Source organism: Komagataeibacter swingsii (assembly GCF_003207895.1).
Lineage (GTDB): Bacteria > Pseudomonadota > Alphaproteobacteria > Acetobacterales > Acetobacteraceae > Komagataeibacter > Komagataeibacter swingsii.
Genome location: NZ_NKUB01000005.1, coordinates 113817 through 171487, shown reverse-complemented (window position 1 = coordinate 171487; position 57671 = coordinate 113817). Strand labels below are relative to the sequence as shown.

The window sequence follows — 57671 nt, the reverse complement described above, 5'->3', positions numbered from 1 at the left end:
CACCGGCAGCATGGGAATGCCCGCCCGCCCGTAATCCTTGCATGCATAAAGCGACAGCGACCAGAAATGCGGCGGCGTCCACAGGAAGATGATGCCAAACATCACCACCGGCATCACCGCCATCGACCCGGTGGCGGCCGCCCACCCGATCATGGGCGGGAATGCGCCTGCGGCCCCGCCAATCACGATGTTCTGCGGCGTCGAGCGCTTCAGCCACATGGTGTAGATGACGGCATAGAAGAAAATGGAAAACGCAAGGATGCCCGCAGCCAGGGCATTGGTGGCAAGCCACATCAGGATAACGGACGCCACCGACAGGCCGATGCCGTAGCCCAGCGCCGCATCGGGGCTTACCCGCCCGTTGGGAATGGGACGGGTCACGGTGCGCTTCATCACCGCGTCGATATCGCGGTCATACCACATGTTGATCGCACCCGCGGCACCTGATGCCATGCAGATGCACAGGATGCTGACAGCCGCCACCAGCGGGTTGATTGGCCCCGGCGCCATGTACAGGCCCGCAGCCCCCGTGAACACCACCAGCGAGATGACACGCGGCTTGAGCAGTACCAGCCAGTCGCGGGCTTCCGTGCCCACGCGGGCGGCGTCATAGGTAATGGGGGCAGTATCAGCCGCGTCGGGCGTTGTGACGGCGCCACTCATGCTCATGCATCTCCACGCGAGGGGGATGGCGCCTGCCATTCAGGGGTGCGCGCGCCTGGTCCCCAGTAATTGGCGGGCAGCGACGTGCCGGGTTCCATGCCGATGCGCACCACGATCCCCGCAAACACCACGACGGACAGCCCCATCAGCACCGCACCCATAACGCCAGGCAGGCCATGGAACGCCATGAGAGACAGGATCGTCCCCCCCACCGTCAGCCCGAAATGGACGCGGCTGGCGCCCACCGGGGCGACATGGCCCATCATCTTGCCAATCCAGTAATAGAAACCGGCGAACAGCGCGAACACGGCGGCATACAGCGTTGCCGCATGCACATCCGCCATGCCGCCCGGCAGCAGCGACATGCCAGACCCTGCCAGCAGCAGCGCCACGAACCCCGCCGCCCATTCCATGGGGACGGAGGCACGGACATGCCCCGCCCGCACCGTGCGCGCCCATGCCACCAGCACCGCCAGCACCGGCAGGACGATCAACCCAAGCTGGACAATGGCCGCAGGGGCCGCCATCCGTGCCAGGCCACCATGCAGCAGGTCATGTACCCACACCGAACCGCCGCCAACCGACATGACGACCAGCGCGCCCAGCACCACGCGCGGCATCTGCAGGGGGGTGCTGGAAAATGTCTCGATAACCTGGGAAACGATCCCGATGGAGGGCAGCAGCAGCAGCGCGATCTCAGGACCGGCGAAAACATGCAGCAGGCCATCGACCTGTCCGGACATGTCGCCACCCGCCATGACGATGCGCGTCAGCCCGCCAGCCAGCACCGGCATGACCATGACAGCCATCATGGCCGTCAGCCCCTGCGCCCATACGAATATGGGCATGTCACGCAGGCGCTGGCCCATCGGCCCCATGTTCAGGACGGTAGCCACCATGTTGATGGCCTGCAGCAGCATGCCGAGGCACCACGCCATCAGCGCCAGCAGCGAAACCTGCGCCGGCACGGCGGGGGAAAGCCCCGCCAGCACCGCCACGAAGCTTGCGGCGACCAGTCCCCACCCCATCAGCGCCATGCGCGGGAAGGCCAGCGCGCGGGCACGCAGCAGCAGCGGCACGAACCAGTTGCCAAACCCGCCAGACAGGGCGGGCAGCGCACAGAAGAACACCATCATCATGCCATGGCGGCGACCGATGCGCCCCGCGGCGCCAGCGACATCACCCCCGGCCCACGCATCGGTCAGCGTCTGGGGCAGCAATCCGGCCTGAAGGCCAACGGCCAGCAGGCCACCGACCATCCCGGCCACGATCGCCATGACGAGGTACAGCATGCCAACCGTCCTGTAGCCACAGGAACCGCCAGCCTCCCGCACCGCATCTGCCCCGAACTGTGTGCCTGTGGGCATACGATGTACTCCCTGCTGCCATGCGCCGGTGTCTGGCATGGCCAATCGTTACCATGATTTCATCATATACCGCGCCTTATACACAAAAACGACCCTGCGGGCCGCTCCTGTGGTCGCGCAATCGTCATTTCAGCCCTGCCGCAGGGACAGGGCTGCCAGCCCCTGCGGCGCTTACGCCACCATGGGGCTGGCGCAGCTATCCGCCTCACGCGGCAGGGTAACCAGCGTGAACAGCCCCGCGGGCGGCACCGGCTGCAACGTCGCGCGCCGCAGGTCGGCGGGCGGCAGCAGCGATTCAATGGCGAAATCAGGGTGCCATCCCAGCGAGTGCGAAGCCCGCGCCATGCCGCGTTCAACCGCCAACCGCACACCGCCCTGCGCCAGGAAGTGGTTGACGAACAGGATATGCCCGCCCGGCTTGACCACGCGCTTGAGTTCCGCCAGCAGCGCACGCGGATGCGGCACGACGGAGGCGACAAACATCGCCACCGCGATATCGAACGTGCCATCGGCGAATTTCGTTGCCTCGGCGTCCATTTCCAGCAGGTCGTCCACGTTGGACAGGTGCTGCCGCCTTACGCGCAGGCGTGCGCGTTCGAGCATGTCACCGGACAGGTCGATGCCGGTGATATGCTTGTCCTTGCGGTAATACGGCAGGGCCAGGCCCGTACCCACGCCCACCTCCAGCACCCGCGAACCGGGCAGGCTGTTGACCGCCTCGACCGCGCGCCTGCGCCCGAAGGCCGAGATGCTGCCGAATACGGCATCATACACGCTGGCCCAGCGGCGGTACGCCGCCTTGACCGCAGCCGCGTCCAGCGCGGATTTGGGGGAGGGTATTTCCACGACTTTCTCGGCAGCCTCATCATGCAGGACGTCACTCATCAGGCTGCTCCCATGCCAAGGCCATGGAAGACGGCGCATCCGGCCCGCTCCCGTGCTGCATCCGCCATGATCAAATCCGTCCCGTTCTGCTGCATTACACTTCCACCTGACCCGCCCACGCGCCACCCGGCCCGTGCGACCGCCCGTAATCCCTGCCCGATGCCATGCGACATGGCACGACAGCCACGACCATCGCGCCTGCCATGGGCACCGTTTTCCAATTTCTACGCGTCCACGCCGCCGGTGACCAGACGGGACACGATCGCATCCCATATCAGGCCCGCGGTATTGATACCGTCAAAACGGTCGATTTCCTGCAGGCCGGTCGGTGAGGTGACATTGATTTCGGTCAACCATTCACCAATCACGTCGATTCCGACAAAAATAAGTCCCTGTTCACGCAGGGCCGGACCGATCGTGTCGCAGATTTCCCGGTCCCGCGCCGTCAGTTCCGCACGCACCGGCCTGCCGCCCACATGCATGTTCGAACGTGTCTCCCCCTCCGCCGGGATGCGGTCGATCGCGCCCACCGGCACGCCATCGACCAGGATGATGCGCTTGTCACCCCGCCGCACGGCAGGTTCGTAGCGCTGGATCATCAGCGGTTCACGTGAGCGGGCAAAATGCATTTCCAGCAGGGCGTTCAGGTTGGGGTCGTCCTCCCGGATGCGGAAGACACCCGCCCCCCCGTTGCCAAACAGCGGTTTTACGATGATGTCGCGCCATTTCGCGCGGAATTCCAGTATCGCCCGCACATCCCATGTCACCAGCGTGGGCGGCATGAGGTCGGGGTAATGCGTGACCAGTATCTTTTCCGGCGCGTTGCGCACGGCGGCGGGATTGTTCACCACCAGCGCGCGACCCTGGCCGATGCCATGGATATGTTCAAGGATATGGGTCGCGGTGATGTAGGCCATGTCGAATGGCGGGTCCTGGCGCATCAGCACCACGTCCATGTCGGCAAGGTTGATGACCTGCTCCGCCCCGAAGGCGGCATGGTCGCCCGCCTTGCGCCGCACCGTGACCGGGCGGGCGCGGGCGGTCACGCGGTCGGTGCGCGGGCCGCCCTGCGGCGTGGCCCGGCCTTCGCTCAGGCTCAGGGCCTCGACCTGGTAGACAAACAGTTCATACCCCCGCGCCTGCGCCTCCAGCATCATGGCAAACGTGGAATCGCCGTTGATGTCGATACCGCCAAGCGGGTCCATCTGGACGGCAACCTTCAGGGGGCGTGACATGGGCGGGTTTTCTCCACGCGGGGGACAGGGGTAGCGCATGCCGGCAGCCACGGGTCGGGGCCAGCCGGGAACAAACGTCATAATATGCCTTTGCCCCCACGGCCAGCCCCCTTCTTACGGTGCGGATGGATAGGAAATGGCGAGGACCTCGATCATTTCCTCGCCACGCGGGGTCAGCAGGCGGACCTCATCGCCCACGCCCGCGCGCATGAGCGCCCTTGCGACGGGGGAGACAAGGCTGACCTGCCCCGCCGCCATGTCGGCTTCATCCACGCCAAGGATGGTAACGGTCCGTTCCTCGTCGCGTTCAGTGACGTAGGTGACCGTCGCGCCAAAAAACACGCGGCTGCGCTGCGGCTGGGCGGCCGGGTCGACAATGATGGCGTTATCGATGCGTTTGGTCAGGAACCGGATGCGGCGGTCAATTTCACGCAGGCGACGCTTGCCATACTGGTAGTCGCCATTTTCCGAGCGGTCGCCGTTGCCTGCGGCCCACGAGACGATTTCCACGATCTTTGGCCGTTCGTCACGCAGCAGGCCATTCAGCTCATCGCGCATGGCGGCGATCCCGCCCGGCGTAATATAGCATGACAGGCCGCCCTGCGCCGGGCCTTGGTTCTGCTTCGTGGCGGATTGGGGCCGGGTTTTCAGCATCGCGCCACCGTCATGCGGATATGCCCCTCCATCACCTGGCCGGGCGCCAGCACGCGCACGCCGCTATCGGCGATGGTGGTGCGGTTGAAGCCGTCATTCATGTTGCTGACCGGCTCCAGCCCGATATAGGGCTGCCCCGGCGGGGTAAACAGCACGAGATGGGACAGTTCAGGGCTGCCTTCCAGCGTCAGGGCATATCCCGCCCGTGGCCAGCGCAGGAAGGCGCTGCCCGACCATCCGGCGTAACAGTTGTCGATGGGCACAGGCCCCACGTCACGCATGCGGGCGAATGACCAGTCCCCATCCGCCGGGATGCGCAGCAGCGGCAGGTGGTCCGGCCCGTTGGTCCACACGCTGCTGGCGGTGAACCCCAGTTTCAGCCCCGAATGGCGGGGGAAATAGGGATGGAAGCCCATGCCCACCGGCTGGTCGCGCGTGTCGGTGTTTTCCAGCAGGATCCCGATCGACAGCCCGGCTTCATGCAGGTCATAGCGAAGCTGGGCGCGATAGCTGAACGGCCACTGCCCCGCACTGGCGCCAGAAGACGGGGTATGGTCAAGGGCAAGGGTCGCGCTGCTGTCGGACAGCAGCGCGATTCGCCACCGCCGCTGCCAGCCATTGCCATGGATGGCGCAGTCCTCCCCCGCAAAGCTGGGGGCAAGATGGTAGTCCACCCCTTCAAAACGGAAATGGTCGCCCGCCACCCGGTTGGAAAACGGCACCAGCGGATAGCCCGCCACCGCGCGCCCGTGCTGGGCCACAAGGTGCGGGTCACTGACGGGGCGCAGGAATTCCATGCCCGCCCCGTTGCGCCAGAACGCGATGCTGCCGCCCAGGTCGGGCAGCAGGCCAAGGCTCATGCCCCCCGCATACAGTTCCAGCGTGGGGGACATGCCGCGTTCGCGCTGTCCGGCGCAGGGCCGGGACTGCCCGCCTGTCCTATCGTCCACGCCGCTTTCCCCTTCCCTTCGCCTGATCGGGATCATAGCCACCACCCCCCGGCCCCAGCGGCACCGGGCCACGGTTACGCCGGGCTATGGCCTTGGGACTGGTGCCCGGCCGGCCCGCGCTGGATTGCGGCAGGGGGGGTGGCTCCATGCCCAGTTCGAGGGCCTCCAGCCTGCGGATTTCATCGCGCAGGCGGGCCGCGGTCTCGAATTCCAGTTCAGCCGAGGCCGCGCGCATCTTCTTTTCCAGATCGGCAATGGCGGCCTTGTAGTCCTTGCCCACCATTTCCTGCACGCTGCCATCCGCCGTGGGCGTGACGGTGACGTAATCCTGTTCGAACACCGAGGAGATGGCCTCGCCAATATGCTTGCGCACCGACTGGGGCGTAATGCCGTGTTCCTCGTTCCACAGGTTCTGCTTTTCGCGCCGGCGCGCGGTTTCCTCGATGGCGTAGGCAAGGCTGTCGGTCATCTTGTCGGCATACAGCAGCACGCGGCCATCCACGTTACGCGCGGCGCGACCGATGGTCTGGATAAGCGACGTGCGCGAACGCAGAAAGCCCTCCTTGTCCGCATCCAGAATGGCGACCAGCGAGCATTCGGGGATATCCAGCCCCTCACGCAGCAGGTTGATGCCGATCAGCACGTCAAACGCGCCAAGCCGCAGGTCGCGGATGATCTCGATACGCTCCAGCGTGTCCACGTCCGAATGCAGGTAGCGCACGCGGATACCGGCTTCGTTCATATATTCGGTCAGGTCCTCGGCCATGCGCTTGGTCAGCGTCGTGACCAGCACGCGCCCGCCGTCGGCGATGGTCTGGCGGCATTCGGCCAGCAGGTCATCCACCTGATGTTCGACGGGACGGACAATGGTGACCGGATCGATCAGGCCGGTGGGGCGGATCACCTGTTCGGCGAACACGCCGTCCACACGCCGCATTTCCCACGGGCCGGGGGTCGCGCTGACGAATACGGTCTGGGGACGGTAGGAATCCCATTCGGCAAAGGTCAGCGGGCGGTTGTCGAGGCAGGACGGCAGGCGGAAGCCGAATTCCGCCAGCACGGATTTACGCGCATGGTCGCCCCGTTCCATCCCGCCGATCTGCGGCACGGTCACGTGGCTTTCATCCACGATCAGCAGCGCGTCCTCGGGCAGGTATTCAAACAGGGTCGGCGGCGGCTCGCCCGGCGCGCGGCCGGACAGGTAGCGGGAATAGTTCTCGATCCCCTTGCACACGCCCGTGGTCTCGATCATTTCAAGGTCGAAGGTCGTGCGCTGCTGCAGGCGCTCGGCTTCCAGCAGCTTGCCTTCCTCATTGAAGCGGGCCAGCGTCTCGCGCAGTTCCTGCTTTATGCCGCCCATCGCCTGCGTCAGCGTGGGGCGCGGGGTCACGTAATGGCTGTTGGCATAGATGCTGATGGATTCGAGGTCGCCGGTCTTCTCGCCTGTCAGCGGGTCGAATTCGATGATTTCATCAATCTCGTCACCGAACAGGCTGATACGCCATGCCCGGTCCTCGTTCTGGACGGGAAAGACATCGATCGTCTCGCCGCGCACGCGGAAGGTGCCGCGCTGGAAAGCCGCGTCGTTACGGCGGTACTGCAGTTCAACCAGTCCCTTGATCAGCATGTCGCGGTCGATTTCGCCACCGACCTCCAGCTTGACCACCATGCGCGAATAGGTCTCGACCGAGCCGATACCATAGATGCACGATACCGAGGCTACGATGATGACATCGTTGCGTTCCAGCAGCGCCTGGGTTGCGGCATGGCGCATGCGGTCGATCTGTTCGTTAATCTGGCTGTCTTTTTCGATATACGTGTCCGACCGGGGCACATAGGCCTCGGGCTGGTAGTAATCGTAGTAGCTGACGAAATACTCGACCGCGTTATCGGGAAAGAACTGCTTCATTTCCGCGTAAAGCTGGGCGGCGAGCGTCTTGTTGGGAGCCAGGACCAGGGTCGGCTTCTGCGTCGCCTCGATGATCTTGGCCATGGTGAAGGTCTTGCCCGACCCGGTCACGCCCAGCAGGACCTGATCGCGTTCGCCGCCTTCCACGCCGCTGACCAGTTCAGCAATGGCCGTGGGCTGGTCGCCTGCGGGTTCGTAAGGGGAATGGACCCTGAATTTGTTGGTCTTGGGTTTTGCGGGCTGACGTTCGGGCTGGAACAGGACAGGCATGTCCGCCGGATCGATGTCAGTCGTCTTTTTCTTCTTGCTACGCGATGCTGTTGCCATGGCTACAGACAGTGGGGACGCAACCGCCGCCACACAAGGGTGGCGTGCCGGTGTATTGTCCCCATTTCCTTCAGTTCCGTGACCCGAGGGGGGCTGGCACCCGGGCGGTACGCAGGGCTTCGGCCTGCCTGCGGGCCAGCGCGGCCTCGTTGAAGTCGCCCGCCAGTTCCTGGAACAGTTCGTGCCAGTTCACCTTGGCCTTCAGGCGCAGGAACACGCTGCCCAGCCCCACGGCGGAGCGGTCCACCAGCACGAATTCACGCGGCGGCTGCACGCCCCCGGTGCGTTTCAGGCCATTATAGACGCGTTCGGCCACGGCGCGGCCGTATTGCGGGTCGTTATCTTCCTGAATGAAGCGCTCGCGGTCATCGAGCAGCGGGCCGTAGATGAAACGCGCCCATTCATTGAGCACCCGCACCGTATCGCGCGACAGGCCGGCAAAGCCCCATGCCTCATAGGCATGCATCGCCAGGTCCTCGTCATCAGTCTCGATCGCGCGGTGCAGGTCGATGATGCCCTGCACGAAACGCGAGGGAAAAATGCGGATCGCACCGAAATCCAGCAGGTTGATGCCAAAATCATCACGCACGGTGAAGTTGCCCATGTGCGGGTCGCCATGGATGACGCCATAGCGGTACAGCGGCGCATACCACGCGCGGAACAGGGCGCGGGCCATGCGGTTGCGCTCCTCCTGCGTGGGATTGGTGTCCAGCACCTGCTGGACGCCGCGCCCGTTGACCCATTCCATGGTCAGCAGGCGCTGCGTGCACAGCGCATCCACCGGCTGGGGAATGGTGATGTCCTCGAATTCCGCCAGCATCAGGTGATACAGCCGCATGTTGGCTGCTTCACGCAGGTAGTCCAGTTCCTCATACAGCCGGTCCTGCAGTTCCTCCAGCACGTCATCCTGGCAGATCGTGCTGTCGATCCGGTAGAACAGGCCAACCGCCATGCGGAACTGGCGCAGGTCGGATTCAACCGTGGATTTCATATCCGGATACTGCAGCTTGCACGCCACCTCGCGCCCGTCGGGCAGCACCGCGCGATGCACCTGCCCAAGGCTTGCGGCAGCCGAGGCTTCGCGGTTGAAGGAGCGGAAATTGCGTTCCCAGTTCGGCCCCAGTTCGGCCGACATGCGGCGGCGGACGAAATTCCACCCCATCGGCGGCGCATTGGCCTGAAGCTGCGCCAGTTCCTTGGCATATTCCTCCGGCAGGGCGCCGGGAATGGTGGACAGGAGCTGCGCGCCCTTCATGAGCGGCCCCTTCAGCCCGCCAAGCACGCTTTTCAGGTCCCCGGCATGGACGGACTGGTTGGAGCGGAAACCCATCTTGTGCCCGGCGATGCGCGCGGCAATGCCGCCTACCGTGCCGGACGTGCGCACCATGCGGCGGAATTCACCAAACAGGCCGGTATTATCGATATTCCGTTCATCCGCCACGTCAGACACGCTCCAGTTCATCAATAAATCCGGCGATCACATCCAGTCCCTTCTGCCAGAAACCGGGGTCCGCCGCATCCAGCCCGAAGGGGGCCAGCAGTTCACGGTGCCGCTTGGTCCCGCCTGCCTTCAGCATATCAAGATACTTGTCCTGAAAGCCCGGATGACCCGACCGGAACACACCGTATAGCGCGTTTACCAGGCAATCGCCAAAGGCATAGGCATACACATAGAACGGTGAATGGATGAAATGGGGGACATAGGTCCAGTACACATCGTAATCTGGCGTGAAGTTGAAGGCGGGGCCAAGGCTTTCAACCTGTGTCTGGCGCCAGATTTCCCCGATGCGCGCGGGCAGCAGTTCGCCCTGCCTGCGTTCCTCGTGCACCAGCATCTCGAAACGGTAGAAGGCGATCTGGCGCACGACGGTGTTGAGCATGTCCTCCACCTTCGCCGCCAGCATGAGCCTGCGCCGCTGGGGATCGGCCTGGGCGTCGAGCAGCGCGCGGAAGGTCAGCATTTCGCCAAACACGCTGGCGGTTTCCGCCAGTGTCAGCGGCGTGCTGGACATGAGGTAGCCCTGCTTTCCCGCCAGCACCTGGTGCACGCCATGGCCCAGCTCATGCGCCAGCGTCATCACGTCGCGCGTGCGCCCACGATAGTTCAGCAGCAGGTAGGGATGCACCGATGGCACGGTGGGGTGGGCAAACGCGCCTGACGCCTTGCCCGGTACCGGCGGCGCATCGATCCAGGCATGGTCGAAAAACTGCCTGGCCACCGTGCCTATGCGCGGGTCGAAGCCTTCATAGGCCGCCATGACCTGCTGCGTCGCCTCCGCCCACGGGATCAGCGGTTCATCCTGCGTGGTCAGCGGCGCGTTGCGGTCCCAGTATTCCAGCTTTTCCAGCCCCAGCCACTTTGCCTTGAGCGCATAATAGCGGTGGGACAGGCGGGGATAGGCCTCGGTCACGGCCTGCACCAGCGCGTCGACCACCTCATCCTCGACCATGTTGGCGCAGTTGCGCGCCGAGGTCGGGCGCGGGTAATGGCGCAGCCCGTCCACAATGGCCTTGTCCTTGGCCAGCGTGTTCGTGATCAGCGAAAACAGCTTCACGTTGCGGCCCAGCTCATCGCCAATGGCGTGGGCGGCGTGTTCGCGCACCTTGCGGTCGGGGCTGGACATGGTGTCCAGCGCATTGCCCAGCGTCGTGTCCTCGCCGCCGACACGCACGCGCAGGCCGGCCATCGTCTCGTCAAACAGGCGGTTCCACGCAGCCGCCCCGGTGACGGATTTTTCGTGCAGGACGGCCTCGACCTCGTCAGACAACTGATAGGGACGGAACACCCGCAGGTCGCGCAGGAACGGCGCCCAGTGCGCAAGGGCCGGGTCACTCATCTGGGCTGCCAGCCCGTCATCGTCAATGCGGTTGATTTCCAGCGTGAAGAACAGGAGATGCGTGGAAATGGCGGTCAGCCGTTCATTGACCGACTGCGCGAAGCGGGCCACGCCGGAATCCGACGTATTGGCCGCAAACAGAAGCTGGGCATACGATCCCGCCCGGCCCAGTACCTCGTCAATGCGCTGGTATTCGGCAATGGCCTGCGCCAGATCGCCGCCCGGCACACTGGCCAGCCGTCCCTGCCATGCGCGTGAGAACGCCTGCGCATCCGCATCCGCCTGGTCAAGGTCGATTGCAAGCTGTGGCGAATCCGGCCCGTCATACAGGTCCGACAGGTCCCAGCGCGGCAGCCCGGCCAGTGCGGATGCGCCGCCTGCTGGCAGGCCTGCACCCCCATGCACGGGGGGAAGGCCGGTGGCACCGGCCTGGGGGGCGGAAAAATACGCTTTGGACATAGATCGAGCACCAACCATCAGATCGGGCGAAGCCTGCGCACATGCGCCGGCCCCGCGATTCCCATAGGATGAATCTAGTGCGTCCGGACGCGCCGCGCGACCCCGCCCGTCGATATTCTGCCCTGAATACAGATGGGGCCGGACAGTCCTGCCCGGCCCCGCGCTGCACAATAACGGTGAAATCAGCCCTGCATTCAGGCGCCACGCGCCATGGCGGGGGCTTCAAACCCGATCACGCGTGCATATTCCCTGGGCACGACATGCCAGAAACGCGGCAGGGTCCTGTCCCAGTTATGCAGCAGCAGTTCGGCATAGTGGCTGCCGGTTTCACGGGCATGGATTTCCACCTGTTCGCGCAGCATGGCCTCCCATTTCGGGTCCTGCACGCGGCACCACATGACCGTATCGGGGTTCACCCGCTCGGCAAACGTGCCGCTGGCGTCATAGACAAAGGCCATGCCGCCGGTGAAGCCCGCGCCGAAATTGTCGCCAATCTCACCCAGGATCACCACCGTGCCGCCGGTCATGTATTCACACCCGTTGGACCCGCAGCCCTCGACCACGGCAGTCGCGCCCGAGTTCCGCACCGCGAAGCGCTCGCCCGCCTGCCCCGCCGCATACAGCGCGCCGGCCGTAGCACCATACAGTACCGTGTTGCCGACAATCGCGTTTTCATTCGACACAAGGCTGGAGGATGGCGAGGTCCGCACCACGATGGTCGCCCCCGACAGCCCCTTGCCGACATAGTCGTTCGCGTCACCCAGCACCTCAAGCTTGAGGCCCTGCACCGCGAACGCGCCCAGCGACTGCCCCGCCGACCCGCGCAGCCGCACCGTCAGGTGTCCCGGCGCCAGCGTGGTCATGCCGAACTGCCGCACGATCAGCGAGGAGATGCGCGTGCCGATGGCGCGATGCGTGTTCTGCACGTTGTACTGCAACTGCATCTTCTCGCCATGGTCGAACAGCGGGCGCGCATCGGCGATCATCTGCGCATCCAGCGTCTCGGGCACCTCGTTACGGCCCTCACGCGTGCAGTAGCGGCCATAGGGGCCGGGATCAGCCTGCGCCAGCAGCGAGTTGAGGTCGAGGTCATCAAGGTAGTCCGCCCCGCGCAGCACCTGGTGCAGCAGGTCGGTGCGGCCGATGATCTCGTTGAGCGAGGTGAAGCCCAGCGAGGCCAGGATGTTGCGCACGTCCTCGGCAATGAAGGAGAACAGGTTGATCACCTTCTCCGGCGTGCCCTCGAACTTGCGGCGCAGTTCGTCATCCTGCGTGCAGACCCCCACGGGGCAGGTGTTGGAGTGGCACTGGCGGACCATGATGCAGCCCATGGCCACGAGGCTGGCGGTGCCGATGCCGAATTCTTCCGCCCCCAGCATGGCGGCGATCACCACGTCACGGCCGGTTTTCAGGCCGCCATCGGTGCGCAGCTTCACCCGGTGGCGCAGGCGGTTGAGCATCAGCACCTGATGCGCCTCCGCAAGCCCCAGCTCCCACGGCATGCCCGCGTATTTGACCGAGGACTGGGGGCTGGCACCCGTGCCGCCGGAATGGCCCGAAATCAGGATCGCATCCGCCTTGGCCTTGGCCACACCGGCCGCAATCGTGCCGATGCCGGAGCGTGCGACCAGCTTCACGGTCACGGTGGCCTCGGGGTTGATCTGCTTGAGGTCGTAGATGAGCTGGGCCAGATCCTCGATCGAGTAGATGTCGTGATGCGGCGGGGGCGAGATCAGGGTCACGCCTTCGGTCGCATGGCGCAGCTTCGCGATCAGGCCGGTCACCTTGAAGCCGGGCAACTGCCCACCCTCGCCGGGCTTGGCCCCCTGCGCCATCTTGATCTCGATCTCGCGGCAGTCATTGAGGTACTGCGCGGTCACCCCAAAGCGGCCCGACGCGATCTGCTTGATGGCGGAGGACGCATTGTCGCCATTGGGGCGCGGCTTTGCGCGGGCCGGGTCTTCACCGCCCTCACCCGAATCGGACTTGGCGCCGATGCGGTTCATGGCGATGGAGAGTGTTTCATGCGCTTCGGGGCTGAGCGCGCCCAGCGAGATGCCCGGCGCGATCAGGCGCTTGCGCAGTTCGGTAATGCTTTCGACCGATTCCACGGGGATGGGCGTGCGCCCGCCACGGAAGTCCAGCAGGTCGCGCAGGGCCACCGGCGGCTGGCGGCGCACCGCATCGGCATAACGCTGGTAGACCGAGAAGCTGCCCGTGCTCACGGCGGTCTGCAGCATGTGGATCAGGTTGCCGTCAAACGCATGCACCTCACCGCTGCGGCGCAGCTTGTAGCGGCCGCCGACGGACAGGGTTTCCACCTGCCTGTTCCATGCCTTGTGGTGGAAGCTCAGCACATTGCGCGCGATGCCGGTCAGGCCGATGCCGGAAATGCGCGAGGGCATGCCGGGGAAGAATTCCGCCGTCAGCGCGCGCGAAAGCCCGATGGCCTCGAAATTGTAGCCGCCACGATACGACGCCACGATGGAAATCCCCATCTTGGACATGATCTTCAGCAGGCCCTTGTTCACCGCCTTGCGGTACCGCTCCACCGACTCGCTCAGCGTCAGCTTGCCGAACAGGCCGCGGCGGTGGCGGTCGGCAATGCTTTCCTGCGCCAGGTACGGGTTGACCGTGGTTGCCCCCACCCCGATCGTCACCGCGATGGCATGCACGTCCAGCGCACCGGCGGAGCGGACATTGAGCGAGGTGAACGTGCGCAGCGACTGGCGCACCAGATGCGTATGCACCGCCGCCGTCGCCAGGATCATGGGAATATAGGCGCGATCACCGGACTGGTGCTCATCGGTCAGGAACACATGGGTGCAGCCCTGGCGTACGCGGTCCTCGGCCTCGGCCCGGATGCGGGCGATGGCGGCGCGCAGGCCCGCCTCGCCGTCCGCCGCGGGGAAGGTGCAGTCGATGATGCAGGCGTTCCTGCCACAGAAATCGACCAGCGCCTGGAATTCACCCGTGGTCAGCACCGGGGAGGGAAGCTGGAGCAGGTCGCACTGGCTCTCGTTTTCCTCAAGGATGTTGCCAAGGTTGCCCAGACGGGTCACGAGGCTCATCACCCGCGTTTCACGCAGGCTGTCGATGGGCGGGTTGGTCACCTGACTGAACGCCTGCCGGAAATAATGCGCAAGCCCGCGATAACGGGTGGACAGAACCGCAAGCGGCGTATCATCCCCCATCGACCCGATGGCTTCGGATGCGTTTTCCACCATCGGCTGCAGGATGGTTTCAAGGTCTTCCAGCGTCAGGCCGACGGCAAGCTGGCGGCGGCGCAGCATCTCGGCGTCATACAGCACGGGTTCGCTGCCATCGGGGCGGACGATGCTGGAGATTTCCTGCGTACGCCTGACCCACGACGAGAAATCCTGCCGGCCCGACAGTTCATCAAGCAGTTCCTGATTGCTGTAGAGCTTCGCGGTCTTCAGGTCGAGCGCCAGCGACTGCCCCGGTCCAAGGCGGCCACGGCTGACGATCTCGGCCTCGGGCACCTTCACCATGCCGGTCTCGGACCCCACGATCAGCAGGCCGCCTTCGGTAATGGTGTAACGCAGCGGGCGCAGGCCGCTGCGGTCCAGGCCCGCGACCATCCACCGCCCGTCGGTAGCGCACAGGGCGGCGGGGCCATCCCACGGTTCCATCACGGCGTTGCAGTAGGAATACATGTCCTTGTGGCGCTGCGGCATGGCGGAATTGCCGCCAACGCTGGCCGGGATCATGAGGCACCGCGCCATGGGCGCGTCGCGGCCCGCGAAGGTCAGCAGTTCGAACACGTTGTCAAAGCACGCGGTGTCCGACCCCTGCGCCTGCACCACGGGCTTGAGGTCATCCATGTAGGGGTCAAGGATGGGATCGGCCAGACGGGTCTCGTGGCTTTTCATCCAGTTGACGTTGCCCGAAATGGTGTTGATCTCACCATTATGGGCCAGCCTGCGGAACGGCTGCGCCAGCTTCCATGTCGGGAAGGTGTTGGTCGAATACCGCTGGTGATAGATGGCGAAGCGGCTGACGAAACGCGGGTCGAGCAGGTCGGGATAGAATTCCGTCAGGTGTTCGGCCAGGAACATGCCCTTGTAGATCAGCGACCGGCACGACAGCGAACACACATACAGGTCAACCTGGTTGGCGATCGCGCTTTTTTCGATCCTGCGGCGGATCACGTACAGGTCGCGCTCGAATTCGTCTTCCGTGCTGCCGGGCAGGTTGCGGATCAGGATCTGCTCGATCTCGGGACGGGTGGCGTTGGCCTTCTCGCCAATGCAGTCGGTGTTGATGGGCACCTGACGCCAGCCATAGATGCTGTAGCCGAAGGCGAGGATCTCGCTTTCGATGATCTGGCGGCAGCGTTCCTGTGCCGCGATATCGGTCTTGGGCAGGAAGATCATGCCCACCGCAATCTGGCTGTCCACGCCGCTTTCCGCACCGCCGGCGTGGATCGCGTCGGCAAAGAAGTCCTGCGGGATCTCGACATGGATGCCGGCGCCATCGCCGGTCTTGCCATCGGCATCGACAGCGCCACGGTGCCACACGGCCTTCAGCGCCGCGATCCCGGCTTCCACCACGTCGCGGCGCGGCTTGCCATCCAGGGCCGCGACCATGCCCACGCCACAGGCGTCATGTTCATCGGCGGGGGTGTACAGGCCGGAAATGGCCTGTGCATTGTCCTGCCATTCCTGAACGAAACCGGTGGACTGGTTTTCAAACTGATCCATCATGCTTACTCCGCCACCTCGGCCTGTGCGGCCGTCATTTCTTCTAGCCATGCGTGCATCTGCGCTGCCGCGTCACGCCCGTCGCGGATGGCCCAAACCACCAGGCTGGCCCCGCGCACGATGTCGCCCGCGGCAAACACGCCGGGCAGGCTGGTCATGAATGTCTTACGGTCCACCATGAGCGTGCCCCAGCGCGAGACCTCCAGTTCCGGCTGCCCCCACAGCGTGGGCAACGCTTCGGGGTCGAAGCCCAGCGCCTTGACCACCAGGTCGGCTTCCAGCGTGAAGGCGCTGTTTTCCACCGGCTCGACCGACTGGCGGCCCGACGCGTCGGGCAGGCCCAGCTTCATGCGGGTTGCGCGCACGCCGCTTACGTGGCCATCGCCCTCGAATGCCTGCGGGGCTGCCAGCCAGACGAACTCGACACCCTCTTCCTCGGCGTTCTTCACCTCACGCACCGATCCGGGCATGTTGGCGCGGTCACGGCGGTACAGGCACTTCACCGATTTCGCACCCTGCCTGATGGCGGTGCGCACGCAGTCCATGGCCGTATCGCCACCGCCGATCACCACGACCGACTTGCCCGCGGCATTCAGTTCGCCATTGTCGTATTCAGCAACCTTGTCACCCAGCGAGACACGGTTGGACGCCGTCAGGTAATCCAGCGCGCGCACGATGCCGTCCAGCCCCGCGCCGGGACCGCCGATATCACGCGACTTGTACACACCCGTTGCGATCAGCACGCCATCATGGCGCGCGCGCAGGGTGGAAAACGCGATGCTGTCCGCGCCATCCGCATCACCGATGCCCTTGCCCAGATGGAACTGGACGCCGGAGTCCACCAGCAGCCTATGCCGGCGCAGGACAATGTCCTTTTCCAGCTTGAAACCGGGGATGCCATACATAAGCAGGCCGCCGATGCGGTCGTAACGGTCATAGACATGGACCTGGTAGCCCTGTTCGCGCAGTTGCACGGCTGCGGCGAGGCCACCGGGGCCGGCCCCGATGATGGCAACGCTTTCATCACGCTCGGCCACCGGCCGCACCGGCTTGACCCAGCCGTTATCAAAGGCGGTATCGGTAATGTAGCGTTCGACCGCGCCGATGGTGACGCTTTCGAATCCTTCCTCGATCACGCAGTTGCCTTCGCACAGGCGGTCCTGCGGGCAGATGCGGCCACAGATCTCGGGGAAGGTGTTGGTGGCGGACGACAGTTCATATGCCTCCTCCATCCGGCCTGCCGCCGTCATCATCAGCCAGTCGGGGATGTTGTTGCCCAGCGGACAGTGCACCGAACAGAACGGCACGCCGCACTGCGAACAGCGCGAAGCCTGCGTTTCGGCCTTGGCGGGCACGAATTCGGCATAAATCTCGTTAAAGTCCCTGCGGCGCGCCTCGGCAGGCCGTTTGTCCGGCTGCTCCTGCGCCACAGAGACGAATTTCAGCATGCGCTCGGCCATCGGTCTGCCCCTGGTCTGCATAATGGAAGGACGCCCTGGCTACGCGGCACGTACCCACAGCGAGGGACAGACCTACGCAACACCCCGGCCAAATAAAAGACAGTAGTACTGACCTTATTCAAAGAAAATGCCAGAAATACGCGAAAATCCCCAGTTTGCAACGCTCACCCCATCATCAGCTCCATGGGGGACGGCGTGATGCCCAGCATGTCGAGCGTGCGCGCACCGGGGGCGACGACATTGTCAACATACAGCAGCCGGACCTGGTCGCGTGTCAGCATCTTTCCCGGCAGGCGTTCCAGCACCGCCCCCTGAACGGTCGCAAGCCAGCGCGGCACGGTGAATAACGGGCGCGGATGCCCGCCCCAGCGCGCCGCCCACGCCACGATCTGCCGCATGGTCAGGACCTGCGGGCCGCCAAATTCAAAAATGGCCCCCGCCATGTCCGCCCCCGTTGCGATACGGACCATGCCTTCGGCCACGTCGCCCACCCATACCGGCTGGAAACGGGTCGTGGCCCCGAACACCGGCATGACGGGCAGGAACCGCGCCATGCGCGCGAACATGGCGGGGAAAGGACCATCCACCCCGAATATGAGCGAGGGCCGGATGATCACCGCTTCGGGCATCGCGCGGCTGACCACGCACTCGCCCTCCGCCTTGCTGCGGGCATAGGCGGAGGGGCTGCCGGCATGCGCGCCCAGCGCCGAGACATGGATCAGGCGTTCGACCCCGGACGCCGCGGCCAGCCTGGCCACGCGCCCAGCCCCTTCCACATGGATGGCCTCGAACGTCCCGGCCCCACGGGGGGACAGTATCCCCACCAGGTTGATGACAAGGCTGCTGCCCTCGATCGCGGCGACGCAGGCGCTTTCATCGGTGATGGACGCGACGACGGGCACCACCTGCCCCACATCCCCCAGCATCCGCAGCGTCGCCGCATCAGTCGCCGTGCGCCCGGCAACCCGCACCACGTAGCCCGCCCGCGCCAGCCGCCCGACCACCGGCCGCCCCACGAACCCCGAACCGCCAAAAACCGTCGCGACCTTGCGTGTCATGGACTGCCCCCGCCTGTGGCGCATGATTGCGCTGCCTGCCATTTTCCCATTTTACCGCCCGCGCAGACAGTCAATTCTTCCCCCGCGCACCGGCCCGCCGGAGGGCGGGAGAGAAAAAATACGCCTGTTTTCAAAAAAATGCATTTACCCTGTTGACCACCCCGCCGCGCCGGACTAAACACCCCTCACACCACCCCGGCGGCCTCCGCTGGGGAGCCTTCTAAGCCCAGATGGCGGAATTGGTAGACGCGCAGGTTTCAGGTACCTGTGGCCGCAAGGTCGTGGAAGTTCGAGTCTTCTTCTGGGCACCATCACTCAAAAATTGGTAACACTCCCCTCCGGGGATGGCCAGGGCAGCCCTTAGCGGGACTGCCCCGTTATCTTTTTGCCTGTTTCCCTGCGCAAATTGGTGTAAACCGCCCACGAATACCCATTTCACAGGCAGGCCCACGGTTCCCGTGCCGCCACGGACGGGACCGGGACACAACGAACGGCTTTCCTTGCGGTTGCGTTCCAGACCTGCCACCGTGAAACCGACCATCGTGACGGAGCATTTTCCATATGGCTGCAAGCCCGGCCCCAGACGCCATCCATTTCCATCGCGGCGACCTGCCGGCCGACGTCACGTTTACCGGCGCCGTGGCCGTCGATACGGAAACGATGGGCCTGAACCCGCACCGGGACCGGCTGTGCCTCGTGCAGCTTTCGGGGGGCGACGGCCATGCCCACCTGGTGCAGGTGCCGGCCGGCGTCACGGCGGCGGACTGCCCCAACCTGGTGCGCGTGCTGACCGACCCCGCCTGCCCTAAGCTCATGCATTTCGCACGCTTTGACGTGGCGATCCTGCAGCATACGCTTGGCATCACCGTCGCGCCGAACATCTGCACCAAGATCGCCTCCAAGCTGGTGCGGACCTATACCGACCGCCATGGGCTGGCCCATCTGTGCCGCGAACTGCTTGGGGTGGAACTGAGCAAGCAGCAGCAGACATCCGACTGGGGCGCGCCCGAGCTGACGCCCGAACAGCGGGCCTACGCCGCATCCGACGTGCTGTACCTGCATGCGCTGTGGGAAAGGCTGGAGGCGCTGCTGCACCGTGAAAACCGTCGCGAACTGGCGCAGGCCTGTTACGATTTCCTTCCCGCCCGTGCCCGTCTGGATATCCTTGGATACGAGGATCCGGACATTTTCGCGCATCGCGCAGCCTGATGATGGTTCCGGTGTTTGACCGGAAACCATTTCATGACAATACAGACCCGGCATGAACAGCAGCCTTTCCCCCTCCCTCCCCACCGTTGAAGAAAGCGTGCCCCAGGCACAGGCCCGCATGCTCAACGAGGCATGCAGCGTGCTGCGCACCGAATCCGCCGGCCTGCAGGCGATGATTGCCGCCATGGAAGCCTCCGGCACCAATGGGCAGGGGGGGCTGGGCACGGCCTTTGTCGAAACGGTCGAACGCATCCTGACGGACAACATGCGCGTGGTCGTGACGGGCATTGGCAAGTCGGGGCATATCGGGCGCAAGGTCCAGGCGACCCTTGCCTCCACCGGCACGCCCGCCATCTTCGTGCACCCGGCCGAAGCCTCGCACGGGGATCTGGGCATGCTGCAGCGCGGGGACGCGGTGCTTGCCATTTCCAATTCCGGCGAAACGGCGGAAATGGCCGACCTGATTTCCCACACCCGCCGCTTTGGCATGCTGCTGATCGCCATGACATCGCGCCCGGACTCCACGCTGGCCCGCACGGCCGACATCGTGCTGCCGCTGCCCCATGCGCCCGAAGCCTGCCCCAACGGGCTGGCGCCCACCACCAGTTCGACCATGCAGCTTGCGCTGGGGGATGCGCTGGCCGTCGTGCTGCTGCAGCGCCGCCGGTTCAGCGCCAGCGATTTCGGCATCTTCCATCCCGGTGGCCGACTGGGCACGCAGCTGCGCCGGGTGCGGGAGCTTATGCATACGGGCGACAGCATGCCGCTGGGCCTGCCCACCATGCCGGTGCGGCAGGTCATCATGGAAATAACGCGCAAGGCCTTTGGCTGCATGGGCGTGGTGGACATGAAAAACCGGCTGACCGGGCTGATTACCGACCGCGACCTGCGCCTTGCGCTGGAACAGGACCTGGACCAGACCTGCGCCGCCGACATCATGAACGCCCAGCCGCAGACCATCGGCCCCGACATGCTGGCGGCGGAGGCGCTGCGCATCATGAATGACCGCCCCCGTCCCATTTCCAGCATTTTCGTGCTGGATAACGAAAATCACCCTGTCGGCATCCTGCACCTCCATGACCTGCTGCGTGCTGGCGTTGCATGACCGAACAGCCGGACGACAGGGACGACGGGACCGATCCCAACCCCATCCAGCGTGAGGACTACGCCCGCAGCGCGGCCGACATCGAACGCCAGCGCAGCATATTCGACCAGTCCACGCGGGCGCGCCTGCTGCCAAACGCCGCCGACCTGGCCCGGCGGCAGGCCATCATGCGCTCGGCCAAGTGGATGCTGCCGCTGCTGGCGCTGGTCCTGCTGGGGTCCATCGCCGCGTGGCCCGCGGTGCAGCGCGCGGTCATCATGCATACCGGCACCATGGCGCAGATGAGCCATGTGCGCGTGAAAAGCGGCAGCATGCTCAACCCCACCTATCGCGGGCTGGACGACCATGGCCGCCCCTACATGATTACCGCGGACGAGGCGCGCCAGGTCTCGTCCGAACGGATCGACCTGAGCAACCCGGCCGCCGACACGTTGATGGATAACGGGAACTGGATGTATGTCACCGCGCGCGACGGGGTCTATATCCAGCATGCGCAGATCCTGGACCTGACGCATGATGTCACGCTGTACCGCAATGACGGGACCCTTATGCTCAGCCCCTCGGCCGATATGGACATGCGCCACAACATCGTCGTATCCGATGACTGGATCCATGCCGAAGGCCCCATCGGGCAGATTGACGTACAGGGCGGCATGCTGGACACACGCGGCGGCATCATGCTGTTTCGCGGGCCGGGCCGCATGATCCTCAACGCAGCGGAAAGATCGAACTGATGGCGCGCGCAACATTCCGCCTGCCGCTTGGCGGCGTCCTTGTGGGGCTGGTGGCGGCACATCCCGTCATGGCGCAGGGACTGGACATGTCCCACGGCCAGCAGATCAACGTCACCGCCGCCGGTGGCTTCGACTGGGACCAGAACGCGCAGACCGTCACCGCCTATGACCGCGCGCAGGCCATCCGTGGCGACGTGACCGTACGGGCGGACAGGCTGGTCGCCTTCTACCGCAAGAAGGCCGCGACCAACCCCGCCACGGGACAGGCCACCCCCACCGCCAAGCCGCAGGCCGCCGCATCCGGCCCACCCGGGGCCGATGCGCCGCTGGCCGCCCACATGGGCATTGCCCCCCCGCTGGAAACCCGGCGCCCCCACATAACGGACAGCGCGCCACAGGCAGCGGGCGACACCCCTTCCGCCACGCCGCCACAGGCCGCGCAGGCAACGCCCGCACCGCCTGCGGCGCAGGCTGCCCCCGTCGGCGCCGATCCTGATGTGGACACCAGCCTGGCCACGACATCCGATACCCTGCCGCAGGACATGCCCACGCCCGACGCCCCGGCGCCTGCGGGCATGCCCGGCGGCCCGGCCGGCACCTCCCCGGCAGGTAACGGCGCGGGCGACAGCGGTTCGGGCGGGGCCAGCGAGGTCTACCGGCTGGAGGCGATCGGCCACGTCCATTCCTTCAACATGAATGACCAGGCATGGGGCGACCATGCTGTGTATGACGTGGACCAGGCGATCCTGGTCATGACCGGCCAGCACCTGAAAATGACCACGCCACAGGATATCCTGACCGCGCGCGACGTGCTGGAATACCATTCGCGCGAACACATGTCGGTCGCCCGCGGCAACGCCACCATGACCACCAATGACGGGCGGCAGCTACGCGCGGACGTGCTGGTTGGATATGACAGGCCAAAGGCGCAGCGCAGCACCCCCCGCCGCGACCAGGATGCCGCCCGCCCCGATGGCACGTCCCGGCCGGAAGCGGACAGGGTTGACGACCGCCCGTCCCCCGGTGCCGGGACGATCGACCATGTCGATGCCTTCGGCCATATCGTGATCCGCACCCGCACCGAGACCATAACCGGCGACCGGGGCGTGTACGTGCCCGATACGGGCATTGCCCGTCTGGTTGGCAACGTGCATATCACCCGTGGGGAAAACCAGGTCAGCGGCACGTCGGCCATCGTGAACATGCACACCGATATCGCGACGCTGACCGACAACCCCGGCTCACGGGTCAGTGGCCTGGTCATTCCGAATCAGGCCGGCAAAGGTGACAAGGGATCAGCAAGATGAACCAGACATCCCCGGCGGGGCAGCCCGACACCACCGGGCAGCCGGTCCCGGCTGCCGAAACGGGGCTGATCGCCAGTGGCATCGGCAAAAGCTACAAGAAGCGGCAGGTCGTGCGCGATGTCTCGCTGCAGGTCCAGCGTGGCGAGGCCGTGGCCCTGCTGGGGCCGAACGGCGCGGGCAAGACCACCAGCTTCTACATGATCGTGGGGCTGGTGCGGCCCGACATGGGCACGATCACGCTGGATGGCGCGGATATCACCCAGTTGCCCATGTACCGCCGCGCCCGCATGGGCATTGGCTACCTGCCGCAGGAATCGAGCATTTTCCGTGGCCTGAATGTTGAACAGAACATCATGGCCGCCCTTGAGATCGTCGAACCCGACCGCGACCGGCGGCAGACGATGCTCGATGGCCTGCTGGGGGAATTCGGCATTACCCGGCTGCGGCATTCCTCCTCCCTCGCCCTGTCGGGTGGGGAACGGCGGCGGCTGGAAATCGCCCGTGCGCTGGCCAGCCAGCCGCATTACATCCTGCTGGACGAACCGCTGGCCGGGATCGATCCCATCGCGGTGGGTGAAATCCGTGACCTTGTCGCCCACCTGAAGGATCGCGGCATCGGGGTGCTGATTACCGACCACAACGTACGCGAGACGCTGGAGGTGATCGACCGGGCCTACATCATGCACAGCGGCCAGGTGCTGACCGAAGGCAGGCCCGAGGAAATCGTGGCGAACGAGGACGTGCGCCGCGTCTATCTGGGTGAAAAATTCACGCTATAGCCCCATCCATGCCTACCCTGTGCGGCAGGGGGCGTACGCAAGGGACAAGTCATGGGAAAATCCGTGGTCGTTCATGCAAGGAAGGCATGGACAGCCATGGTGCAACCATGCCCAAATGTACCCGTTCGGGACCATGTGCCCGACAGGCACAACGCAACCGCCACCAATACGCAGCCCGCATGGGAGCAGGATCGTCCCCTTAATTCATGACCATTGACTGAAACGACCGTATTCCGTCTCCCGCATGCGACTGCGTTGTGATCATGTAAGGAGTTACCCCTTATGCACATCAGTGTTGCCGGAAAGCAGATCGACCTGTCCGATGCCCTGAAACACCGGGTAAGCGCCCATCTGGACCGCATTTCGGAAAAGTATTTCGGGCAGGCCATGGAGGCCCGCGTTACCTTCAGCCGCGCGCGTTCGTTCTTTACCTGTGACATCAACCTGCACGCCACCCGTGGCCTGACCCTGCGTGGTGAGGGCGAGGCGGCGGACGCCCATTCCGCCTTTGACGATGCGGCCGAACACATTGCCCGGCGCCTGCGCCGCTATCACCGCAAGGCCACGAATCACGGCCACCTCAAGGTCCGCCAGCAGGTGCCCGAAATCGGTCGGGGCTATGTGCTGCGCCCCGGCATGGCCGAACCGCTTGCCGCCGCCACAGAGGAAGACGGCGTAGCCGAGGATGAGGACGCGGCACTGCCGCCCGCAGGCCCCTATGCCACCATCATTGCCGAACACCCGACCGAGATCCCGGCCCTGAGCGTGAGCGAGGCGGTGATGCGCCTTGACCTGGCCGACTGCCAGATCCAGCTTTTCCGCAACACCAAGACCGATACCATCAACGTGCTGTACCGCAGGCCGGACGGCAATATCGGCTGGCTTGACCCGTCCCTGCGCCAGGCCGGCTGACACGACAGGCCAGCCCGCCCAACGCGCGGGCTGGCCACCCCATGAATGCAGATGGCCCTGCCCCGGAAACCGGGACAGGGCCATTGCCCGATCTGGTGTAACCTGGCGCCTAGTGCAGCGGCACCGGCATCATTTCGTGCTGGAGGATGGCGTTTATGGCCGTCTCCCGGTCTTCCGTCACCGCCATGGGGGTGCCGTCGGCGGCGTGGATGGCGAATCCGGCCTCGCCCTCGACCTCTACCGCACGGATATAGGCCACCGATTCCATGCCCAGGCCGCGCAGTTCCGACGTGCTGATGACCGGAGCGGCATTCACCACGTCATTGTGCAGCACCACCCGGCCATTCTGTGTTGTGACTCTCATCGCGTTTTCTCCTGCATCATGAAGGGACGGCCGTCCCTTCCCATCCGCATCGCAATATGGGCCGTTACATTACGGCGTACGCTGTCATTCCTCGTCAATAACCCTCACGACACGTTGCTTGCGCCCGGCGGGTACGTCCACCACAGGCGCCACGCGATCACGGGCCGGGGAGGCCGTGGGCGCGCGACCGATCTCGATCTTGCGCACGCGCACTTCCGGCTGCGGGCGGGCCAGTTCGATATGCAGCAGGCCGTTATCCATCCATGCCCCGCCGACCTCGATTCCCTCGGCCAGTACGAACGCCTTCTGGAACTGGCGGGCGGCAATGCCACGGTGCAGGAAGATCCGCCCCTGCCCGTCGTCGCTCTGCCGACCGCGGATGACAAGCTGGTTGTCTTCCTGTGTGATATGCAGGTCTTCCATCACGAACCCCGCCACCGCCAGCGTAATACGCAGGGTCGTGGGGCTGACCTGTTCTATATTATAGGGCGGATACCCATCCGACGCGTTTTTCGATGCGCGTTCAAGCATCTGCTCCAGATGGTCAAACCCGAGGAACATGGGTGACCCGAAAACTCTACCCGACAAATCGGCCTCCCCTGCTGCGAGCGAGACAAGAAACGAAAAATGGACCCGAAACGGCATCCACATCCCGTTCCTCTACGATATGGGAGAATAATAGCCATGCGCAAGGGGAGGACACCACGCACGCGCCATGGCATTTTGGCCGCATCCCCTCTGGCATCCCATGTGGGGACACGCTAAATGGCAGTCTATGATTGATCATGATGTCATCGCTCAGGCGACCCCCATGCCGATCCTGGTCGCGCCCCAGGCGGTCCTGCGCCAGAAAACCCGCCTTGTCCGCCCCGAGGACATGGACGAACTGCGCACCATCATCCCCCGCATGTTCGCGGCCATGTACCAGGCCCCCGGCATCGGCCTGGCCGCCCCGCAGGTCGGCCTTGGCATGCGCTTCGCCATCGTGGACGTGGCCGACAAGGACGAGGCGCGCAACCCGCTGGTGCTGATCAACCCCGAAGTGATCGCCGAGACGGACGGCATGGCCGTGCGCGAGGAAGGCTGCCTGTCGCTGCCCAACCAGTATGCCGACGTCGTCCGCCCCGAAGCCGTGCGCGTGCGTTACCAGGACATGGATGGCAAGGTGCAGGAACTGGAAGCCGATGACCTGCTGGCCACCTGCCTGCAGCACGAGATCGACCATCTGGAAGGCATCCTGTTTGTCGATCACCTGTCCGCGCTCAAGCGCAACATGATCATGCGCCGCCTGGCCAAGGAACAGCGCCAGAAGCACTGATCGCGCCGGTCGCGACCACACAGCCGGAACCCGGGATGACAGCAGACGGGTCCGGCCCAGCCTGAACGGATTCCAACGCCATGCGACTGGCCTTTATGGGTACGCCTGACTTCGCGGTGCCCGCCCTGCGCGCCCTGCACCAGGCCGGGCATGACATCGTCACCGTCTACAGCCAGCCCCCCCGCCCCGCCGGGCGCGGGAAGAAGCTGCGTCCCTCCCCCGTGCAGGTGGCGGCCGAGGAACTGGGCATTCCCGTCCGCACACCGCTGTCGCTGCGGCGTAATGCGGAAGAACATGCCTATTTCCGTGACCTGAAGCTGGATGCCGCCGTGGTTGCCGCCTACGGGCTGATCCTGCCGATGGAAATGCTGGACGCCCCCGCGCGCGGCTGCCTGAACATCCATGCCAGCCTGCTGCCGCGCTGGCGTGGCGCAGCCCCGATACAGGCCGCCATCCTGGCCGGTGACAGCGAAAGCGGCGTCACCATCATGCAGATGGATGCGGGGCTGGATACCGGGGGCATGCTGCTGCGCGACCATGTGGCGCTGACAGCGCACACCACCGCCACCACGCTGCATGACGACCTTGCGGCCATGGGCGGGCGGCTGATTGTTGATGTCCTGGGCCGGCCGCCTTTCCCCGGCACGCCACAGCCCGAAACCGGTATCACCTATGTCCAGCGCCTGAACCGTGAGGACGGGCGCATCGACTGGACCCGTCCCGCCACTGATATTGACCGGCAGGTACGCGCCCTGACGCCGTGGCCCGGCACTTTTACCGTGCTGGATGGGGAAGTCATCAAGATCGGGGCGGCAAGCCTTGAAAATTCAAACCTGCCCTCATCCATTACGCAGATGGTCCGCATTGCGGAGCATGGGCGGGTCAACATGCGGGTCGTGCCCGGAATGGTGGTGGATAACCAGCTTCTCGTAGCCTGTGGCAACGGCACGGCGCTGCGCATCACCCGCCTGCAGCGCCCCGGACGCGGCATGATGGAAGCCGCCGATTTCCTGCGCGGACAGGCCATAGCCCCCGGCACGCGTTTTGGGACAGAGACGCCCAATGTCTGAAGCCCCGCCCGCGCGTCCCGGTGATGCCGCCCCGCCATCGGTCTGCCGGTGGGCGGTACTGATGGAATATGACGGGCGCGGCTTTATCGGCTGGCAGCGCCAGCAGGCGGAACACCTGACCTCGATACAGGGCCTTCTGGAAGATGCCGCGAAGAACCTGACCGCCGGGCGCATCGTGCGCAGCATCACCGCAGGCCGCACGGATGCGGGCGTGCATGCCAGCGGGCAGGTCGCGCACCTGGATTTCCCGGCCGATGTCACGCTGTCCAGCGCCACGGTGCGCGACGGGCTGAATTTCTACATGAAGCCCCACCCAGTCGTGGTGCTTATGGCGCGCCCGGTATTGCCGCACTGGAATGCGCGTTTTTCCGCGTGTTCACGCGCGTATCGCTACCGTATCCTCAACCGTGCCGCCCGCCCGGCGCTGGAGGAAGGCCATGTCTGGCATGTCCGCGCGCCACTGGATGCGGATGTAATGCACACTGCCGCCCAGTCGCTGGTGGGGCGGCATGATTTCACCTCTTTCCGTGCCTCGGCCTGTCAGGCGCGCAGCCCGGTGCGCTCGATCGACCGGCTGGATGTGCGGCGCGAGGGCGAATATGTCGTGATCGAAGCCCAGGCGCGGTCCTTCCTGCACCATCAGGTGCGCAACATGGCGGGAACCCTGAAACTGGTGGGCGAAGGACGCTGGGCACCGGAACGGGTGGAACAGGCGCTTGCGGCGCGTGATCGCCGCGCGGGCGGCCCGACCGCCCCGCCGGAAGGGCTGTGCCTGACCGGCGTGGGCTACGAGGAAAATCCCTTCCACCGCTGACCCGTGCGGTAATCCGGACATAACCAGGAACGCCGCCTTTTTGAAAAAGGCAGCACCCGAAAACTTTCATATTTTATCAGTGGACCGATCCCTGCCCCTGTTGCACCAGCAGGGGATAGAGGAAGTCATGCCACGCGCGCTGGTTGGGAGACAGCACGCCAACCACCGCCGACAGCACGCCAAGGCTGCCCAGTATCGCCAGCACCAGCACCACTGCCTGCCCACGGCGCAGCAGCAGGCCGATCCGCGCCACGTACCACGTCAGCCACAGGCTGTAGCCGAACTCCACCCCATTGAGGATCATCGCCCCCGTGGCGGATTCCAGCAGCCGGGGGGAGGCCAGCGCCATGAGCAGCGCCACCGCCAGCCCCACGAACAGCGTGACCCAGTCCGTCCACCACGCCGCCGTGATATAGCGCGGCCACAATCCCTCCCGCTTCCACCGCCGCGCCAGCGCATGGGTCACGATGGCGGGCAGCAGGATCAGGCACAGCGCGAACAGCACCTTTACCCCGCTGATCGCCTGCGGGGCGGTGCCAATGGTCAGCCCGCCACCCACCAGCCACAGCGCCAGGCGGGGCGCCAGCGCGGCCAGCACGGAATCGCGCGTATTGCCAAAATAGGCGATGCCTTCGGCACGCCCCCGCCCCAGCAGCAGCATGCCCTTGAGGATCATGCCAAGACCGGGTGAATTCGGCTGGGGGGATGTGCCGCGATCAGACATCAACGCATTACCTTTTCAAGGAAGCCGGTATAGATCGCCGTCAGTTGCTTCAGGTCCGACAGGCTGACATGCTCGTCCGTCTTGTGCATGCTTGCCCCCACCAGCCCGAATTCCGCGACGGGGCAGTAACGGCTGATAAAGCGGGCATCCGACGTGCCGCCGCCGGTATCCAGCTTCGGCACATGGCCCGTCACCGCGCACACGCTTGCGCGCAGGGCCTCCACCGGCGCGCCGGGTTCGGTCAGGAAGGATTCACCGCTTACGGAAATGCCAACCTCCGCCCGGGGCGCATGCCGCGTGGCCACGGTACGGACCCAGCCCGCAAGGTCGGCGCCGGTATGCAGGTCATTGAAACGGATGTTCAGCCGGGCCTCGGCCCGGGCGGGAATGACATTGGTGGCCGTATTGCCCACGTCAAGGCTTGTGACCTGCAGGCTCGACGCCTCGAACCACTCGCTGCCGCCATCCAGCGGGGCCGCCGTCAGCTCACCCAGCAGCGCCAGCAGGCGGTGGACCGGATTATCCGCCCGGTGCGGATAGGCCACATGACCCTGCGTGCCATGCACGGTAATATGGGCATTCAGGCTGCCACGGCGGCCGATCTTGATGACCTCGCCCATTCCGGCGGGATTGGTGGGTTCGCCCACAAGGCAGAAATCGGGGATCTGGCCTTCAGCCGCCATCCATTCCAGCACGCGCACCGTGCCGTTGGTGGCCGGGCCTTCCTCATCGCCCGTAATCAGCAGGCTGATCGACCCCCGTGGCCGTGGCGTGCGTTCAAGATACAGCCTGACGGCGGCGACAAAGGCGGCAATCCCCCCCTTCATGTCGCACGCGCCCCGACCGAACAGGACGCCGTCATGGATTGCCCCGCCAAAGGGATCATGCGCCCATGCACTGGCGTCGCCCACCGGCACGACATCCGTATGCCCCGCGAAACATACATGCGGATGCCCCGCGCCAAGGCGGGCGAACAGGTTGGGAGTACGTGCCGCCCCCGCGCCAAAGGGCAGCAGGGTGACGCTGAAACCGGTCTGTTCCAGCACGCGGGCCAGCGCGTTGATGCCGCAGCCATCATCGGGGGTTACGGACGGGCAGCGGATCAGGTCACGCGCCAGGGCGATGACGCCGCCGGGATCGTGTTGCGTATCCGCCATTCCGCCGTCCCCCATGATGCCGGTCAGCCGCGCAGCAGGTCGTTGATCGAGGTCTTGGAACGCGTGCGTTCATCCACGCGCTTGACGATCACCGCGCAATCCAGCGACGGCAGCGGCCTGCCATCGGTGCTGGTCGCCTGGCGCGGCGGCAGCGTGCCGGGCACGACCACGGAATAGGCCGGGACGCGGCCCATGAAGACCTCGCCCGTCGCACGGTCGACGATCTTGGTAGACGCGCCAAGGAACACGCCCATGGACAGCACGCTGCCCCGTTCGACCACAACGCCTTCGGCCACTTCCGAACGCGCGCCGATGAAGCAGCCGTCCTCGATGATGACAGGGGCGGCCTGCAGCGGCTCCAGCACGCCGCCAATGCCCACGCCGCCGCTGATGTGGCAGTTCTTGCCGATCTGCGCACAACTGCCGATCGTAACCCACGTATCGACCATCGTGCCGCTATCGACATACGCACCGGCATTGACGAAGCTGGGCATCAGCACCACACCCGGCGCGATGAACGCGGAACGGCGCACGATGGAACCCGGCACCGCGCGGAAACCCGCCCCGGCAAACGCCGCCTGGTCCCAGCCCGCGAATTTCAGCGGCACCTTGTCATAGCTGGGCGCACCGGCGCCGCCTCCTTCGACAATCCGGTTGTCATTGAGGCGGAAGGACAGCAGGACAGCCTTCTTCAGCCATTCATTGACCACCCAGCCCGCCGGGCCGGGGGTTGCGACGCGCAGCCGGCCGGAATCCAGCGCCAGAAGGGCGGCCTCGACGGCATCACGGTCAGCGCCGGTGGTGGCGGTGGACAGCGTCTCGCGACGCTCCCACAGGGCCTCGATCTGGCTCTGAAGGGATGTATCGGTCATATTTGCAAAATCCTGTCTTGGGCAGGCGTCCCCGGCAGGGCGCGCCGGGGGCCTTCGGTATTGATTGCCTGCGGACCATGCGGAGGATCATGGGCAATGTCAACGCAATGCCCCTGCCGCCCGGCCCGATCCGGCGGGGGCTAGCTGCCGCGGATCAGGGTGCCCGGCCCGGCTTCCGTAAACAGTTCCAGCAGGCAGGAATGCCGCACCCGGCCATCAAGGATGACGGCGGCCTTCGCCCCCGCGCGCACGGCCTCGAGGCAGGTTTCGACCTTGGGGATCATGCCGCCGGAAATCATGCCGCTGGCGATGCCGCGGCGCGCGTCTTCCGCCGTCAGCTCCGGGATCAGTTTCCCGTCTCCATCCAGCACGCCGGGCACATCCGTCAGCATGAGCAGGCGGCTGGCATTGACCGCGCCCGCGATCGCGCCCGCAGCCGTATCGGCATTGATGTTGTATGTCTCGCCCTGTTCCCCCGCGCCGATGGGCGCGATCACCGGGATCAGGCCCGAACCGGACAGCGCATAGATCACGCGCGGGTCGATGCGGGTGGGTTCGCCCACGAAGCCAAGGTCCAGCAGGCGATCGGTCTCGACACCGGCCTCACGCGCGCGGCGTTGCAGCCTGCGGGCGGAAATCAGGCCGCCATCCAGCCCCGAAATGCCAACCGCCAGCGCGCCGGCCCGGTTGATCAGGCCCGCGACCTGCTTGTTCACCTTGCCGCCCAGCACCATCTCGATCACGTCGATCATGGCGGCGTCGGTCACGCGCAGGCCGTCGATGAAGGTCGATTCAATCTGCAACCGCTTGAGCATCGCGCTGATCTGCGGGCCGCCGCCATGCACCACGACCGGGTTGACGCCAACCTGCTTGAGCAACGCGATATCATGGCCGAACGCGGTGGACAGCGATGTATCGACCATCGCGCTACCGCCATATTTGACGACAACCGTATCCCCCGCGTAACGGCGCAGGTAAGGCAGCGCCCTGGCCAGAACCTCGGCCCGTACCTGTGCTTCCCGGTCGCCCGATTGCGTTCCTGTCATCCGAACGTTCCCTTCGCTCCTGACTGCTGAATACCCATGCCCCGCGGGGCCAGCCCCATGGCCGCCTTATACCGGATTGGCCAGCCGCGCGAGTTCCGCGCGCAGTTCCGCAATACCTTCGCCGGTCTCGCTGCTGGTCGCCAGCACTTCCGGAAAGGCCGCCGCATGCGTGGCCACGATAGCGGTGACTTCACGCATCTTGGCTTCCAGCACCGCAGGCTTGGGCACGTCGCACTTGGTCAGCACGACCTGGAAGGTCACGGCGGCGCGGTCCAGCATCTTCATGATTTCCTGGTCGGTCGCCTTGACCTCCACCCGGCTGTCCAGCAGCAGCACGACACGGCGCAGCGTCGGCCTGCCGCGCAGGTAGGAAAACATCATGCCCTGCCAGTCTTCCTTGACCGCCTTGGCGGCCTTGGCAAAACCATAACCCGGCATGTCCACCAGTGTCAGCCGGTCAGCCAGTTCAAAGAAATTGAGCTGCTTGGTCCGTCCCGGCTCGGATGATGCCCGCGCCAGCGCCTTGCGCCCGGTCAGGGCGTTGATCAGGCTGGACTTGCCGACATTGGACCGCCCGGCAAATGCGATTTCGGGCAGCACGGGGTCGGGCAACTGGCCAAGCTGCTGCGCGCCGAACACAAAATTGAATTCACCCGCGAACAGGACGCGACCGGTTTCGATGTCGCGCTCCATTTCTTCCGGTGTTGGCGTGGAGGAGGAAAATTCCACCATCTGATCCCGTCCCTATTTCTTCCCAGCCGGAAGCCTGGGCTTCGCGGGGGCCGCGACAGCGGGCGCGCCCCTGTTCATCCGGCGCTGGATCAGCGTCTGCTGCGCCATGGTCAGCAGGTTGTTCCAGCAATAGTAGATCACCAGCCCCGATGGCTGACGCGCCATGAAGAACGTGAAGATGATCGGCATGAACTGGAACATCTTCTGCTGCGCCGGGTCCGCCGCCGGTGTGGGGTTCAGGCGCATCTGGGCGAACATGGTCAGCCCGAACGCGATCGGCCACAGGCCAAGCTGGAGCATGGGGGAAATGACCGACGGGTTCCACGGGATCAGCCCGAACAGGGTGAACAGGTTTGTCGGGTCGAAGGATGACAGGTCATGGATCCAGCCGAAGAAGGGGGCATGACGCATCTCGATCGTGACGTACAGGTCCTTGTACAGGCACCAGAATACCGGGATCTGCAGCAGCATGGGCAGGCAGCCGCTGGCCGGATTGACCTTTTCCTGCTTGTACAGCGCGATCATCTGCTGGTTCAGCGCCATCTGGTCGTCTTTATACCGCTCCCGCAGGGCTTTGATCTTGGGCTGGAGCTGCCGCATCTTGCCCATGGAATGGAACTGCTTGGTCGCCAGCGGAAAGAACAGCGCCTTGACCAGCAGGGTGAACGCCATCAGCGCCAGGCCGAAATTGCCCAGCATGGTGTTCAGCCAGTCCAGCACCGTGAAGATCGGGCGCGTCAGGAACGCGAACCAGCCGAAATCGACCGCTTTCCAGAAATCGGGGATATGCAGGCTGGATTCATATTTTTCCAGCAGCGGCACTTCCTTGGCCCCGGCAAAGACATGGCTTGCGGTCGTGGCGTCTCCCCCGGCGGCAACCACCAGCGGCGCGCGCGCGGTAAAGCCGACATCATAGATGCCCTTGTCCCCGCCCGTGGGCTGGTAGGCATAGGTGCCCGCCACGTCGCTGTCCTGCTGCGGGATCACGGCGGACAGCCAGTACTTGTCGGTAATCCCGGCCCATCCGCCCTGGCCCGTCTTGGTCCACGCGATGTTGCCCGGCGGCACCGCCCCCTTGCGCAGGGATTTGTAGGAGCTTTCATCCAGCCTGTGGTCAATGACGGAAATCGGCCCTTCATGCACGAGGTAGCCGCCCGTCTCGACCGGGGTATAGGCCCGTTCCACGCGGGAGAAGGGATACAGCGAAACCGCTTCCCCCCCATGGTTGATGACCTTCTGCGTGACCGAGAACATGTAGTTCTGGTCAATCGCGATACCGATCTGGAACACCTGCCCCTGGCCATTATCCCATGACAGGGTGACGGGCTGCGCCTGGGTCAGGGTATCATGGTCGGCGGTCCAGACGGTATTGGCGTCGGGCACGCTGACATGGCCGCCGCTGACATTGGTCCAGCCGACCTCGACCAGGTTGGGTTCCGCCTGCCCGCGCGGTTCCAGCACGCGCACCAGCGGGCTGCCCGGCTGCACCGTCTCGTGATAATTCTTGAGCACGAGGTCATCAAGCCGCGCGCCGCGCAGGTCAAGCGAGCCATGCACGCGGTCGGCGTCGATGGCCAGGCGCGGGTCGGGCTGGCCCGTATCCACGGGTGCCGCCGCCGTGGCGTTACCTGCCGCGGGCGCCGGTGCGGGCGTGGCGGTATCGGCCTGCTGCTCGACCGTTTTATGCTGCTGTGGCAGGAAATATTCGAACCCAACCAGCACCACGGCAGACAGTGCTGTCGCCACCATAAAACGCTTGATATCCATCAGCGACCCGCCAGACTTTTCGTGTTTTTCATGGAGTCATGCATGTCACAGCCACAGGCCGTGGCGGGAACGGGGTCATGACCACCCGCGTTCCAGGGGTTGCAGCGCAGGATGCGCCACCCCGCCAGCACACTGCCGCGCATGGCCCCATGGCGGGCGATCGCGTCGCGTGCGTAATGACTGCATGAAGGGGTGAATCGGCAATGCGCGCCCCATACGGGACGGATCACCAGCTGATACGCGCGGATGACCGCACGCAGCATATGGGCAGGCAGGCTGATGGAAGACGTGCTCACGATTCTTCCTTCACTCCCGCCTTGCGCAGGGCCTTGCGGTAATCCGCCAGCAGGGCATCGAACCGCCGCCCGCATGTGCCGCCCCGGCCAATGACCACGATATCGACGCCCGTAAGCGCCTGTTCGCGGCCTACCAGCCTGACGACCTCACGCAGGCGCCGCCGCGCCCGGTTGCGCACGACGGAATTGCCTACTTTCTTGGTAACGGTAAAACCGTACCGGGCAGCCTGCGTGTCGCCGCGTTCAAGCGCCTGCAGCACCAGTCCCGGGACGGGGGCCTTGCGACCCTTGGCCGCAACCCGCAGGAACTCGGCGCGTTTCTTAAGGCGCGTGGACTTATCGGCCACTTTCAGCCGCCCCTTGTATAGAGACATTCATGGTGCCGGGCACACAGGCGCCCGGACCGTACAGACGCCACCTGCCTCAGGCAGAAAGACGCTTGCGGCCCTTGGTGCGACGGTTTGCGATAACCTTGCGGCCACCAACGGTTTCCATACGCGAACGGAAGCCGTGGCGACGCTTGCGGACCAGCTTCGAGGGTTGATACGTGCGCTTCACAACGGCACTCCCAGATTGACAATGACAGACAGGTTACGGAATGAATTCCGACAGGCCCCGCACACTACGGAAACCCTGAGCCGCGCCTTATACTGATGCTTTCGGACAACGTCAATGCTACACCCATCGCGCACCATAACCGGATGATTTTCATGACCAGCCCCGCACGCGACTCTGCCGATACGACCGATGACAGGCTGCGCCAGCATATCCATGACATCCGTGGCCACCTGTCCCCCGCCATGCTGCGGGCGGATTCGCTGGCGCTCAGCAAGGACGAACGCACCCGGCAGGCGGCACAGGATATCCTGGCGGCGCTTGATGCGGCGACAGGGGAACTCAGCGCGATGCGCCGGCTCCTGACCGCGCGCAGATCGTAACCGGGCGCTTCGGTCAGGGCTTCTGGATCAGTTCGATCTTGTAGCCGTCGGGGTCCTCGACAAAGGCGATGAAGGTGGTGCCGAATTTGACCGGCCCCGGTTCCCGCGTGACCTTGCCGCCACCCGCGCGGACTTTTTCAACCAGCGCGGTCACATCGGGCACGCCAAGGGCGAAGTGGCCGAATCCCGTGCCCACGTCATACCCGTCATCCTGGCCCCAGTTATAGGTCAGCTCGATTTCCGCCTGTCCCGCCGCATTGTCGGCATAGCCGATAAAGACAAGGGTATATTTCCCCTCGGGCACGTCCTTGCGGCGCAGTTCGCGCATGCCCAGCAACTGGTAGAAATCAAGGCTGGCTTCCAGATTGCGCACGCGCACCATTGTATGCAGGTAGGTTCCCATCCGACATTTCCCCTTCAGTCCATTTTTTCATCATCGCCGCCAATTCCGGTCAGGAACAGCCCGGCCTCATCCGCCATGGTAATACAGGCGGCGGGATCGGTCATCAGCGTAGCCCCGGCCTCGACCGCGATTCCACGCAGGCCCGCGGCCACGGCGCCCGCAACCGTTCGCGGGCCGATCGTTGGCAGGTCGGCGCGCCGCTCCTGCCCCGGCTTGGCCATCTTGACCAGAACACCGGCGGGACGGTCAGGTTGCCGCAGGCCGCCCACGCGTTCAAGCATGCGGTCGGTTCCCTCCAGCGCCTCGACCGCCAGCACGAGACCACCCTGGACCACGCAACCCTGCCCGATATCCAGCCGGCCCAGTTCGCGCACCACGCGGCGGCCCAGCATGATATCGGCCCGCGCCGCCGCATCAGGACCGATTGCCCCCATCACGCCCCGGCGCGCGACCGACCCGGACAGGTATTCATGCGCGCCACGGATGGTGAAGCCTTCCTCGCCCAGCACGCGCACGATCGCCCCAAGCAGCCCGTCATCGCCCGCGAACAGCGCCTTGCCAATACGCGCAAGGATCCGCGCGCCCGTCGCATCAGGCCGCAGGTTGATGAGGGAGGGCCGCCTTACGGGACCAATCAGCACAAGGTCGCGACAGTGGTGTTCATGTAGCGCGGACAGGATTTCACCCGCCGCCGCAAGGCGGATCATGCGATGTGGCCAGTGCCCGATCACCGCGGGGTCGGCAAAGCCCTGGAAGCCGACAATGAAAACCCGGCCACCCGCCCGTTCCACCGCCCGCGCCACCTGACCGGGCAACGGGCCGCCACCGGCAAGGATGCCAACGCATGGCCCCTGCCAGTCGGCTGCCGGTTCAGGTGCCGGTTCAGGCGCCATCGCTCTCGATCATGTCCCCGCTCTGGACACGCACTAACCCGCGATGGCTGGGGGCTGCGATGAAATCAAGGATTTCAACAACGCGCGCATCATCGGCATAGGTCTGGCGCACATGTTCCAGCCGGTCCTGAAAGACCGCGCCAGTAGCGTGGGCGGCCTTGGGATACAGGGCACGGAAGGCCTGGCGCATGCGGCGGACCTCATCAGGCTGGACACCATTGCGCCGCAGCCAGATCCAGTGCAGCCCCACCAGCCGCGCGCGGTTACCCAGCACGCTGCCATAGGGAATGACATCCGCCTCCACCCCGCATACGCCACCGACCAGCGCCGCATGGCCGATGCGCACGAACTGGTGCAGCGCCGCCGCCCCCATGATGCGGGCGTCATCCCCGATCACCACATGGCCACCCATGACCACGTTATTCACGATAATCACGCCACGCCCCAGCGTGCAGTCATGCGCCACATGGGAATTGGCCATGATCAGGCAGTCCGTCCCGATGCGGGTCACGCCCGTGCCGGTGGCGGTGCCACGGTGGATGGTCACGTTTTCACGGATGATGGTCCGGGCGCCAACCATGCACGATGTCGGCTCGCCCCTGTATTTCAGGTCCTGCGGCGCCATGCCCACGGATGTGAAGGGATAGCACACCACCCCTTCCCCCAGGGTCGTGCGCCCGTCAACCACCACGTGTGAAATCAGTTCGACATTATCCCCGATTTCGACATCCGGCCCGATTGAACACCATGGCCCGATGCGTACGCCGCCACCAATACGCGCGCGGCTGGAAACAATGGACGATGGATGGATTTCAGGCGCTTTTCCACGCCGTTCATCCATGCCGGTACCGTTAGATGAACTTCCTGCCAGAATAGCCTCCATCCCCGCAAGTCACTATGGCCCAAAGACCCGGAGGCGGACACCGGGTCGCCCGTGGGCCGGACCCGCGCCACCACCCGTTGCCCGCGGTATTACCCCATGATCATGGCGCTGAATGTTGCTTCGGCAACAGAAACGCCATCAACCCGTGCCACACCCTTGAATTTCCAGACATTCGCGCGGCTACGTTCTTTTTCGACATGGATGCGCAACTGGTCGCCCGGCCCGACGGGACGGCGGAATTTCGCGCCATCAATCGTCATGAAATAGACCAGCTTGCCTTCGAATGCCGCGCCAAGCGTCAGGACCACGAGCGTCGCCGCCGTCTGGGCCATGGCCTCGATGATCAGGACACCGGGCATGACGGGACGCGCCGGGAAATGCCCCTGGAAATGCGGTTCGTTGACCGTGACATTCTTGATGCCGACCGCCGACTGCCCCAGCACGATATCAACCATGCGATCAATCAGCAGGAACGGATAGCGATGGGGAATCGCTTCCATGATCCGCATGATATCAATCGATTCCAGCATTGCGGGCGTGCCGTCCGCTGGGAGTGCCTCTACTTCTTTATCCACGTCGTCCAACCACTTGTTCGGCCTGAAAGCCCCCGCGCCAGACGGAACAGTAGCTTCGGGCCGGTTGAATATGCAATGGCATCAGGCAATCAGGCCTTTTCGGCCTTTTCCCTGCCTCCATCCTGCGTCGTTTTTCTGGCCATCCGACGCAGAAAGGCCACGTTCCGGAAAAATTCCCGAAAAGGCATGGCCGGACTGCCGATCACGTCGGCTCCGGCTTCCACATCGGACATGACGCCACACTGCGCGCCGATCCTGGCCCTGGCACCGATCTTGATATGCCCGATCAGCCCGGCCTGCGCCGCAACCGTCACGAAATCACCCAGTTCGGTCGAACCGGAAATGCCAGCTTGGGAGACAACGATACAGCAGCGTCCCAGCCGCGCATTATGGCCAATCTGCACCAGATTGTCGAGGCGCGAGCCAGCCCCGATCACCGTATCACGGATGGACCCGCGATCCACCGTGGAATTGGCCCCGATCTCCACCCCGTCTTCCAGTATGACGCGGCCAAGCTGCGGCACGCTTTCAAACCCTTCGGGCGTTACGGCAAAGCCGAACCCGTCCTGCCCGATCCGCGCGCCCGGCAGCAGCGTGACACGTTCACCCAGCAGGGCGTGGGAAAGGGCGGCATGCGCGCCAATGCGGCAGCGCGCGCCGATTTCCACCCCGCCCCCGATGCTGACATGGGAGCCGATATCGGCCCCCGCGCCAATGCGCACCCCATCCCCCACGACCGTAAAGGCCCCGATCGCGGCCGTGGGATCGATTTCACACCCGGTCCCGATCACGGCGGAAGGGTGGATGCCCGGGCGCACCGGCGGCGGCGGATAGAACAGCGATGCGATGCGCGCCCATGCCTGGTACGGCGCCTTTGACACCAGCACGGCGGCATGCGGGGGCACCTTGTCCGCGAATGCCGGGGCCACGATCACCGCGCCGGCCCCCGTCCCTTCCAGCAAGGGAAGGTAGCGCCGGTTGTCCAGGAAACTGACCTGCCCGCGTGTGGCGGACTGCAATGGCGCAATCCCGGTGAACGGGGTGCTGGTTTCCGTCCCGTCGGCAGCCTTGCGCAGTTCAGCGCCGCTGCACTGCGCAAGCTGCTCCAGCCCGAACGGTCCCTGCGTTACAAAAAACCGTGGATCGCCCGGTACGTTATCCGGCGTCACTGTCATGAAACCGGCCTTAATGCTTGGCCGGCGCGGCGGCGGCAGGGGCTGGACGGTCGGCATCCGCCGTGGTCGGCATGGTGCCGGACTTGGCCAGGACCTCCGGGTCCACATCGGCCGCGGGGATGAAGACGGTCGGCAGCACCCCGTTCAGCTGTGTCGCCACCTGCTGCGTGATATCCAGGCTTTCCTGGCTCAGGGCGACCTGTTCGCGGTGCAGCACAAGGTTCATGCCACGGCTGGCGGCAACCTGCCGGATGATCTGGACCAGTTCACGTTCGATCTGCCCCAGCGCCACCTGTGCCGCTTCCTGGATCACGCGGTTGCGGTTGCGGAAGTTCTTCTGCGCCGCCAGCACACGTTCCTGCAGCTTGCGCTCGCTGCTCTGGATCTGGTCGGATGACATGGTCTTGGCCTGGCCCTGCAGCTTCTGCTGTTCGTCACGCCAGCCTGCCTGCTCCTTCTGTGCGTCGCGGGCCAGGTCGTCACGGCGCGCACCCAGTACGCGTTCGGCCTGCTGCGCCGCAGAGGACATGCGCATGACATCAGGCACGCTGATGACACCGATGACCGGGGCCGGCGGCGGTGCGCTCTTGGGCACTTCCGGGGCCTTGGGCACGGGCGGCTGCGGCAGGATGGGCGGTGTCTGTGACTGCGCTTCCTCACTGTCCGACTGGGGGGCGGGCAGTTGCACCGGGGGCGGCGCCTCATGCGCGGCAGGATGGGCGGCAGGCTGCGCCGCCTTGGGCACGAACCAGCCGGAATTCCCGCCGGAACCCTGCGCGTGCGCATTTGGTACGGCCTGATATCCCCACCCGAGCAGAGCGGTTGCGGCAAGCAGACGAATGCCGGATTTACGCAACATTATCACCTCAGAATTGTTGGCCGAAGCCGAAGCGGAGCAACTGGGTCCTGTCGTTCGTTCCCTTGTGCAGGGGAACGCCCAGATCGATATTCACAAGCCCGAACGGACTCTTCCACGCGATACCCACGCCGGTCGAGACCACGGGCGTCAGCGTATCATCATACACCGGGGTATATTTCGGCCAGTCCTTCATGGATGTATAGCGCCTGCGGACACGCAGCCCGTCCAGCCCACCCATATCCACGAAGTACCGTCCCTTGATCCCCATGGCGGATGCGAACGGGATGGGGAAGTCCACCTGGGCCGACGCCGTGTACATGAACCGGCCACCTAGGAAGTCCTGCTGCGAATGCATCGGGTTGCCGTCGCGCGCGGGGATGGCGTAGCTTCGCGGACCGACGCCGCCATCCATGAAGCCACGCAGCGAGTTACCACCAAGGTAGAAGTTGTCGATGATGTCGCTGCGGCCGCCGCCCCAGTTCATGATGTCACCCGCGCCGGCGCGGAAGCTGACCGTCCAGTCATGGTTGCCCATGATGCTGTCGAGCGGGATGTAGTAGGCGGCGTCCACCTTGCCACGCAGGTAGCGTTCGTTCCCGCCGATACCGGCGAAGTCGCCCCCCACACGGATGACGAAACCTTTATGCGGCTGCTGCCTGCGGTCACGTGTATCATATGTCAGTGTGGTGCTGAGCTGTGACAGGAGCGACCAGCCATTCTGGTCCTGCACGTAATAGGACGAGTCAGACCACGTATCGCCGATGTCACGATCGGTCAGCGTATAGCTCCACGACTGCGACAGGTGGTTGTTGTAGGAGTACCCCATGCGCAGCGTCATGCCGATACGCGCTTCGGAATAGCTCTGGTACGTCATGTAGCGGTTCTGGATACCGAACAGGTCGATGCCCGCCACAAGGTTGCGGTTGAGGAAATACGGGTCCGTCAGCGATATGTCGGCCTGGTCTTCATAATACGCGGCCGTACCCGTGAAGCCCGCATCAATGCCGGTGCCCAGCAGGTTATGCTGCTTCAGCCCCAGGTTGCCCAGCACGCCGGCATCGGTCGAGTAACCGCCACCGAGCGAGAATTCACCCGTCGGCTTTTCCACCACGTCGGCCGAGATATTGACCTTGTCCGGCGCGGAACCCGGCGTCTGGTCGATCGAGACCGTCTTGAAGAAGCCCAGATCTTCCAGGATCAGCTTGGAATACTTGCGGTCCAGCGGGGTGTACGGGTCGCCTTCGGCCATGGGCAACTGCCGCCGGATGACCTTGTCCTCGGTAATGGTGTTGCCGTTGATGTCGATACGCTCGACATACATCCGCGGGCCTTCGCTTATGTCAAACAGCAGGTTGACGGTGCGCTTTTCCGGGTTGCGGGCAATTTCGGGATGGACCATGGCGAAGGGATAGCCCTTGCCCTGCAGCATTTCCTGCATGTCCGTCGCGTTGTGCTGGATGGCGCTGCCATCATACCACTGCCCGTGGAACAGCGAGATGTACTTGCGCATCGACTCAGCGCTGACATGGCGCAGCGAGGAACGCACATCCATCTTGTTCAGGCGGTAGCGTGGGCCTTCTTCCATCGTATAGGTTATGTAGAAGCTCTTGCGGTCGGCCGACAGTTCACCCGTGGCGTTCTTGATCTGGAAATCGACAAAGCCGTTTTTCAGGTAAAACCGATGCAGCAATTCGGCGTCATACTTGATGCGTTCGGGACTATACTGGTCGCTGGATGCAAAGAAACGGTACCACGCCGTCTCCTTGGACGATACGACACCCGCCAGGGCCGCGCTGCTGAATGCGTGGTTGCCCACGAACGTGACCTTCTTGATCAGCGTCTTCTGCGCTTCGTTGATATGGAAGATCACATCGACGCGGTTATGCGCAAGGCGGATGATCTGCGGCGTGACGGTGGCCGCGTACCGCGCCTTTTCCGCATAGACGCCCAGGATTTTCGTGCGATCGGCGGCAATGCCCTGCGGGGAATAGACCGCGCGCGGACGCAGCGAGATGACCTTCGTCAGGTCTTCGTCCTTGGCGGCATGATTGCCTTCGAACACGATGCGGTTGACGATCGGGTTTTCGACCACATGCACTTCAAGCACGTTGCCCACGCGCTTGAGCGTTACATCATGGAACAGCCCGGTGGCGTACAGGGTCTTGAGCGAACGGTCGAGCAGGTCCTGGTTGAAGCGGTCCCCAGGCTGGACGACCATGTATGACAGGATGGTGCTGGTCTCGATGCGGCTGTTGCCCTTGATATCCACCGCTTCGATCGGATCTTCAAGCGGGGGGGGCCTGATGGTCTCCACCTCGGGCGCCTGCTGCTGTTCCACGCCATCCATTGGCGCCATATCCCCGCCGAATGGCGTGTTCTGTGCCGCTTCTTCCTGTGCATACGCACCGGCCGTCCAGAACAGCGGCATAACGCAGACAGACGCAAGCAGCGCTGAACGTTTACTCGACAAAATCGCTATTCCTCACCACTCGGCATGCGGATCAGCCATGCATTAAGACCGGATGGAGGGCCGGCTCCCTTCCTGTCATGTATCAGTCTTCGTGGCGGACCTATCCGATATACGCCACACTGTGCAAGCACTTGTGTCACCTGCTGCACCTTACCCCTGTCCCGCGCGCGATGCGAGCCACTGGAACAGGCCGAAATGTGACAGATCGTTAAAGGTTGAAAACAGAAACAATCCGGCGATCAGCGCAAAACCGGCCTGGAAGCTGACCTCCTGCACCCGGCGGGACACCGGCCGCCCCAGAATAGCCTCAAATACATAAAATACCAGCCGTCCCCCATCAAGAATCGGCACGGGGAACAGGTTGATCAGCCCGAGGTTGATCGACAGCAGCGCCATGAACGACACCAGGCTGGGCAGGCCGTACTGCGCCACCTGGCCCGACATCTGGGCAATGCGCAGCGGGCCGCCAAGGTCCTTGGTGCTGTGCTGTCCGGTAATCATCTGCCACAGCCCGTCCAGCGTCTGGACCGATACGTTCCATGTTTCCCGGATGGCGGATACGAAGGCCCGCGGCAGGGATTGCGGCTTGCCGACCTCGGCGGCGAAGGACACGCCGATCTGGCCATGCCGGCCGGCCTTGTCCCCTACCGCGCCGATATGGACCGGAAGCACCTGTTCCGCGCCATTGCGGCGGACCGTCAGCGTGGTCTGGGCATCCGCCTGCCCGCTGACGAAGGATTGCAGGTCGGCCACGTCGCGCACCGCGTGGTCCCCCACACGCACGATCACGTCGCCCTTTTCCACCCCGGCGCCGGCGGCGGCGCTGCCGGGCATGACCTGCGCCACCTGGTTGAGGATGTGCGGCTGCCCCGACAGGGCGAACAGGCCGGTAAACAGCACGATGGCCAGCAGGAAATTGAAAACCGGCCCGGCCATGATCACGATGGCCCGCGACAGGACCGGCTTGTCATGGAACGTGCGTCCGGGCTGCCACGCGGCTTTCTGTTCCTCGGTCGCGTCTTCCGGCCCCTCGAATCCGTGCGGGCGGACATATCCGCCCAGCGGCACCGGGCACAGGCGCCATTCCGTGCCCACGCTGTCATGCCAGCGCAGGAGCGGGCGGCCGAAACCGATCGAAAAGACCTCGACATGCACGCCACGCCAGCGCGCGGCAAGGTAGTGACCGAGTTCGTGAATGAAAACCAGCACCCCCAGCACAAGGGAGAAAGCCAGAACGGTCCGGATCAGATCATGCATGAATGCTACGCTATCTCCCGATGGCCAGAAAGGCCATCCAGAATTCATGTCAGGCCGCGCGGGCAACCGTACGCTGGCGGGCAACACGGCGGGATTCGCCATCCCAGTGCAGCACTTCCTCCAGCGTATCCGCGCGTTGTGGCCCGATGGATTGCATCACATCCTCGACGATCCGTGCAATATCAAGAAAGCCGATTTCGCGCTTCAGGAACGCTTCGACCGCGATTTCATTCGCCCCCGACAGGATGGCGGGCATCGCCCCCCCCACCCGCAGGGATTCGCGCGCGAGCCGCAGCGCGGGGAAGCGGACTTCATCCGGGGCCTCGAAATCAAGGCGCGCCAGCGTGGCAAGGTCCAGCCGGGGGGAATTGGTGGGCATGCGCGCAGGCCACGCCAGCGTATGGGCGATGGGAATGCGCATGTCGGCCGAGCCAAGCTGCGCCACGATGGAGCCATCGGTGTACTGCACCATGCCATGCACAACGGATTGCGGATGCACGACAACACCCAGCCTGTCCTCGGTCACGTTGAACAGGCGCGCGGCCTCGATCAGTTCCAGCCCCTTGTTGAACATGGTGGCAGAATCGATGGTGATCTTCGCCCCCATGGTCCATGTGGGGTGCTTCAGCGCCGCCTCCAGCGGGGCCTTTTCCATTTCCTCAAGGCTCGCCCTGCGGAACGGGCCGCCCGAGGCGGTCAGGATGATCTGCTCGACCTCATCGGCCTGCTTGTCGGCCATGGACTGGAAGACGGCGTTATGTTCGGAATCGACCGGCAGCAGGGTCGCGCCCGCATCCGCCACCGCGCGGAGCATGACATCGCCGGCGCAGACCAGCGCTTCCTTGTTGGCCAGCGCCACGGAGCGGCCATTGCGCACGGCAGCCAGCGTGGGTTCCAGCCCCGTGGCGCCGGTAATCGCCGCCATGGTCCAGTCCACCGGCAGGCTTGCGGCCTCGATCACGGCGGCGCGGCCGCCCGTGGCCTCGATCCCGCTGCCGGCCAGCAGGCGTTCCAGTTCCGGCAGCAGGCTTTCATCAGCGATCACCGCGCGCCGCGCGCCCAGCGCCCGGGCCTGTTCCGCCAGCTTCGTGACATTGCGCCCGCCCACCAGCGCGCCGGTACGGAACTGGTCAGGCGCCTGCAGCAGCAGGTCCACCGTGGAACAGCCAATGCTGCCCGTGCTGCCCAGAACGGAAACTGTCTTCATTGTAACGTCATTCCCCAAAACTGTTCATGGCCGTGGCCATCGGCTCAGTGCAGACCGGCATACCAGAAAGCGGCGCCACCCGCCGCCCCCAGCGACAGCAGGGCCGCCATCGGGGCCGCAACCAGCAGGCCATCAAAACGGTCCAGCAACCCCCCGTGCCCGGGCAGGATGGTACCGGAATCCTTGACCCCACGGGCACGCTTGAGCGCGCTTTCCGCAAGGTCGCCTGTCTGCGCCGCGATGGCGACAAGGGCGCCGAACACCGCCCCGCGCCACACGGCGCCCGGCAGCGCGCCGGGCAGCAGGCCCGCGATCAGCATGCCCCCCAGCACGGCGCAACACAGGCCACCGATGGAACCGGACCATGTCTTGGCCGGTGAAATGCGCGGCGCAAGCTTCGGGCCGCCAAACAGCCGTCCGGCCATGTAGGCCCCGGTGTCACTCAGCGCCACGCAGGCGACCAGGAACAGGACCACCCCCGCCCCCGGCTCGCTCATGTAGCGCAGCCACAGCAGCGACAGCCCGGCGCAGCCAATGGCCACCTGCCCCGCCCACAGGGCCGGCCCCAGCACGACCGCCGCCACCATGACCAGCAGCGCCCCGCCCCAGTGACCCGCCAGCGCCGCAATCCCGACGCAGGCCGCCCACGCCATGCAAAGCTGTCCGCGCCGCGTTTGCAGCCCGTAGCCGAACATGCGCGCCCATTCCATCGCCATGCCCGCCATGGCCACCACGATCAGCGCGCCATAAAGCAGGCCGCCATACCACACGCACAGCGCGACGCACGGCACCAGCACGGCAGCCGACAGGACACGCGCGCGCAGGTCTTTCCAGTTGCCTGACTGCCCTGCCGCGCCGGCAGGGGCCGCCTTGCCCATGGTTTCAGGCTGGTCTTGCACCGAATCGCCTTTCACGCCGCGAGTAGATATCCAGCACGGTATCAAAATGCGTCGCGTCAAAATCCGGCCACGGAATATCAAGGAAAACCAGTTCGGCATAAGCCGACTGCCACAAAAGGAAATTGGACAGCCGGCATTCCCCGCTTGTCCGCACCACCAGGTCGGGATCGGGCATGCCCGCCGTCAGCAGGGCGCTGGCGAAAACGCTCTCGTCAATCTGCTCGGCCCGCAGTTCACCGCGTGCGACGGCCTGCGCCATGCGCGTCGCCGCCTGCACGATATCCGCCCGCCCGCCATAGGACAGCGCCAGCACCAGCACCAGCCGGGTGTTGCCCCGCGTCACCGCTTCGGCGCGACGGGCTTCTTCCTGAATGTCGGGGGGGAAACGGGCCAGGTCACCAATGATCCGCAGCCGCACCCCTTCGCGCGACAGCTCGGCCACCTTGTGCCGCAGGTAATAGCGCAGCAGGCTGGTCAGGTCCGCGACCTCGCCCGGCGCGCGCCGCCAGTTTTCGGACGAGAACGCATACAGCGTCAGCCATCGCACCCCCCGCGCCGTGGCGGCGCGAACGGTCCGCTGCACGGCCTCCGCCCCCGCGCGATGCCCCGCCAGCAGCGGAAGGCCGCGCATGCCCGCCCAGCGACCGTTGCCATCCATGATGATGGCAACATGTTCCGGCAGGCACGTATGGGCTGTGGCTGGATGATCTGACCCGGACAAGACCTGATCGCCCTCCTCAGTCACACACATGATGGAGCACAGGGGTTACGGTATTCAAGGATCGATCAGACCTGCTTGATCTCGCGTTCTTTTTCAACCAGCAGGTCATCAATGCGCTTGACGTACTGGTCGGTCAGCTTCTGGATCGCGTCCGACCATGTCTTGATATCGTCTTCGCTGATCTCGCTGGCCTTTTCCAGTTTCTTGGTCTGGTCCATGCCATCACGGCGCACGCCGCGCACGGCGATCTTGCCATTTTCGGCATACTTGCCGGCCGCACGGGCCAGTTCGTTACGGCGCTCTTCCGTCAACTGGGGGATGGGCACGCGCACGGTCTGGCCATCAGCCGCCGGGTTCAGCCCCAGGCCCGCGTCACGGATGCCGCGTTCAACGGCGCTGACCAGGCTGCGGTCCCATACCTGCACCGTCAGCATGCGCGCTTCCGGCACGGCGATGGAGCCAACCTGCGTCAGCGGCACCTCGCCGCCATAGGCTTCCACGCGCACGGGTTCCAGCAACGCCGGGTTGGCGCGGCCCGAACGCAGCCCCGCGAAATCACGACGCAGGCTTTCAATGGCGCCGTCCATACGGCGGGTCAGATCCGCCAGCAAGGTTTTCTGATCGACAGACACTGTGGCCCTCCTTTTTTTGATTCCTGATCCACCGGCCATGGCCGCACCCGCGAACGGGCGGCAGGGATGGCCCGGCTTCAGTCAGCCGCCACGATGGTGGTGAAGCGTCCCTCGCCACGCATGACGCGGCTGAAGGGATCCTTCCCGTGGATGTTGAATACCACGATTGGCAGCCGGTTTTCACGCGCAAGGCTGATCGCCGCCGCATCCATGACATTCAGGTCATTGGCCAGCACGTCACGGTAGGTCAGCGTGTCATAGCGCTTCGCATCGGGCACCTTGCGCGGGTCGGCGGAATAGACGCCGTCAACCTGCGTGCCCTTGAACAGGGCGTCGCATTCCATTTCCGCCGCGCGCAGCGCGGCCCCCGTATCGGTGGTGAAGAACGGGTTGCCGGTGCCGGCGGCAAAGATCACGACGCGGCCCTTTTCCATATGCCGCACGGCGCGGCGGCGGATATAGGGTTCCGCGATGGAGGACATGTGGATCGCAGTCATGACCCGCGTCGGCACGCCATGGCGTTCCAGCGAATTCTGCATGAGCAGCGCGTTGATGACGGTCGCCAGCATGCCGGCGTAATCGCCCTGCGCGCGGTCCATGCCGCGGGCCGCCGCCGCCACGCCACGGAAAATGTTGCCGCCGCCGATGACCAGGCAGACCTCAACCCCCGTCCGGGCCACGGCCGCCACGTCGGCCGCGATGGCGTCAACGGTGGCGGGATCGACCCCGTATGACCCGCTGCCCATCAGGGCTTCCCCTGACACCTTCAGCAGGACGCGCTTGTATGAGGGGACGGGGAGAGTGTCGGACTGGGTCATTGGTCCTCGGCGCAGGTCAGGCAGACGGGGCTAGGGACGGGCAGGCCGCCCGGCCATGCCCTGTCATATAGAGGGATGCCCACCCCCACAAGCCGATCTATCCCTCTTTTGAGGATTCAGGACGCATCATCCAGGCCGATCGCACGCAGGCGCGCGCGTTCCTCATCCCATCCCGCGCGTTCCTTCACGTTCAGGAAAAGATGGCATTTACGCCCCAGCAGCCGCGTCAGTTCATGCCGGGCCTTTTCACCGATCGCGCGAATCCGGCTGCCGCGCTCGCCGATCAGGATGGCCTTGTGCGAAGCCCGCGCCACATAGATCGTGACATCCACGCGCACCGACCCGTCGGGCCGTTCGGCAAAGCCCTCGGTCTCGGCGGTGGCGGCATAAGGCACTTCCTCATGCGTCTGGAGGAAGATCTGCTCGCGCACCAGCTCGGCGGCCAGCAGGCGGTCCGGCAGGTCGGTCAGGTCATCTTCCGGATACAGGTACGGCCCCGCCGGCAGGTCGGCCGCCAGGCGGTCCAGCAGGTCGTCCACCCCTTCACCCGAACGCGCGCTGACCATGAACACATGCTCGACCGGCAGGATGGCGGACAGTCCTGCCGTCAGCGGCAGCAGGGCGTCACGCCTTACAAGGTCGGTCTTGTTCAGCACCAGCCATAGCCTGCGCTTCTGCTGTGCGAGCCGGGTCGCGATCGCCCGCAGCGCATCCGTCATGCCCGCGCGCGCATCCACGATCAGCAGCGTGATGTCGGCATCTTCCGATCCCGTCCACGCGGCGGCGACCATGGCGCGGTCCAGCTTGCGGCGCGGCTGGAAGATGCCCGGCGTATCCACCAGCAGGATCTGGGTGTAGTTGCGCATGAGGATGCCCAGCACCCGGAACCGCGTCGTCTGCGCCTTGGGGCTGACGATGGACAGCTTGGTGCCCGCCATGCGGTTGAGCAGCGTTGACTTGCCCGCGTTGGGCGCGCCCACAATGGCCACGAAGCCACAGCGTGTCGTGTTGTCCTGATCGTGCCCGGTCATTGTCCCTGCCCCTTGCGGTCGGTGGAAGTAGCGGCCTGTCCGCCCGCGCCCAGCTGGCGCAGCAGGTCCGATGCGGCATCGCTTTCAGCCGCGCGCTTGCTGCCCGCGATCCCCTGCCCGGTTTTTCCCTGCGCGTCCACCGCAATGACGAAACGTGGCGCGTGCGATGGCCCGTCAGCCGACACGACGCGGTACTGCGGCAGCGGCAGCCCGCGCCCCAGCACCCATTCCTGCAGGGCGGTCTTGGGGTCCTTGGGCGGGCGGGCCTGGGCCACGATGGATTCATTCCACATCCGCCGCACGAAGGCGCGGGCGGGGTCCAGCCCGCCATCGAGGTACATGGCCCCCAGTATGGCCTCGACCGCATCGGCCAGCACGTTGGCCATCTGGCGCACGCCCGCGCGGGCCTCGTGCTCGGCCACGTCCAGCGCCGACTGCAGCCCCATGACATGGGCCACCTGCGCCAGCACGGTGCGCGAGACGAGATGGGCGTGCCGGGGGCCAAGCGCGCCCTCCTGCTCATCGGGGAAGCGTTCAAGCAGCCATTCGGCCATCAGCAGGCCAAGCACCCGGTCGCCTATGAACTCCAGCCGTTCGTTGGACCCCGCCCCGCGCTTCGCCACGCCCTGGCGCGCACGGCGGCCGCCATTGCGCTCATGGGCGGCGGAGCGGTGGGTCAGCGCGCGCAGCAGCAGGTCGGCCCGCGTGAAATGGTACCCCAGGCATGCCTCCAGCCGGGTAATTTCCGCCGCGGGCACACGTGCGGCCTCCATGGTCAGTGAATCCCCATGAACAGGCGGTTCCAGCGGATCTCGACCGGCCAGTACCAGACCTGCCAGAACGGATGGGCGTTATCGACGGACATGAAGATCCATTTGGCCTGCCCCACCAGGTTTTCCATCGGAACGAAGCCGAGGTCCTGCGGTTCATCGCCCATGAAGCGGCTGTCGGCGCTGTCGTCGCGGTTGTCGCCCATGGCGAAGAAATAGCCCGGCGGCACGACGTATTCCGGCGTGTCGTTCTTGCCCCCTTCATCCGTCAGCTTCAGGATGTCGTGGGCGACGGGTCCATGACCGGCGCTGCCAGGCAGGATCTCGCGGTAGCGCTCGCCATCCATATGGGTGCGGTGTTCGTCTATCGCGGTGTATTCGCCTTCCGGCTCACGCGGGACCTGCTGCCCGTTCAGGAACAGCCTGCCTTCACGCATCTGCACCGTGTCACCGGGCAGGCCGACGATCCGCTTGATGTAGTCGATGGACGTGTCCTTGGTGAAGCGGAACACCGCCACGTCGCCACGGTGCGGGGTGCTGTTGAAGATCCGCCCCTCGAACAGGTTGGGCGAACCGGGCAGCGCGTAATGCGAATAGCCGTAGCTGTATTTGGCCACCCACACGTAATCCCCGACCTGCAGGGTCGGGATCATGGAACCGGACGGGATGTTGAACGGTTCGAACAGCACCGTGCGGACGCTGATGGCCAGGATACCGGCAATCACGACAGTACGCACCAGGTCCAGCAGGCCACCGTCCCGACGCGCCGCGTCTGGTCCCGATGGGGAGGAAATCGTCTTGTTATCGTCCATTGGCATAATTATTCTTCAATCCGGATCTGGCATCGACCGGACAGGCAACGCCGGACGAATAACGTGCGGATCAAGCCCACGCATCCCTTCCCTGTCAAGCATTGCCCATGCGGGCATGACAGGCGATCAGGACCTGCCGGCCTTTTCCGCCATGATCATGACCTGCGCGAAGGCGTAGGGGTGTTCATCGGTCATGGTCAGGAAAACCCGCGCCACATACCCATCGGGCACCAGCCTGTCCAGCCGCGCCAGCGCGCCCCCCGCCAGCCGCATGACCGGCTGGCCGGTAGGCAGGTTTTCAACCCCCATGTCACGATGGAACACGCCCTGCGCAAAGCCGGTGCCCAGCGCCTTGGCGCAGGCTTCCTTCGCCGCCCACCGCTTGGCGTAGGTCCCCAGCCGCGCGGTTCCCTGCCTGCGCGCGGCAGCCGCGCGTTCGGTTGCGGTAAAGACCCGCTGCTCGAACCGCGCGCCATGCCGCGCAAGGACGGTTTCAATCCGCCTTGCGTCACACAGGTCGGACCCGATGCCGATCAGCATGGCCTAGCCCCTGGCCCGCTCGACCTGCACCACACCACGCGCCGCGCGCAGCGCCACCATGATGGCGGTCAGGTGCCGCAGGTCCCGCACCTCGATATCCGCAAGGATTTCCATGAATTCAAGCTGGCGGTTGACGATCCGCAGGTTGACCAGCACGCCTTCATGCTTGGCGGCGATATTGGTCAGCGTCGCCAGCATGGCCGGTTCATTGGCCGTCACCACGCTCAGCCGCCCGGTGTAATGCCCGGTGGCGTTGCGCGCGATCAGGTCGTAATCCCAGTCAAGGTCCATGAACCGTTCAGGGGTCGCGGCAAAGGTTTCCAGCGTCTGGCACCCCAGCGTGTGGACCGTGATCCCCTTGCCGGTAGACACGATGCCCACAATCCGGTCACCGGGCAGCGGATGGCAGCACCCGGCGAAATGCACCGCCATGCCCGCGCCCACGCCCGCCAACGCCATGCCCGCCGCAGGCTTGCGCCGTCCTGCGGCCCCGCCGGGCGCACCCGCAGGCGCGCGCATGGACAGGCCGGGCACCATGCGCGGCGCGCGTGGCGCGCGACGCAGTTCGGGGTAGGCTAGCTGCACGACCTCACGCGCGGACTGGTTGCCGTTGCCCACCGCCACATACAGGTCGGGCACCGATTGCAGCCGCAGATCCTTGAGCAGGCTGTCCAGCACCTTTTCCGACCCGTCCACCCCTTCCTGCCGGAAGGCCTTGGCCAGCGCCACGCGGCCGCTTTCCAGATGGGCCTCGCGCTGCTGCAGCGCCACATGGCGGCGGATGCGCGCGCGCGCCTTGCCCGTGACGACAAAGCGTTCCCATGACGGCGAGGGCGTGCCCCCGCGCGCGGTCATGATCTCGACCTGGTCACCATTCTGCAGTTCATGGCGCAGCGGCATGAGGCGGCCATTGATGCGCGCGCCAACGCAGCTGTCGCCCACCTGGCTGTGCACGGCATAGGCGAAATCGACCGGCGTCGCCCCACGCGGCAGCGAAATCAGCTGCCCCTTGGGCGTGAAGCAGAAAACCTGGTCCTGATAGAGTTCGAGCTTGGTGTTCTCAAGGAACTCGTCGGGGGCCGCCGAGTCCTCAAGGATGTCCAGCAGGTCCTGCACCCAGCGCAGGCCGGAGACGACGCCCTTCGCCTCCTTGCCCGTCGCGGCGTCGGGCAGTTGCTTGTACAGCCAGTGCGACGCCACGCCGTTTTCGGCCACGTCATGCATTTCCGGCGTGCGGATCTGGACCTCGATCTTCTGGTTGCGCGGATGGCGCAGGGTCACGCCGGTATGCAGGCTCTGGTAACCGTTGGCCTTGGGGGTGGAGATATAGTCCTTGAACCGCCCCGCAATGACCGGATAGGCCGCATGCACCGCACCAAGGGCCACGTAGCAGGCTTCGCGCGTCGGCACCATGATGCGGAACGCCATGATGTCGGACAGTTGTTCAAACGCGACATTGCGCCGCTGCATCTTTTCCCAGATGGAATAGGGCGTCTTTTCACGCCCCGTCACCTCCACGCCTTCCAGCCCGGCCTGCGCGCACAGGGCCTGGAGTTCGCGACGGATTTCCTCGATGACATCCGCACCCTGCCCGCGCAGGTAGTTCAGGCGCGCGCGGATGGTCGCCATCGCTTCCGGCTCAAGGGCCGCGAACGACAGGTTCTGCAGTTCCACCTTCACCTTGTCCATGCCGATACGGCCGGCAAGGGGGGCGTAGATTTCCATGGTCTCGCGCGCGATGCGCTGGCGGCGGTCCAGGCGCTGGACATAATGCAGCGTGCGCATGTTGTGCAGGCGATCGGCCAGCTTGACCAGCAGCACGCGGATATCGCGCGACATGGCCAGCACCAGCTTGCGGAAGTTCTCCGCCTGCTTGGTGCGGTCCGACTGCAGTTCCAGCCGTGTCAGCTTGGTGACGCCATCGACCAGTTCGGCAACGGTATCGCCAAACTGTTCACGCAGTTCCTTCTGCGTGACACCCGTATCCTCGATCGTGTCATGCAGCAGCGCCGTGATGATCGAGGCGGTATCAAGGTGGAAGCCCGCCAGTATGTTGGCGACGGCCAGCGGATGGGTGATGTAGGGATCGCCGTTGTCGCGCGCCTGCCCCGCATGGGCGGCCTTCGCCACGTCAAAGGCGCGGCGGATCAGGTCCGTATCGGCGCCGGGATCATACGCCAGGACGCGACGGATCAGGCCGTCGCATGAAATCGCGCGTTCCCCTTCCCCCCGCGTGGCGGGAAGGGCGGCAGCGCCTGCCGTCACTCCGCCCGTGACCGGCACGGGCAAGGAGGAAGATGTCGTTTCCGATCTGACCGGGTCAGTCACCTTCCACCCCTTCGTCAGATGTTACCGGCCCCGTCCACTCAGGGCCGCCTCGACCGAGGCCTCAAGTTCTTCGGCCGACATGCCGCTGCCGGAATTGCGGGCCTCTTCCTCGGCCGAGACATCCTGCAGGCCGAAGATGTTCTGTTCGGTCGGGATCAGGTCGACCACTTCCTCATCGGCAGGCTCGGGTTCCGGCGCGCGGGCCAGCGAGCGGATGAGGTCGCTGCGGATCTGGTCCAGACCCACGGTCTGGTCCGCGATCTCACGCAGGGCGACAACGGGGTTCTTGTCGTTGTCGCGGTCAATCGTCATTTCCTCGCCGCGCGACAGGGCGCGTGCGCGCTGGGCGGCCAGCAGCACCAGTTCAAAACGATTGGGAACCCGCTCAACGCAGTCCTCGACAGTGACGCGTGCCATCAGGCCTGAACTCCGGTTATTAATTGGTTGTGTTGATCAGAATTTACCTTATTACCCCCAGCCCTGTCCTGATGCAAGCATTCAGTCCGCGCGGGCATGGGCGTGATCTCCTGCCCCGCGACGCCGGGCAGGAAGGTGTCGATGCAACACCCCGTCACCGGGTCGCGCCAGTCCGGCATGACATCACGCAGCGGCAGCAGCACGAAGGCCCGCCCGGTCGCGCGCGGGTGCGGCACGACAGGATCGGGGCTGGCGCGCACAAGGTCGCCCATGGTGATGATGTCCAGGTCAAGCGGGCGGGCGGCGTTGGCCACCGTGCGCCTGCGCCCGGCCGCGGCCTCGATTTCATGCAGCCGCGCCAGCAGCCATGCCGGGTCCGCCCACCCCGACAGCCGCACGACTCCGTTTACGTAAGGCGGCTGGCCCGAAGGCGGGACCGGCGCGCTTTCATACCAGCGCGAAACCGCCACCACCGACAGGCCGGGCAGGCAGGCAAGCTGGCCCACCGCCCACTGGCAGGTCTCGGCCGCAGTTTCACCACTTTCACGTGGCAGGTTGGCACCCACCGCAATTGTTATATCGCCAGAAATGGGAGCAGATTGCAGCATTGTCATGTGAAAACAGTGTCCCGGACGGTTGCTGTCGGTTAGTAATCCCCGCATAGGGAACTTCCGGAAAGGAACCGGCTTCTATATATGCAGGGTTCATTTCTGCCCGACAACTTTCACTGCGCTGCAGAATACATGCAACGCAAATTTTAACGCGGCTGTGACGTATTCACTTTTTTTGTTTCAGGGACAGACCATAAATGTTTTTTCAATCTCAGGAGCGGCTTTGTCTTTTTATAGACGGCACCAGCCTATACTCCGCATCCCGCAATCTTGGATTTGAGGTCGATTACCGCAAGCTGCTGCAGTTTTTCCGTTCCAAATCGAATGTGCTGCGCGCCTATTATTATTCCGCCGTCCTGGACACCGAGGAGTATTCCCCCCTCAAGCCCCTGACCGACTGGCTTGTCTATAACGGCTACTCGCTGGTCACCAAGAACGCGCGCGAGTTCATCGACCATAACGGCCGCCGCCGCGTGCGCGGCAACATGGATGTGGAGCTGGCGGTGGACATGATGGAAATGGCCCCGCACATCGACCATGCCGTCCTGTTCAGCGGGGATTCGGATTTCCGCCGCCTGCTGGAATCCATGCAGCGCCAGGGCGTGCGCACCACCGTGGTCGGCTCGATCAAGACCTCGCCGCCGCTGATTGGCGACGAACTGCGCCGCCAGGCGGACCAGTTCATTGAACTGGCGGATATCGCGACCCACTTCATGCGTCGCCATATCGAAAACCGCCCGCCCCGCAGCGCCGCCCCCCCGGTGCGCCATCCCGCCGACCAGATGAGCGAACACGACGAGGACTGAACCCTTCCCGCCCCGCCCGCCACGGACACTGGCGGGGTGGGGTTTTTTCCATGGGGTGTCAGCCGTCCAGTTGCAATGCCGTGCGCGTGCGTTCGCGCACCTGCGCGCACAGGGCGGCATCCTGCCCCAGTTTGACGCCATAGGACGGGATCATTTCGCGCAGGCGGGATTCCCACTGCGGCAGGCGGTCGCCAAAGCAGCGCTCCAGCACCGTCAGCATGATCGGCGCCGCCGTGGAAGCACCCGGCGACGCCCCCAGCAGGCCCGCGATCGACCCGTCGGCCCCGGTCACCACCTCGGTGCCGAACTGCAGCACGCCGCCGCGCTTTGCGTCCTTCTTAATCACCTGGACGCGCTGGCCCGCGGTAATCAGTTCCCAGTCCTCCTTGCGCGCGGTGGGCACGAAGTCCCGCAGCGCCTTCAGCCGGTCCTCGCTGGACTGCATGACCTGCTGGATCAGGTATTTGGTCAGCGGCATGTTGTCGCGCGCCACCGCCAGCATCGCCCCGATATTGTCCATGCGGATGGAACGCGGCAGGTCCAGCCACGACCCCTGCTTGAGGAACTTGGTCGAGAACCCGGCATACGGACCGAACAGCAGGCCACGCTGCCCGTCGATCACGCGCGTATCCAGATGCGGCACCGACATGGGCGGCGCGCCGACCGACGCCTTGCCATACACCTTGGCATGGTGCTGGCCGACCACTTCGGGGTTGGTGCAGCGCAGGAACTGGCCGCTGACGGGGAAACCGCCAATACCACGGGCTTCGGGTATGCCGCTTTTCTGCAGCAGGTGCAGCGCGCCGCCGCCCGCGCCGATGAACACGAATTTCGCGCGCACCCTGCGCTCGCCCCCGCCATGCACGGCGCGGACGGACACGTCCCACCCGTTGCCGCCCGCGGGCTTGAGGTCTTCCACCTCATGCGCGAGGTGGAGGTCAAAGCCCGGCTTGCCCTGTAGCAGGTCGATCAGGCGATGGGTCAACGCGCCGAAATTCACGTCCGTGCCCGCCGGGTGCCATGTGGCCGCAAGCTTCTGCCCCGGCGCGCGGTCCTGCATGACCAGCGGCATCCACTGGCGCAACTGCCCTTCATCGGTGGACAGCGACATGCCCGCGAACAGCGGGTGTTCCTGCAGCGCCGCATGCCGCCTGCGCAGGAAATCGACATTTTCCGGCCCCCAGACGAAGCTCATGTGCGGGATGGGGTTGAGGAAGTCGCGCGGCGAGGCGATCTGCCCCGATTCCACCAGGTAGGACCAGAACTGGCGTGAAACCTGAAACGCCTCGTTGACGTTCACGGCCTTGGAAATATCCACCGTGCCGTCGGGGCGCAGGGGCGTGTAATTCAGTTCGCACAGGGCGGAATGGCCGGTGCCGGCATTGTTCCAGCCATTGGAACTTTCCAGCGCCACGTCATCCAGCCGCCCGAACAGGGCAATGGACAGGCCCGGCTCAAGCTGGCGCAGCATCGCGCCCAGCGTTGCACTCATGATTCCGCCGCCAATCAGGACCACATCATAGGTGGAAGCGGCAGGGGAGGGATTCGAGGTCATGGCATTCTCCGGATCGGCATCGGAAACCCGCTGCGTGGCTGTTCATCGGCTGGACCGGGCAGCCACCCGGCGGCGCGGGGAACCCGGCCTGATTGCACGTTCATGTCAGTCACCGGCACACGGGGCATGGCCCCGCCGGCCGGGCAGTCGTCAGCCCTTTCCTTGCCACCATGTGCGCCAGGGCGGGGCATCATCTCTGCGCGAGGACGGCGCCCCGTCCCGCCACGCCGGGGCCGCACGCCACGGTTCCCATCGCGCCCGCCGCCGGAAAACGCTGCCGGCCCGCATGGACAACATCGCGCGAGCGGGCCGCCCTTCCTTACACGCATCACACGGG

The 57671-nt window shown here is 65.0% G+C and carries 55 protein-coding genes and 1 tRNA gene (1 of these 56 only partly in view); 12 read left to right on the top strand and 44 right to left on the bottom strand.

Translation table 11 applies throughout. The features are described 5' to 3' along the window. From cyoE to CFR76_RS06455, 12 genes are all read right to left on the bottom strand, one after another. Window positions 1-663 carry the 5' portion of a heme o synthase gene (gene cyoE / locus CFR76_RS06510; protein WP_110556386.1) on the bottom strand. 297 nt of this gene lie to the left of the window's left edge, so only the first 663 of its 960 coding nucleotides appear in the window; the start codon lies at window positions 661-663; the stop codon falls past the left edge of the window. Window positions 664-665: 2 nt separating this feature from the next. Continuing rightward, the gene (locus CFR76_RS06505; RefSeq protein WP_244191808.1) at window positions 666-2030 is read right to left on the bottom strand and encodes a cbb3-type cytochrome c oxidase subunit I; all 1365 of its coding nucleotides are present in this window, start codon (window positions 2028-2030) and stop codon (window positions 666-668) included. Window positions 2031-2201: 171 nt separating this feature from the next. Then, entirely contained in the window at window positions 2202-2915 is a 714-nt protein-coding gene (locus CFR76_RS06500) for a class I SAM-dependent methyltransferase (RefSeq protein ID WP_110556385.1), read from the bottom strand. A gap of 224 nt (window positions 2916-3139) precedes the next feature. Further along, complete coding sequence (gene gshB, locus CFR76_RS06495) at window positions 3140-4150, bottom strand: glutathione synthase (RefSeq protein WP_110556405.1); 1011 nt, start codon at window positions 4148-4150, stop codon at window positions 3140-3142. A 114-nt stretch (window positions 4151-4264) separates the two neighbouring features. Beyond that, window positions 4265-4804 carry a transcription elongation factor GreB gene (gene greB / locus CFR76_RS06490; protein WP_110556384.1) on the bottom strand — a complete coding sequence of 180 codons (540 nt, stop codon included), beginning with the start codon at window positions 4802-4804 and terminating at the stop codon, window positions 4265-4267. Continuing rightward, window positions 4798-5697 (bottom strand): aldose 1-epimerase, encoded by a 900-nt coding sequence (locus CFR76_RS06485; protein WP_110556404.1) that lies wholly within the window; start codon window positions 5695-5697, stop codon window positions 4798-4800. The genes greB and CFR76_RS06485 overlap by 7 nt, the downstream gene beginning before the upstream one ends. Window positions 5698-5743: 46 nt before the next feature. Continuing rightward, the gene (uvrB, locus tag CFR76_RS06480; protein WP_110556383.1) at window positions 5744-7990 is read right to left on the bottom strand and encodes an excinuclease ABC subunit UvrB; all 2247 of its coding nucleotides are present in this window, start codon (window positions 7988-7990) and stop codon (window positions 5744-5746) included. 70 nt (window positions 7991-8060) lie between these two features. After that, window positions 8061-9452, bottom strand: a complete 1392-nt coding sequence (locus CFR76_RS06475) for an ABC1 kinase family protein (RefSeq protein ID WP_110556382.1) — start codon at window positions 9450-9452, stop codon at window positions 8061-8063. After that, complete coding sequence (locus CFR76_RS06470; RefSeq protein WP_110556381.1) at window positions 9433-11286, bottom strand: M3 family oligoendopeptidase; 1854 nt, start codon at window positions 11284-11286, stop codon at window positions 9433-9435. Before CFR76_RS06470 ends, CFR76_RS06475 begins: the two co-directional genes overlap by 20 nt. A gap of 194 nt (window positions 11287-11480) precedes the next feature. Further along, the gene (gene gltB, locus CFR76_RS06465; protein ID WP_110556380.1) at window positions 11481-16013 is read right to left on the bottom strand and encodes a glutamate synthase large subunit; all 4533 of its coding nucleotides are present in this window, start codon (window positions 16011-16013) and stop codon (window positions 11481-11483) included. 2 nt (window positions 16014-16015) lie between these two features. Continuing rightward, window positions 16016-17470, bottom strand: coding sequence for an NAD(P)-dependent oxidoreductase (locus tag CFR76_RS06460; RefSeq protein WP_110556379.1), 1455 nt, complete (start codon window positions 17468-17470; stop codon window positions 16016-16018). Between the two features lie 164 nt (window positions 17471-17634). After that, window positions 17635-18528: a complex I NDUFA9 subunit family protein gene (locus CFR76_RS06455; protein WP_110556403.1), complete on the bottom strand. Its 894-nt coding sequence runs from the start codon at window positions 18526-18528 to the stop codon at window positions 17635-17637. A gap of 224 nt (window positions 18529-18752) precedes the next feature. Here CFR76_RS06455 and CFR76_RS06450 point away from each other — a divergent pair. The 7 genes from CFR76_RS06450 to hpf all read left to right on the top strand — a co-directional run bounded on the left by CFR76_RS06450 (window position 18753) and on the right by hpf (window position 24574). Then, window positions 18753-18839, top strand: a tRNA-Leu gene (locus tag CFR76_RS06450). Between the two features lie 250 nt (window positions 18840-19089). After that, on the top strand, window positions 19090-19737 hold the full coding sequence (locus tag CFR76_RS06445; RefSeq protein WP_110556378.1) for a ribonuclease D: 648 nt from the start codon (window positions 19090-19092) through the stop codon (window positions 19735-19737). Between the two features lie 52 nt (window positions 19738-19789). Continuing rightward, on the top strand, window positions 19790-20842 hold the full coding sequence (locus tag CFR76_RS06440; RefSeq protein ID WP_110556377.1) for a KpsF/GutQ family sugar-phosphate isomerase: 1053 nt from the start codon (window positions 19790-19792) through the stop codon (window positions 20840-20842). After that, a complete protein-coding gene (lptC, locus tag CFR76_RS06435) occupies window positions 20839-21576 on the top strand; it encodes an LPS export ABC transporter periplasmic protein LptC (RefSeq protein WP_110556376.1) in 738 nt (245 codons plus the stop codon). The genes CFR76_RS06440 and lptC overlap by 4 nt, the downstream gene beginning before the upstream one ends. Continuing rightward, window positions 21576-22883 carry an LptA/OstA family protein gene (locus CFR76_RS06430; RefSeq protein ID WP_110556375.1) on the top strand — a complete coding sequence of 436 codons (1308 nt, stop codon included), beginning with the start codon at window positions 21576-21578 and terminating at the stop codon, window positions 22881-22883. The genes lptC and CFR76_RS06430 overlap by 1 nt, the downstream gene beginning before the upstream one ends. Further along, the gene (gene lptB / locus CFR76_RS06425; RefSeq protein WP_025437595.1) at window positions 22880-23662 is read left to right on the top strand and encodes an LPS export ABC transporter ATP-binding protein; all 783 of its coding nucleotides are present in this window, start codon (window positions 22880-22882) and stop codon (window positions 23660-23662) included. Before CFR76_RS06430 ends, lptB begins: the two co-directional genes overlap by 4 nt. A gap of 282 nt (window positions 23663-23944) precedes the next feature. After that, entirely contained in the window at window positions 23945-24574 is a 630-nt protein-coding gene (gene hpf / locus CFR76_RS06420) for a ribosome hibernation-promoting factor, HPF/YfiA family (RefSeq protein WP_110556374.1), read from the top strand. Between the two features lie 109 nt (window positions 24575-24683). Here hpf and CFR76_RS06415 read toward each other — a convergent pair whose 3' ends face one another. Both CFR76_RS06415 and CFR76_RS06410 read right to left on the bottom strand, forming a co-directional pair. Then, entirely contained in the window at window positions 24684-24938 is a 255-nt protein-coding gene (locus tag CFR76_RS06415; RefSeq protein WP_110556373.1) for a DUF1150 family protein, read from the bottom strand. 84 nt (window positions 24939-25022) lie between these two features. Then, window positions 25023-25499 (bottom strand): Hsp20 family protein, encoded by a 477-nt coding sequence (locus CFR76_RS06410; RefSeq protein WP_110556372.1) that lies wholly within the window; start codon window positions 25497-25499, stop codon window positions 25023-25025. A gap of 214 nt (window positions 25500-25713) precedes the next feature. Here CFR76_RS06410 and def point away from each other — a divergent pair, with 214 nt between their 5' ends. The 3 genes from def to truA all read left to right on the top strand — a co-directional run bounded on the left by def (window position 25714) and on the right by truA (window position 28140). Continuing rightward, a complete protein-coding gene (gene def, locus CFR76_RS06405; protein ID WP_110556371.1) occupies window positions 25714-26256 on the top strand; it encodes a peptide deformylase in 543 nt (180 codons plus the stop codon). A gap of 80 nt (window positions 26257-26336) precedes the next feature. After that, the gene (gene fmt / locus CFR76_RS06400; RefSeq protein WP_110556370.1) at window positions 26337-27326 is read left to right on the top strand and encodes a methionyl-tRNA formyltransferase; all 990 of its coding nucleotides are present in this window, start codon (window positions 26337-26339) and stop codon (window positions 27324-27326) included. Then, entirely contained in the window at window positions 27319-28140 is an 822-nt protein-coding gene (gene truA, locus CFR76_RS06395) for a tRNA pseudouridine(38-40) synthase TruA (RefSeq protein WP_110556369.1), read from the top strand. Before fmt ends, truA begins: the two co-directional genes overlap by 8 nt. A gap of 76 nt (window positions 28141-28216) precedes the next feature. Here truA and CFR76_RS06390 read toward each other — a convergent pair whose 3' ends face one another. The 9 genes from CFR76_RS06390 to rpmH all read right to left on the bottom strand — a co-directional run bounded on the left by CFR76_RS06390 (window position 28217) and on the right by rpmH (window position 35292). Next, window positions 28217-28864 carry a hypothetical protein gene (locus CFR76_RS06390; RefSeq protein ID WP_208623943.1) on the bottom strand — a complete coding sequence of 216 codons (648 nt, stop codon included), beginning with the start codon at window positions 28862-28864 and terminating at the stop codon, window positions 28217-28219. Beyond that, window positions 28864-30021: a succinyl-diaminopimelate desuccinylase gene (gene dapE, locus CFR76_RS06385; protein ID WP_110556368.1), complete on the bottom strand. Its 1158-nt coding sequence runs from the start codon at window positions 30019-30021 to the stop codon at window positions 28864-28866. Before dapE ends, CFR76_RS06390 begins: the two co-directional genes overlap by 1 nt. Window positions 30022-30044: 23 nt before the next feature. Then, window positions 30045-30893: a 2,3,4,5-tetrahydropyridine-2,6-dicarboxylate N-succinyltransferase gene (gene dapD / locus CFR76_RS06380; protein WP_025437586.1), complete on the bottom strand. Its 849-nt coding sequence runs from the start codon at window positions 30891-30893 to the stop codon at window positions 30045-30047. A gap of 140 nt (window positions 30894-31033) precedes the next feature. Continuing rightward, a complete protein-coding gene (gene argB, locus CFR76_RS06375; RefSeq protein WP_110556367.1) occupies window positions 31034-31939 on the bottom strand; it encodes an acetylglutamate kinase in 906 nt (301 codons plus the stop codon). Window positions 31940-32005: 66 nt separating this feature from the next. After that, window positions 32006-32671 (bottom strand): ribosome biogenesis GTP-binding protein YihA/YsxC, encoded by a 666-nt coding sequence (gene yihA, locus CFR76_RS06370; protein ID WP_167402069.1) that lies wholly within the window; start codon window positions 32669-32671, stop codon window positions 32006-32008. A gap of 12 nt (window positions 32672-32683) precedes the next feature. Then, window positions 32684-34438, bottom strand: coding sequence for a membrane protein insertase YidC (gene yidC / locus CFR76_RS06365; RefSeq protein WP_110556366.1), 1755 nt, complete (start codon window positions 34436-34438; stop codon window positions 32684-32686). Beyond that, on the bottom strand, window positions 34438-34734 hold the full coding sequence (yidD, locus tag CFR76_RS06360; protein ID WP_025437582.1) for a membrane protein insertion efficiency factor YidD: 297 nt from the start codon (window positions 34732-34734) through the stop codon (window positions 34438-34440). Before yidD ends, yidC begins: the two co-directional genes overlap by 1 nt. After that, window positions 34731-35081, bottom strand: a complete 351-nt coding sequence (rnpA, locus tag CFR76_RS06355; protein WP_110556365.1) for a ribonuclease P protein component — start codon at window positions 35079-35081, stop codon at window positions 34731-34733. The genes yidD and rnpA overlap by 4 nt, the downstream gene beginning before the upstream one ends. Window positions 35082-35157: 76 nt before the next feature. Continuing rightward, window positions 35158-35292 (bottom strand): 50S ribosomal protein L34, encoded by a 135-nt coding sequence (gene rpmH / locus CFR76_RS06350; protein WP_003618086.1) that lies wholly within the window; start codon window positions 35290-35292, stop codon window positions 35158-35160. 152 nt (window positions 35293-35444) lie between these two features. On the opposite strand from rpmH, the gene CFR76_RS06345 reads away from it, so the two are divergent. Further along, window positions 35445-35672 (top strand): hypothetical protein, encoded by a 228-nt coding sequence (locus tag CFR76_RS06345; protein WP_167402068.1) that lies wholly within the window; start codon window positions 35445-35447, stop codon window positions 35670-35672. Window positions 35673-35685: 13 nt separating this feature from the next. Here the strand turns inward: CFR76_RS06345 and gloA are convergent, their stop codons facing one another. The 20 genes from gloA to folK form a co-directional block, all read right to left on the bottom strand. Further along, on the bottom strand, window positions 35686-36075 hold the full coding sequence (gene gloA, locus CFR76_RS06340; RefSeq protein WP_025437579.1) for a lactoylglutathione lyase: 390 nt from the start codon (window positions 36073-36075) through the stop codon (window positions 35686-35688). Window positions 36076-36089: 14 nt separating this feature from the next. Further along, complete coding sequence (locus CFR76_RS06335) at window positions 36090-36968, bottom strand: LpxI family protein (RefSeq protein ID WP_110556363.1); 879 nt, start codon at window positions 36966-36968, stop codon at window positions 36090-36092. After that, window positions 36958-37809 carry an acyl-ACP--UDP-N-acetylglucosamine O-acyltransferase gene (gene lpxA / locus CFR76_RS06330; RefSeq protein WP_110556362.1) on the bottom strand — a complete coding sequence of 284 codons (852 nt, stop codon included), beginning with the start codon at window positions 37807-37809 and terminating at the stop codon, window positions 36958-36960. Before lpxA ends, CFR76_RS06335 begins: the two co-directional genes overlap by 11 nt. Before the next feature lie 131 nt (window positions 37810-37940). Next, entirely contained in the window at window positions 37941-38381 is a 441-nt protein-coding gene (gene fabZ, locus CFR76_RS06325; RefSeq protein WP_408884356.1) for a 3-hydroxyacyl-ACP dehydratase FabZ, read from the bottom strand. 134 nt (window positions 38382-38515) lie between these two features. Continuing rightward, complete coding sequence (gene lpxD, locus CFR76_RS06320; RefSeq protein WP_244191807.1) at window positions 38516-39601, bottom strand: UDP-3-O-(3-hydroxymyristoyl)glucosamine N-acyltransferase; 1086 nt, start codon at window positions 39599-39601, stop codon at window positions 38516-38518. A 10-nt stretch (window positions 39602-39611) separates the two neighbouring features. Continuing rightward, complete coding sequence (locus CFR76_RS06315) at window positions 39612-40460, bottom strand: OmpH family outer membrane protein (RefSeq protein WP_110556360.1); 849 nt, start codon at window positions 40458-40460, stop codon at window positions 39612-39614. A 7-nt stretch (window positions 40461-40467) separates the two neighbouring features. Beyond that, window positions 40468-42888, bottom strand: a complete 2421-nt coding sequence (bamA, locus tag CFR76_RS06310; RefSeq protein WP_110556359.1) for an outer membrane protein assembly factor BamA — start codon at window positions 42886-42888, stop codon at window positions 40468-40470. A gap of 192 nt (window positions 42889-43080) precedes the next feature. Beyond that, window positions 43081-44187 carry an RIP metalloprotease RseP gene (gene rseP / locus CFR76_RS06305; protein ID WP_110556358.1) on the bottom strand — a complete coding sequence of 369 codons (1107 nt, stop codon included), beginning with the start codon at window positions 44185-44187 and terminating at the stop codon, window positions 43081-43083. 49 nt (window positions 44188-44236) lie between these two features. Continuing rightward, a complete protein-coding gene (gene dxr, locus CFR76_RS06300; protein WP_110556357.1) occupies window positions 44237-45394 on the bottom strand; it encodes a 1-deoxy-D-xylulose-5-phosphate reductoisomerase in 1158 nt (385 codons plus the stop codon). Window positions 45395-45438: 44 nt separating this feature from the next. Beyond that, window positions 45439-46272 (bottom strand): phosphatidate cytidylyltransferase, encoded by an 834-nt coding sequence (locus CFR76_RS06295; RefSeq protein WP_208623945.1) that lies wholly within the window; start codon window positions 46270-46272, stop codon window positions 45439-45441. A gap of 4 nt (window positions 46273-46276) precedes the next feature. Continuing rightward, entirely contained in the window at window positions 46277-46951 is a 675-nt protein-coding gene (gene uppS, locus CFR76_RS06290) for a polyprenyl diphosphate synthase (protein WP_244191811.1), read from the bottom strand. A 128-nt stretch (window positions 46952-47079) separates the two neighbouring features. Beyond that, entirely contained in the window at window positions 47080-47646 is a 567-nt protein-coding gene (frr, locus tag CFR76_RS06285; RefSeq protein WP_110556354.1) for a ribosome recycling factor, read from the bottom strand. 77 nt (window positions 47647-47723) lie between these two features. Continuing rightward, on the bottom strand, window positions 47724-48464 hold the full coding sequence (pyrH, locus tag CFR76_RS06280) for a UMP kinase (protein ID WP_110556353.1): 741 nt from the start codon (window positions 48462-48464) through the stop codon (window positions 47724-47726). 116 nt (window positions 48465-48580) lie between these two features. Then, window positions 48581-49495, bottom strand: a complete 915-nt coding sequence (era, locus tag CFR76_RS06275) for a GTPase Era (RefSeq protein WP_110556352.1) — start codon at window positions 49493-49495, stop codon at window positions 48581-48583. Beyond that, on the bottom strand, window positions 49492-50268 hold the full coding sequence (gene rnc, locus CFR76_RS06270; protein WP_110556351.1) for a ribonuclease III: 777 nt from the start codon (window positions 50266-50268) through the stop codon (window positions 49492-49494). Before rnc ends, era begins: the two co-directional genes overlap by 4 nt. A 2-nt stretch (window positions 50269-50270) precedes the next feature. Further along, window positions 50271-51077, bottom strand: coding sequence for a signal peptidase I (gene lepB, locus CFR76_RS06265; RefSeq protein WP_110556350.1), 807 nt, complete (start codon window positions 51075-51077; stop codon window positions 50271-50273). A 126-nt stretch (window positions 51078-51203) separates the two neighbouring features. Continuing rightward, the gene (gene acpS, locus CFR76_RS06260; protein ID WP_110556349.1) at window positions 51204-51617 is read right to left on the bottom strand and encodes a holo-ACP synthase; all 414 of its coding nucleotides are present in this window, start codon (window positions 51615-51617) and stop codon (window positions 51204-51206) included. Between the two features lie 3 nt (window positions 51618-51620). After that, window positions 51621-53906 (bottom strand): RelA/SpoT family protein, encoded by a 2286-nt coding sequence (locus CFR76_RS06255; protein WP_110556348.1) that lies wholly within the window; start codon window positions 53904-53906, stop codon window positions 51621-51623. Window positions 53907-53966: 60 nt separating this feature from the next. Continuing rightward, on the bottom strand, window positions 53967-54362 hold the full coding sequence (gene rpoZ / locus CFR76_RS06250; protein ID WP_110556347.1) for a DNA-directed RNA polymerase subunit omega: 396 nt from the start codon (window positions 54360-54362) through the stop codon (window positions 53967-53969). Then, a complete protein-coding gene (gene folK, locus CFR76_RS06245; protein ID WP_208623942.1) occupies window positions 54362-54976 on the bottom strand; it encodes a 2-amino-4-hydroxy-6-hydroxymethyldihydropteridine diphosphokinase in 615 nt (204 codons plus the stop codon). Before folK ends, rpoZ begins: the two co-directional genes overlap by 1 nt. A 194-nt stretch (window positions 54977-55170) precedes the next feature. On the opposite strand from folK, the gene CFR76_RS06240 reads away from it, so the two are divergent. Next, on the top strand, window positions 55171-55779 hold the full coding sequence (locus CFR76_RS06240; RefSeq protein WP_110556346.1) for a LabA-like NYN domain-containing protein: 609 nt from the start codon (window positions 55171-55173) through the stop codon (window positions 55777-55779). Window positions 55780-55837: 58 nt separating this feature from the next. On the opposite strand, the gene CFR76_RS06235 is transcribed toward CFR76_RS06240, so the two are convergent. Next, entirely contained in the window at window positions 55838-57334 is a 1497-nt protein-coding gene (locus CFR76_RS06235) for a malate:quinone oxidoreductase (RefSeq protein WP_110556345.1), read from the bottom strand. Window positions 57335-57671 lie beyond the last annotated feature (337 nt).

Bases quoted from the DNA above. Each gene is read 5' to 3' on its own strand.
- CFR76_RS06505 (WP_244191808.1), bottom strand. From the start codon at position 2,030: ATGCCCACAGGCACACAGTTCGGGGCAGATGCGGTGCGGGAGGCTGGC.
- CFR76_RS06500 (WP_110556385.1), bottom strand. From the start codon at position 2,915: ATGAGTGACGTCCTGCATGATGAGGCTGCCGAGAAAGTCGTGGAAATA.
- gshB (WP_110556405.1), bottom strand. From the start codon at position 4,150: ATGTCACGCCCCCTGAAGGTTGCCGTCCAGATGGACCCGCTTGGCGGT.
- greB (WP_110556384.1), bottom strand. From the start codon at position 4,804: ATGCTGAAAACCCGGCCCCAATCCGCCACGAAGCAGAACCAAGGCCCG.
- CFR76_RS06485 (WP_110556404.1), bottom strand. From the start codon at position 5,697: ATGTCCCCCACGCTGGAACTGTATGCGGGGGGCATGAGCCTTGGCCTG.
- uvrB (WP_110556383.1), bottom strand. From the start codon at position 7,990: ATGGCAACAGCATCGCGTAGCAAGAAGAAAAAGACGACTGACATCGAT.
- CFR76_RS06475 (WP_110556382.1), bottom strand. From the start codon at position 9,452: ATGAACTGGAGCGTGTCTGACGTGGCGGATGAACGGAATATCGATAAT.
- CFR76_RS06470 (WP_110556381.1), bottom strand. From the start codon at position 11,286: ATGTCCAAAGCGTATTTTTCCGCCCCCCAGGCCGGTGCCACCGGCCTT.
- gltB (WP_110556380.1), bottom strand. From the start codon at position 16,013: ATGATGGATCAGTTTGAAAACCAGTCCACCGGTTTCGTTCAGGAATGG.
- CFR76_RS06460 (WP_110556379.1), bottom strand. From the start codon at position 17,470: ATGGCCGAGCGCATGCTGAAATTCGTCTCTGTGGCGCAGGAGCAGCCG.
- CFR76_RS06455 (WP_110556403.1), bottom strand. From the start codon at position 18,528: ATGACACGCAAGGTCGCGACGGTTTTTGGCGGTTCGGGGTTCGTGGGG.
- CFR76_RS06445 (WP_110556378.1), top strand. From the start codon at position 19,090: ATGGCTGCAAGCCCGGCCCCAGACGCCATCCATTTCCATCGCGGCGAC.
- CFR76_RS06440 (WP_110556377.1), top strand. From the start codon at position 19,790: ATGAACAGCAGCCTTTCCCCCTCCCTCCCCACCGTTGAAGAAAGCGTG.
- lptC (WP_110556376.1), top strand. From the start codon at position 20,839: ATGACCGAACAGCCGGACGACAGGGACGACGGGACCGATCCCAACCCC.
- CFR76_RS06430 (WP_110556375.1), top strand. From the start codon at position 21,576: ATGGCGCGCGCAACATTCCGCCTGCCGCTTGGCGGCGTCCTTGTGGGG.
- lptB (WP_025437595.1), top strand. From the start codon at position 22,880: ATGAACCAGACATCCCCGGCGGGGCAGCCCGACACCACCGGGCAGCCG.
- hpf (WP_110556374.1), top strand. From the start codon at position 23,945: ATGCACATCAGTGTTGCCGGAAAGCAGATCGACCTGTCCGATGCCCTG.
- CFR76_RS06415 (WP_110556373.1), bottom strand. From the start codon at position 24,938: ATGAGAGTCACAACACAGAATGGCCGGGTGGTGCTGCACAATGACGTG.
- CFR76_RS06410 (WP_110556372.1), bottom strand. From the start codon at position 25,499: ATGTTCCTCGGGTTTGACCATCTGGAGCAGATGCTTGAACGCGCATCG.
- def (WP_110556371.1), top strand. From the start codon at position 25,714: ATGATTGATCATGATGTCATCGCTCAGGCGACCCCCATGCCGATCCTG.
- fmt (WP_110556370.1), top strand. From the start codon at position 26,337: ATGCGACTGGCCTTTATGGGTACGCCTGACTTCGCGGTGCCCGCCCTG.
- truA (WP_110556369.1), top strand. From the start codon at position 27,319: ATGTCTGAAGCCCCGCCCGCGCGTCCCGGTGATGCCGCCCCGCCATCG.
- CFR76_RS06390 (WP_208623943.1), bottom strand. From the start codon at position 28,864: ATGTCTGATCGCGGCACATCCCCCCAGCCGAATTCACCCGGTCTTGGC.
- dapE (WP_110556368.1), bottom strand. From the start codon at position 30,021: ATGGCGGATACGCAACACGATCCCGGCGGCGTCATCGCCCTGGCGCGT.
- dapD (WP_025437586.1), bottom strand. From the start codon at position 30,893: ATGACCGATACATCCCTTCAGAGCCAGATCGAGGCCCTGTGGGAGCGT.
- argB (WP_110556367.1), bottom strand. From the start codon at position 31,939: ATGACAGGAACGCAATCGGGCGACCGGGAAGCACAGGTACGGGCCGAG.
- yihA (WP_167402069.1), bottom strand. From the start codon at position 32,671: ATGGTGGAATTTTCCTCCTCCACGCCAACACCGGAAGAAATGGAGCGC.
- yidC (WP_110556366.1), bottom strand. From the start codon at position 34,438: ATGGATATCAAGCGTTTTATGGTGGCGACAGCACTGTCTGCCGTGGTG.
- CFR76_RS06345 (WP_167402068.1), top strand. From the start codon at position 35,445: ATGACCAGCCCCGCACGCGACTCTGCCGATACGACCGATGACAGGCTG.
- gloA (WP_025437579.1), bottom strand. From the start codon at position 36,075: ATGGGAACCTACCTGCATACAATGGTGCGCGTGCGCAATCTGGAAGCC.
- CFR76_RS06335 (WP_110556363.1), bottom strand. From the start codon at position 36,968: ATGGCGCCTGAACCGGCACCTGAACCGGCAGCCGACTGGCAGGGGCCA.
- lpxA (WP_110556362.1), bottom strand. From the start codon at position 37,809: ATGGATGAACGGCGTGGAAAAGCGCCTGAAATCCATCCATCGTCCATT.
- fabZ (WP_408884356.1), bottom strand. From the start codon at position 38,381: ATGCTGGAATCGATTGATATCATGCGGATCATGGAAGCGATTCCCCAT.
- lpxD (WP_244191807.1), bottom strand. From the start codon at position 39,601: ATGACAGTGACGCCGGATAACGTACCGGGCGATCCACGGTTTTTTGTA.
- CFR76_RS06315 (WP_110556360.1), bottom strand. From the start codon at position 40,460: ATGTTGCGTAAATCCGGCATTCGTCTGCTTGCCGCAACCGCTCTGCTC.
- bamA (WP_110556359.1), bottom strand. From the start codon at position 42,888: ATGCCGCTGTTCTGGACGGCCGGTGCGTATGCACAGGAAGAAGCGGCA.
- rseP (WP_110556358.1), bottom strand. From the start codon at position 44,187: ATGCATGATCTGATCCGGACCGTTCTGGCTTTCTCCCTTGTGCTGGGG.
- dxr (WP_110556357.1), bottom strand. From the start codon at position 45,394: ATGAAGACAGTTTCCGTTCTGGGCAGCACGGGCAGCATTGGCTGTTCC.
- CFR76_RS06295 (WP_208623945.1), bottom strand. From the start codon at position 46,272: ATGGGCAAGGCGGCCCCTGCCGGCGCGGCAGGGCAGTCAGGCAACTGG.
- uppS (WP_244191811.1), bottom strand. From the start codon at position 46,951: ATGGATGGCAACGGTCGCTGGGCGGGCATGCGCGGCCTTCCGCTGCTG.
- pyrH (WP_110556353.1), bottom strand. From the start codon at position 48,464: ATGACCCAGTCCGACACTCTCCCCGTCCCCTCATACAAGCGCGTCCTG.
- era (WP_110556352.1), bottom strand. From the start codon at position 49,495: ATGACCGGGCACGATCAGGACAACACGACACGCTGTGGCTTCGTGGCC.
- rnc (WP_110556351.1), bottom strand. From the start codon at position 50,268: ATGGAGGCCGCACGTGTGCCCGCGGCGGAAATTACCCGGCTGGAGGCA.
- lepB (WP_110556350.1), bottom strand. From the start codon at position 51,077: ATGGACGATAACAAGACGATTTCCTCCCCATCGGGACCAGACGCGGCG.
- acpS (WP_110556349.1), bottom strand. From the start codon at position 51,617: ATGCTGATCGGCATCGGGTCCGACCTGTGTGACGCAAGGCGGATTGAA.
- rpoZ (WP_110556347.1), bottom strand. From the start codon at position 54,362: ATGGCACGCGTCACTGTCGAGGACTGCGTTGAGCGGGTTCCCAATCGT.
- folK (WP_208623942.1), bottom strand. From the start codon at position 54,976: ATGACAATGCTGCAATCTGCTCCCATTTCTGGCGATATAACAATTGCG.
- CFR76_RS06240 (WP_110556346.1), top strand. From the start codon at position 55,171: ATGTTTTTTCAATCTCAGGAGCGGCTTTGTCTTTTTATAGACGGCACC.
- CFR76_RS06235 (WP_110556345.1), bottom strand. From the start codon at position 57,334: ATGACCTCGAATCCCTCCCCTGCCGCTTCCACCTATGATGTGGTCCTG.